Annotated in this window: 48 protein-coding genes; 18 read left to right on the forward strand and 30 right to left on the reverse strand. The window is 70.1% G+C overall.

What is annotated here, in order from left to right; all coding sequences use genetic code 11:
* Positions 1 to 232: 232 nt before the first annotated feature.
* The 9 genes from MCHT01_RS09360 to MCHT01_RS09400 form a co-directional block, all read right to left on the reverse strand.
* Complete coding sequence (locus tag MCHT01_RS09360) at positions 233 to 460, reverse strand: hypothetical protein (protein ID WP_148661462.1); 228 nt, start codon at positions 458 to 460, stop codon at positions 233 to 235.
* 198 nt (positions 461 to 658) lie between these two features.
* Positions 659 to 1435: a DUF4198 domain-containing protein gene (locus tag MCHT01_RS09365; RefSeq protein ID WP_148661463.1), complete on the reverse strand. Its 777-nt coding sequence runs from the start codon at positions 1433 to 1435 to the stop codon at positions 659 to 661.
* A gap of 169 nt (positions 1436 to 1604) precedes the next feature.
* Complete coding sequence (locus MCHT01_RS09370; RefSeq protein ID WP_067064921.1) at positions 1605 to 2669, reverse strand: ABC transporter ATP-binding protein; 1065 nt, start codon at positions 2667 to 2669, stop codon at positions 1605 to 1607.
* Positions 2662 to 4395, reverse strand: coding sequence for an ABC transporter permease (locus MCHT01_RS09375; protein WP_084452277.1), 1734 nt, complete (start codon positions 4393 to 4395; stop codon positions 2662 to 2664). The genes MCHT01_RS09370 and MCHT01_RS09375 overlap by 8 nt, the downstream gene beginning before the upstream one ends.
* A gap of 40 nt (positions 4396 to 4435) precedes the next feature.
* Complete coding sequence (locus MCHT01_RS09380; RefSeq protein WP_067064922.1) at positions 4436 to 5551, reverse strand: ABC transporter substrate-binding protein; 1116 nt, start codon at positions 5549 to 5551, stop codon at positions 4436 to 4438.
* A 113-nt stretch (positions 5552 to 5664) separates the two neighbouring features.
* Positions 5665 to 6753 (reverse strand): porin, encoded by a 1089-nt coding sequence (locus MCHT01_RS09385; protein ID WP_067064924.1) that lies wholly within the window; start codon positions 6751 to 6753, stop codon positions 5665 to 5667.
* Between the two features lie 256 nt (positions 6754 to 7009).
* A complete protein-coding gene (locus tag MCHT01_RS09390) occupies positions 7010 to 8020 on the reverse strand; it encodes a tripartite tricarboxylate transporter substrate binding protein (protein ID WP_084452279.1) in 1011 nt (336 codons plus the stop codon).
* Positions 8021 to 8286: 266 nt separating this feature from the next.
* Entirely contained in the window at positions 8287 to 9738 is a 1452-nt protein-coding gene (locus MCHT01_RS09395; protein WP_245643209.1) for a sensor histidine kinase, read from the reverse strand.
* Positions 9735 to 10400, reverse strand: a complete 666-nt coding sequence (locus MCHT01_RS09400) for a response regulator (protein ID WP_067064925.1) — start codon at positions 10398 to 10400, stop codon at positions 9735 to 9737. Before MCHT01_RS09400 ends, MCHT01_RS09395 begins: the two co-directional genes overlap by 4 nt.
* A gap of 317 nt (positions 10401 to 10717) precedes the next feature.
* On the opposite strand from MCHT01_RS09400, the gene MCHT01_RS09410 reads away from it, so the two are divergent.
* Both MCHT01_RS09410 and MCHT01_RS09415 read left to right on the forward strand, forming a co-directional pair.
* Positions 10718 to 11695: a bestrophin family protein gene (locus MCHT01_RS09410; RefSeq protein ID WP_067064929.1), complete on the forward strand. Its 978-nt coding sequence runs from the start codon at positions 10718 to 10720 to the stop codon at positions 11693 to 11695.
* A 324-nt stretch (positions 11696 to 12019) separates the two neighbouring features.
* The gene (locus MCHT01_RS09415) at positions 12020 to 13195 is read left to right on the forward strand and encodes a hypothetical protein (protein WP_169806111.1); all 1176 of its coding nucleotides are present in this window, start codon (positions 12020 to 12022) and stop codon (positions 13193 to 13195) included.
* Between the two features lie 108 nt (positions 13196 to 13303).
* Here the strand turns inward: MCHT01_RS09415 and MCHT01_RS09420 are convergent, their stop codons facing one another.
* A complete protein-coding gene (locus tag MCHT01_RS09420) occupies positions 13304 to 13633 on the reverse strand; it encodes a hypothetical protein (RefSeq protein ID WP_067064932.1) in 330 nt (109 codons plus the stop codon).
* A gap of 372 nt (positions 13634 to 14005) precedes the next feature.
* Here MCHT01_RS09420 and MCHT01_RS09425 point away from each other — a divergent pair, with 372 nt between their 5' ends.
* The 4 genes from MCHT01_RS09425 to MCHT01_RS09440 all read left to right on the forward strand — a co-directional run bounded on the left by MCHT01_RS09425 (position 14006) and on the right by MCHT01_RS09440 (position 18066).
* The gene (locus MCHT01_RS09425) at positions 14006 to 15289 is read left to right on the forward strand and encodes a cytochrome-c peroxidase (protein WP_245643210.1); all 1284 of its coding nucleotides are present in this window, start codon (positions 14006 to 14008) and stop codon (positions 15287 to 15289) included.
* 118 nt (positions 15290 to 15407) lie between these two features.
* Positions 15408 to 16772, forward strand: coding sequence for a porin (locus MCHT01_RS09430; RefSeq protein WP_067064934.1), 1365 nt, complete (start codon positions 15408 to 15410; stop codon positions 16770 to 16772).
* The gene (locus MCHT01_RS09435; RefSeq protein WP_067064936.1) at positions 16772 to 17323 is read left to right on the forward strand and encodes an FMN-binding protein; all 552 of its coding nucleotides are present in this window, start codon (positions 16772 to 16774) and stop codon (positions 17321 to 17323) included. Before MCHT01_RS09430 ends, MCHT01_RS09435 begins: the two co-directional genes overlap by 1 nt.
* The gene (locus tag MCHT01_RS09440) at positions 17320 to 18066 is read left to right on the forward strand and encodes an FAD:protein FMN transferase (RefSeq protein ID WP_067064937.1); all 747 of its coding nucleotides are present in this window, start codon (positions 17320 to 17322) and stop codon (positions 18064 to 18066) included. The genes MCHT01_RS09435 and MCHT01_RS09440 overlap by 4 nt, the downstream gene beginning before the upstream one ends.
* Here MCHT01_RS09440 and MCHT01_RS09445 read toward each other — a convergent pair.
* The 5 genes from MCHT01_RS09445 to MCHT01_RS09465 all read right to left on the reverse strand — a co-directional run bounded on the left by MCHT01_RS09445 (position 18024) and on the right by MCHT01_RS09465 (position 24552).
* Positions 18024 to 19328: a PepSY-associated TM helix domain-containing protein gene (locus MCHT01_RS09445; RefSeq protein WP_067064939.1), complete on the reverse strand. Its 1305-nt coding sequence runs from the start codon at positions 19326 to 19328 to the stop codon at positions 18024 to 18026. The genes MCHT01_RS09440 and MCHT01_RS09445 overlap by 43 nt on opposite strands.
* 21 nt (positions 19329 to 19349) lie before the next feature.
* A complete protein-coding gene (locus MCHT01_RS09450; RefSeq protein WP_067064941.1) occupies positions 19350 to 20138 on the reverse strand; it encodes a hypothetical protein in 789 nt (262 codons plus the stop codon).
* Position 20139: 1 nt separating this feature from the next.
* Positions 20140 to 22686, reverse strand: a complete 2547-nt coding sequence (locus MCHT01_RS09455; protein WP_174549046.1) for a TonB-dependent siderophore receptor — start codon at positions 22684 to 22686, stop codon at positions 20140 to 20142.
* 248 nt (positions 22687 to 22934) lie between these two features.
* Positions 22935 to 23969: a FecR domain-containing protein gene (locus MCHT01_RS09460; protein ID WP_067064943.1), complete on the reverse strand. Its 1035-nt coding sequence runs from the start codon at positions 23967 to 23969 to the stop codon at positions 22935 to 22937.
* A 79-nt stretch (positions 23970 to 24048) separates the two neighbouring features.
* The gene (locus MCHT01_RS09465; protein WP_067064945.1) at positions 24049 to 24552 is read right to left on the reverse strand and encodes a sigma-70 family RNA polymerase sigma factor; all 504 of its coding nucleotides are present in this window, start codon (positions 24550 to 24552) and stop codon (positions 24049 to 24051) included.
* A 352-nt stretch (positions 24553 to 24904) separates the two neighbouring features.
* Between MCHT01_RS09465 and MCHT01_RS09470 the strand changes: the two genes are divergently transcribed.
* Together MCHT01_RS09470 and MCHT01_RS27710 are read left to right on the forward strand one after the other, a co-directional pair.
* Positions 24905 to 25351, forward strand: a complete 447-nt coding sequence (locus MCHT01_RS09470) for an organic hydroperoxide resistance protein (protein ID WP_067065147.1) — start codon at positions 24905 to 24907, stop codon at positions 25349 to 25351.
* Positions 25348 to 25473 carry a hypothetical protein gene (locus MCHT01_RS27710; protein ID WP_259375142.1) on the forward strand — a complete coding sequence of 42 codons (126 nt, stop codon included), beginning with the start codon at positions 25348 to 25350 and terminating at the stop codon, positions 25471 to 25473. Before MCHT01_RS09470 ends, MCHT01_RS27710 begins: the two co-directional genes overlap by 4 nt.
* 102 nt (positions 25474 to 25575) lie before the next feature.
* Here the strand turns inward: MCHT01_RS27710 and MCHT01_RS09475 are convergent, their stop codons facing one another.
* From MCHT01_RS09475 to MCHT01_RS26720, 4 genes are all read right to left on the reverse strand, one after another.
* Complete coding sequence (locus MCHT01_RS09475; protein ID WP_067064946.1) at positions 25576 to 25986, reverse strand: DUF6691 family protein; 411 nt, start codon at positions 25984 to 25986, stop codon at positions 25576 to 25578.
* A 5-nt stretch (positions 25987 to 25991) separates the two neighbouring features.
* Positions 25992 to 26426 carry a YeeE/YedE family protein gene (locus tag MCHT01_RS09480; protein WP_067065149.1) on the reverse strand — a complete coding sequence of 145 codons (435 nt, stop codon included), beginning with the start codon at positions 26424 to 26426 and terminating at the stop codon, positions 25992 to 25994.
* Positions 26427 to 26519: 93 nt separating this feature from the next.
* Positions 26520 to 28673, reverse strand: coding sequence for a hypothetical protein (locus tag MCHT01_RS09485; protein ID WP_067064948.1), 2154 nt, complete (start codon positions 28671 to 28673; stop codon positions 26520 to 26522).
* Between the two features lie 136 nt (positions 28674 to 28809).
* A complete protein-coding gene (locus MCHT01_RS26720) occupies positions 28810 to 29097 on the reverse strand; it encodes a YMGG-like glycine zipper-containing protein (RefSeq protein ID WP_067064950.1) in 288 nt (95 codons plus the stop codon).
* A gap of 291 nt (positions 29098 to 29388) precedes the next feature.
* On the opposite strand from MCHT01_RS26720, the gene MCHT01_RS09495 reads away from it, so the two are divergent.
* Complete coding sequence (locus tag MCHT01_RS09495; RefSeq protein ID WP_084452283.1) at positions 29389 to 30336, forward strand: MBL fold metallo-hydrolase; 948 nt, start codon at positions 29389 to 29391, stop codon at positions 30334 to 30336.
* Between the two features lie 152 nt (positions 30337 to 30488).
* Here the strand turns inward: MCHT01_RS09495 and MCHT01_RS09500 are convergent, their stop codons facing one another.
* A complete protein-coding gene (locus tag MCHT01_RS09500) occupies positions 30489 to 31922 on the reverse strand; it encodes an MFS transporter (protein WP_067064952.1) in 1434 nt (477 codons plus the stop codon).
* A gap of 306 nt (positions 31923 to 32228) precedes the next feature.
* Here MCHT01_RS09500 and MCHT01_RS09505 point away from each other — a divergent pair, with 306 nt between their 5' ends.
* From MCHT01_RS09505 to tagF, 6 genes are all read left to right on the forward strand, one after another.
* Entirely contained in the window at positions 32229 to 33788 is a 1560-nt protein-coding gene (locus tag MCHT01_RS09505; protein ID WP_067064953.1) for a methyl-accepting chemotaxis protein, read from the forward strand.
* Between the two features lie 149 nt (positions 33789 to 33937).
* A complete protein-coding gene (tssJ, locus tag MCHT01_RS09510) occupies positions 33938 to 34465 on the forward strand; it encodes a type VI secretion system lipoprotein TssJ (RefSeq protein ID WP_067064955.1) in 528 nt (175 codons plus the stop codon).
* Complete coding sequence (gene tssK, locus MCHT01_RS09515; protein WP_067064957.1) at positions 34462 to 35796, forward strand: type VI secretion system baseplate subunit TssK; 1335 nt, start codon at positions 34462 to 34464, stop codon at positions 35794 to 35796. The genes tssJ and tssK overlap by 4 nt, the downstream gene beginning before the upstream one ends.
* 74 nt (positions 35797 to 35870) lie before the next feature.
* A complete protein-coding gene (locus MCHT01_RS09520; protein WP_067064958.1) occupies positions 35871 to 37193 on the forward strand; it encodes a DotU family type VI secretion system protein in 1323 nt (440 codons plus the stop codon).
* A complete protein-coding gene (gene tssM, locus MCHT01_RS09525) occupies positions 37190 to 40768 on the forward strand; it encodes a type VI secretion system membrane subunit TssM (protein WP_067064960.1) in 3579 nt (1192 codons plus the stop codon). The genes MCHT01_RS09520 and tssM overlap by 4 nt, the downstream gene beginning before the upstream one ends.
* Before the next feature lie 22 nt (positions 40769 to 40790).
* Complete coding sequence (gene tagF / locus MCHT01_RS09530) at positions 40791 to 41495, forward strand: type VI secretion system-associated protein TagF (RefSeq protein ID WP_067064962.1); 705 nt, start codon at positions 40791 to 40793, stop codon at positions 41493 to 41495.
* A 221-nt stretch (positions 41496 to 41716) separates the two neighbouring features.
* On the opposite strand, the gene MCHT01_RS09535 is transcribed toward tagF, so the two are convergent.
* A complete protein-coding gene (locus MCHT01_RS09535; RefSeq protein WP_067064963.1) occupies positions 41717 to 42622 on the reverse strand; it encodes a PP2C family protein-serine/threonine phosphatase in 906 nt (301 codons plus the stop codon).
* 29 nt (positions 42623 to 42651) lie between these two features.
* A complete protein-coding gene (tagH, locus tag MCHT01_RS09540; protein WP_067064965.1) occupies positions 42652 to 44691 on the reverse strand; it encodes a type VI secretion system-associated FHA domain protein TagH in 2040 nt (679 codons plus the stop codon).
* A 197-nt stretch (positions 44692 to 44888) separates the two neighbouring features.
* On the opposite strand from tagH, the gene MCHT01_RS26725 reads away from it, so the two are divergent.
* Both MCHT01_RS26725 and MCHT01_RS26730 read left to right on the forward strand, forming a co-directional pair.
* Positions 44889 to 45977, forward strand: coding sequence for a LysM peptidoglycan-binding domain-containing protein (locus MCHT01_RS26725; protein WP_067064967.1), 1089 nt, complete (start codon positions 44889 to 44891; stop codon positions 45975 to 45977).
* A gap of 51 nt (positions 45978 to 46028) precedes the next feature.
* Entirely contained in the window at positions 46029 to 46190 is a 162-nt protein-coding gene (locus MCHT01_RS26730) for a hypothetical protein (protein ID WP_169806113.1), read from the forward strand.
* Here MCHT01_RS26730 and MCHT01_RS09550 read toward each other — a convergent pair.
* The 6 genes from MCHT01_RS09550 to MCHT01_RS09570 form a co-directional block, all read right to left on the reverse strand.
* The gene (locus MCHT01_RS09550) at positions 46162 to 47295 is read right to left on the reverse strand and encodes an acyltransferase family protein (protein ID WP_067064968.1); all 1134 of its coding nucleotides are present in this window, start codon (positions 47293 to 47295) and stop codon (positions 46162 to 46164) included. The two genes, MCHT01_RS26730 and MCHT01_RS09550, sit on opposite strands and share 29 nt — an antisense overlap.
* 224 nt (positions 47296 to 47519) lie before the next feature.
* Positions 47520 to 47861, reverse strand: a complete 342-nt coding sequence (locus MCHT01_RS26160) for a hypothetical protein (protein WP_148661465.1) — start codon at positions 47859 to 47861, stop codon at positions 47520 to 47522.
* Positions 47846 to 48568 carry a hypothetical protein gene (locus MCHT01_RS09555; RefSeq protein WP_067064970.1) on the reverse strand — a complete coding sequence of 241 codons (723 nt, stop codon included), beginning with the start codon at positions 48566 to 48568 and terminating at the stop codon, positions 47846 to 47848. Before MCHT01_RS09555 ends, MCHT01_RS26160 begins: the two co-directional genes overlap by 16 nt.
* 76 nt (positions 48569 to 48644) lie before the next feature.
* A complete protein-coding gene (locus tag MCHT01_RS09560) occupies positions 48645 to 49286 on the reverse strand; it encodes a hypothetical protein (RefSeq protein WP_067064971.1) in 642 nt (213 codons plus the stop codon).
* Positions 49287 to 49717: 431 nt separating this feature from the next.
* The gene (locus MCHT01_RS09565) at positions 49718 to 50113 is read right to left on the reverse strand and encodes a hypothetical protein (RefSeq protein WP_067064973.1); all 396 of its coding nucleotides are present in this window, start codon (positions 50111 to 50113) and stop codon (positions 49718 to 49720) included.
* An 88-nt stretch (positions 50114 to 50201) separates the two neighbouring features.
* Positions 50202 to 50738: a prolyl hydroxylase family protein gene (locus MCHT01_RS09570; RefSeq protein ID WP_084452289.1), complete on the reverse strand. Its 537-nt coding sequence runs from the start codon at positions 50736 to 50738 to the stop codon at positions 50202 to 50204.
* Positions 50739 to 51042: 304 nt separating this feature from the next.
* Between MCHT01_RS09570 and MCHT01_RS09575 the strand changes: the two genes are divergently transcribed.
* A complete protein-coding gene (locus MCHT01_RS09575) occupies positions 51043 to 54684 on the forward strand; it encodes an autotransporter domain-containing protein (protein WP_067064975.1) in 3642 nt (1213 codons plus the stop codon).
* Between the two features lie 83 nt (positions 54685 to 54767).
* Here MCHT01_RS09575 and MCHT01_RS09580 read toward each other — a convergent pair whose 3' ends face one another.
* Both MCHT01_RS09580 and MCHT01_RS09585 read right to left on the reverse strand, forming a co-directional pair.
* On the reverse strand, positions 54768 to 55634 hold the full coding sequence (locus MCHT01_RS09580) for a tetratricopeptide repeat protein (RefSeq protein ID WP_067064977.1): 867 nt from the start codon (positions 55632 to 55634) through the stop codon (positions 54768 to 54770).
* Positions 55631 to 56728 carry a polysaccharide deacetylase family protein gene (locus MCHT01_RS09585; RefSeq protein ID WP_148661466.1) on the reverse strand — a complete coding sequence of 366 codons (1098 nt, stop codon included), beginning with the start codon at positions 56726 to 56728 and terminating at the stop codon, positions 55631 to 55633. Before MCHT01_RS09585 ends, MCHT01_RS09580 begins: the two co-directional genes overlap by 4 nt.
* Positions 56729 to 56813 lie beyond the last annotated feature (85 nt).

Below are 56813 nucleotides of genomic sequence, written 5' to 3' on the forward strand. Positions count from 1 at the left end.
TGGCTGCGTGGCTGCGTGGCTGCGTGGCTGCGTGGCTGCATGGCTGCGTGGCTGCGGTAGGTCAGCAGGCTAGCAAGACATGGCCCCAACGATCACGCTGAGCGCAACGCAGCCCCTCGCCCACGGCGTGGGAGAGGGGTGGGGGTGAGGGTAGTTGCAGCCAGCGAGCGTTCTTCCCCCTCGCCCGCTTGCGGGAGAGGGCCGGGGTGAGGGTCTTCGGGGTGGTGGCCCCTCAGCCCGCCGATCCCATCTGCTCTTTGACTCGGCACGCGGGCGCCTGGGACGCTGCCCACTGCGCCGCCGCGCGGACGGCCAGTTCCTGGTGCGCCGACGTCGCCACCGTCTCGTCCGGCTGGATCGCCCCGTGGTACGGCGCCTCGGTCCCTTGCGCGTAGCGGGCCATGCTCAGCAGCAGCGACGCCCCGTCCGGCACCTGATGCACGGTGTTGGCCGTCGTCATCCCGTAGGTCGGCTGCCCGAAGGTGCGCACGCCCGTCCAAGGACTTTGAGAAGTCCCGGACTCTAGGGCCAGGTCTTGCCCGGCACCACCCGACTCAAGGGGGAATGTTCGTCGCGGCGCCATGCGGGCGCCGTCCAGGTGCCGTGAAGCCGGCGGCGGCCGCGCCCCTCGACGGCGGGCGCGGCCCCTGCCCCCACGTCACCTGTTGGGCGCCGCGGCCGGCCCCGCGGGGATCGGGTCCGCGCCTGCGCGGGTCAGCACGGTCAAGGACGTCACGTAGTGGACGCCGTCGTACTTCTCCACGCCCTTGGCGCCCGAGCGCTCGCCGGGCGTGCGATCGTCGTGCGCGACCTCCGCCACGTACTGGCCCTTCCACGGCAGATCGAAGCTGACCAGGCCCTGCTCGTCGGCGTGCTGCTCCTTGGCCCAGCCCGACTGCGTCACCAGCGACACCTTGGCCTTGGGCAGCGGCTGGCCGCGGAAGAAGACCTTGAACTTGCCGGCCTCGCCGGTGGGCACCAGGTCCAGCAGCAACTTCGGCGCCAGCGCGGCATGGTCGGTCACCAGGCGCGCCGCCGGGCGGTACCAGTGGGTCAGCTGCTTCTCGCCCTGCTTGGCGCTGTAGAGCGGATAGGCCGCGTCCTCGGCCACGATCGAGTCGCCGCCTTCGGCGCGGAACGGCAGCGCGTAGCCGTCCTTGCCCTTGGTCGCCTCGACGACGGTGTCGCCCTTGCCGTTCAGCAGGATGGCCTTGACCTGGCCGAACTTGTCCAGCAGACCCGGCGAGGTCTCGCGCAGGTTGTCGCCGAACTCGCCGAAGCGCACGATCGCGCGCGCCTGGCCGGCGGCCTGCTCGATCCAGATCTGATGCGCCTGCGCCGCGCCGGCCGCCGCCAGCAGCAACGCGCTCAGCGCCAGACGAATCGTGGTGGGATGGGAATGGCCGCGAAGGGTCGCGGAGGTCTTGTCGCTCATGGGCTCTCCAGTGGATGACGTGCGGTCGCGATCACTGGCTGACGAGGGCGCGCTTCGTGGCGCGCCGAGCTGGCTGGTCGACAGATGCGAGGGGATCGCATCATAGAGGCCCCGCGGAGCGCGAGGCCTCAAGCCCTTCCCGTTCCGGGCGAATAGGGCCCGTCCCTGATCAGGCCGCGTAGGCCCAGCAGGACTCCGCCGGCAGTTCGACCCAGTACTCGTGACCCGGGTCCCGCGCCACATGCCCGAAGGCACGCAGCCGCAGTTCACCGGCCTCGAAGAGGTACTCCCAGCGGTCGCCCAGGTACATCGCCGTCACCAGCTTCGCGCGAACGCGGTTGTCGCCCGGACCGTCGGCCACGACCACCCGCTCCAGCCGCACCACCACCTGCGCGGTGTCGCCGACCTTGAGCGGATCGCGGCTCTGCGCCAGCAGCGGCCCCCCGGGCCCCTGCAGGCGCAGCGTGCCCGCCCCGACCTGGTCGACCTTCGCGTCGAAGCGGTTGTTGCTGCCCATGAACTCCGCCGTGTACAGCGTGCGCGGCGCGCCGTAGAGCTCCTGCGGCGTGCCCTCCTGCTCGATGCGGCCGCCCTTGAGCAGCAGGATGCGGTCGCTCATCGCCATCGCCTCGGTCTGGTCGTGCGTCACGCACAGCGCCGACAGGTTGAGCTTCACGATCAGCGCCCGCAGCCAGGCCCGCGCTTCCTCGCGCAGCTTGGCGTCGAGGTTGGACAGCGGCTCGTCCAGCAGGATCACCGGCGGGTTGTAGACCAGCGCCCGCGCGATCGCCACGCGCTGCTGCTGACCGCCCGAGAGCTGGAACGGATAGCGCTCGCCCAGATGCCCCAGGCCGAGGTTCTCCAACGCCTGCTGGACACGCGCCTTCACTTCGGCCTGCGGCACCTTGCGCAGCACCAGGCCGTAGCCGACGTTCTGCGCGACCGTGCGGTGCGGCCACAGCGCATAGGACTGGAACACCAGCCCCAGCGAGCGCTGCTCCGCCGGCAGGTCCACGCCCTTGGCCGCGTCGAACAGCGGCTTCCCGTCCAGCAGGATGGTCCCTTGCGAGGGATGCTCCAGCCCCGCCACCGCGCGCAGCAGCGTCGTCTTGCCGCTGCCCGAGGCGCCCAGCAGCGAGACCACCTCGCCCGCCTTGAGGTTGAAGGAAACGCCCCGCAGCACCGGCGTGCTGCCGTAGCCCAGGTGGATGTCGTTGACGCTCAGCTTAGTCATGGAGCTTCACCCCGAAACGCAGTGCCACGGCCAGACCCAGGCCGACCATGACGATGTTGATGACGGACAGCGCGGCGACCAGATCGGTCGCGCCGGATGCCCACATGGAAACCAGCAGCGCGCCGATCACCTCGGTCCCCGGCGACAGCAGGTAGACGCCGGTCGAGTACTCGCGCTCGAAGATCAGGAAGACCAGCAGCCAGCTCGACAACAGCCCGAAGCGCACCAGCGGCAAGGTCACATGGCGGCTCACCTGCGAGGCCGTCGCGCCCACCGTGCGCGCGGCTTCCTCGAGGTCGGGGCCGACCTGCATCAGCGCGCTCTGCACCACGCGCTGACCGTAGGCCAGCCAGATCACCGTGTAGGCGATCCAGATCGCGAACATGCTGTTGCGCCACTCCTTGAGACCCGGCACGAACAGGAACACCCACAGGAAGGCCAGGCCCGCCAGCAGCCCCGGCACGGCGCGCGGCACCAGCACGAGGTAGTCCATCAGCTTGGTCGCCCAGTCGTTGCGGCGATGGCCGGCGAAGCTGATCGCGGTGTAGCAGGCCACCGCCAGCGCGCCGCCGATCACGCCGATGCCCAGCGTGTTGACGATGGCGCGCACCAGGTTGTCCTGGTCGAAGACGTCGCGGTAATGCTGCAGCGTGAAGGCGTCGATCAGCGAGATGCCCTCGCCCCATTGCGAGACGAAGGACCGCATCACGATGCCCGACACCGGCACCAGCACCGTCAGGAACAGCCACAGCAGCACGACCGCGATCGCGATCCAGCGCCAGCCACCCAGGCGCAGCGGCACCTGGCGGCCGCCCTTGCCCTTGATCGAGATGTACTTGTTGGCGCTGCGCAGCAGGCGCCGCTGCAGCAGCACCAGCGGGAAGGTCACCAGCACGATCAGCACCGCCACCACCGCCATCAGGTGATAGGACGGGATGCCCAGCTTGCTGGCCAGCTTGTACATGTAGGTGGTGAGCACGAGGTAGCCGTTGGGATCGCCCAGCACCAGCGGCAGGCCGAAGACCTCGAAGCCCAGGAAGAAGATCAGCACGCCCGCGAAGAGGATGGACGGCATCACCATCGGCAGGCTGACGTCGCGCGCCACCCGCAGCGGCGAGGCGCCGGCGATGCGGGCCGCCTCCTCCACGTCGCTGCCCAGATTGCGCAGCGCCGCCGAGGCGTACAAATAGACGTGCGGCACATGCGTCAAGCCCGCGATGACGGCGATGCCGCCGATGGAGTAGACGTCCCACCATTCCTGCCCGAAGGCCTGGCGCCACCAGATCGTGTACAGGCCGCTGGGGCCCGCCGCCACGACATAGCCCAGCGCCAGCACCACCGCCGACACGAAGATCGGCGTGAGCAGCAGCGGCTCGATCCAGCGCCGGCCCGGCAGGTCGGTGCGGACCATCAGGAAGGCCAGCAGCGCGCCCAGCGGCACGGCGATCAGCACCATGCCGCTGGCGATCAGCAGCGAGTTCTTGAGCGCGAACCAGAAGTCCGGGTCCTCGAAGACGAAGCGATAGGCGTCGAGCGACACCTGCGGGTTCGGCATGAAGAACGGCGCCGACAGCAGGCTCTGGTAGGCGATCATCGCCAGCGGCAACAGCACCACCAGCACGGTGACGCCGATCACGAGCCAGCGCGTCAGGTGCGGCGCGATCGGCCATCGCCGACCGACCGGCGCCGGCAACGCGGGCTGCGGCAAGGTCTTGGAAAGGGACATCGGGAACTCCTGGTTCAGCTCGAAACTTCAGCTCAGACCATCACTTGCGCGCCACGTGCGAGCGCCAGGTCTTGATGAACTCCAGCCGCTTGGTCTGGTCCAGGTAGGTCAGCAGCTGCTGGTCGATGGCGATGGGCTTGAGCGTCGCGCCCAATTCCTTCTCCAGCGCGGCGGCGGTCATCTCGCCCTCGACGTCGGTGCGGATGGAATACAGCTCCGACGCGGTCGACAGCGTGGTCTGGCCCTTCTTCGAGAGCAGGTAGTCCAGCCAGAGCTTGGCGGCATTGGGGCTCTTGGCGTTCTTCGAGATGAACGCGACGCGGCTCATCACCAGCGTGTGATCGCGCAGCAGCGCGTAGCCGATGTTGTTGTCCTTGCGCGCCCGGGCGTGGGCGTAGGACGTGATCATGTTGTAGCCCAGCAGCTGCTCGCCCGAGGAGATGCGCTCCATCATCGTGCTGCTCGAGGACTGCAGGCGCACGCCCGAGGCGCCCAGCGCCTTGACCATGTCCCAGGTGCCCGGCGCGTTGATCGCCACGTCGCGCGACAGGAAGAGGAAGCCCACGCCCGCCTTCTCGATGTCGTAGGTCGTGGCCTTGCCGTTGTACTTGGGATCGGCCAGCAGCTTGGTGAACTCGGCATGCGTCTTCGGGACCTGGTCCGCGGGCATCAGGCGCTTGTTGTAGACGATGCCCAGCGGCTCGAAGGTCGTGCCGTAGGCCATCTTCTGGTGGATGGCCCAGGCCGGCAGCGCCTTGGACTCGGGCGAGTCGTAGGCCAGCGCATAGCCGTCGGCGACCAGCTTGACCGACTGGTCCATGGCCGAGTTCCAGACCACGTCCGCGCTCGCGGTGCCGGCGGCGGTCTCGCTGATGAAGCGGTTGAACAGCTCGTTGCTGTTCATGTCCATGTACTCGACCTTGACGCCGGGGAACAGGGACTCGAACTCCTTGACCAGCGGCTTGCCCGCGGCGGCGTCGGTCGGCGTGTAGACGGTGACCTTGCCCTCCTTGCGGGCGGCGTCGATGACGGCCTGGTAGCCGGCGGGGTAGCCGGTCGGGACCTGCGCGGCGGCGGGCATGGCGACGGCCAGCGCGGTCAGCGCCGTCAGGGTGGAGGCGGCGGCGAGGCAGGTGCGTCGAGAGATGGATCGCATCGGGGGACTCCTGGTCAATGAAGGTCGCGGCGGTCGCGACGGTCGGAAACAGTGACGGGAAGACGAGGCGCGCGCGGACCCGAGGGCGGACCGGCGCGCGCCGGTCGTCGGGCTCAGAAGCGGTGCTGGATGCCGAGGCCGAAGCTCGACTGCGAATCGGCATAGCCGTTGTCGTCGCGCGAGACGCTGACCACGCCGCCGCTCTTGGACTTGGCGGTGGACGCGACGGCGTAGAGGCTGGTGCGCTTGGACAGCTCGTACTTCGCGCGCAGCGCGAAGAGGCGCGGATCGTTGGTGCCGGTCGCGCCGCTGTCCACGTTCTGGAAGTACACGGCCGGGGTGATGCTCCACTGCGCGGTGGCGGACCAGGTCGCGCCGATCCAGGTCATGGTGCTCTTCAGGTCGGCGCCGCCGGCGGCCAGCTCCTTCTTGTAGCGACGCTGCGCGACGAAGACCTTGACCGGCTTGAGGTCGTAGGACGCGGCGATGTGCAGCGCCTTCTCCTTGTCGTACTTGCCGGCGGTGATCGTCGTGCCGTTGCGCTGGTCGATCACCAGGGCGGCGGCGAAGGGACCCGCGTTGTAGGCGCCGGCGACGGCGATGTAGCGTCCCGCCGAGTCGTTGCCCGCGATCTCGCCCAGCGCGTAGGTCGCGCCCAGCTTCACCGGGCCGAAGGTGCCCTGGTACTTGATCAGGTTGGACATGCCCGTGACCATGCCGTCCTTGCGGGCGTTGGTCGCGATCTGGCCGCCCGAGGTCGCCCAGGAATAGAACGGCGCGTAGCCCATCGGATCGAAGGGCAGGACGAAGTCGTAGGTGGTGGTGTAGGAGCGACCGGCGACGACGCGGCCGAAGTCTCCCTCGAGGCCCACGTTGGCCTGGCGGCCCCAGTACGACGAGCCCGCCGCGCCGGTGTCGAAGCCGACCTCGGCCTCCAGGTTGAACACGGCCTTCAGGCCGCCGCCCAGGTCCTCGGCGCCGCGCAGGCCCCAGCGCGAGGTGTTCATGCCGCCCGAGGTCACCGACAGGCGGCTGTCGCCGGCCGGGTTCATGTGGTTGCGGTACTCCATCAGCACGTCGGCGATGCCGTAGACGGTGACGCTGCTCTGCGCGAAGGCCGACGGCGCGGCGCTCAGCGCGAGCAGGCCGGCGGCCGACAGCAGCGAGGCCTGGACGCGGCGGGGGGAAGGCTTGTTCTGCATCGTGTCTCCTGGGTTTCTTGTGTGGGATGTCGATCAGGGAGGACGGGGACTTGCGAAAACGCGGGCGACAGCGGGCCCCGGGCCCTGTCCGGTGAGACAGGTCCGATGTCGCGGGATCTCGGGATGGAGGACGGCCGGGTCGTCGCCCGGGCCGTCGACCGCTCCTGCGAGCGGCGTCAGCCGGGGCGCGGCGGCCCGGTGATGGCGGCCTGCGCGGCCGCCTCGGTCGTGGGGGCGATGCCCGGGCGCCTCGTGCTCATCGGCGCAGTCCGAAGCGGGCCGCGATCTCGGCGTACTGCCGGTTCTGGTCCGCGATGTAGCCGCGCAGGGCGGCGCCGGTCAGCGCCAGCGGGAACAGGCCGTGGCGGGCGCGGATCTCGTCGAAGGCCGGCGTGGCCATCATCTGGTCGAAGGCCGAGGTCCACGCGGCGTAGGCGGCGTCGGACACCTTGGGGCCGACGTAGAAGCCGCGGATCGCGGGCCAGACGATGTCGACGCCCTGCTCGCGCGCGGTCGGCACGCTGGCCAGCGGACCGGGGAGGCGCTGCTCGGAGAACACCGCCAGCACGCGGAACGGGCCGTTGAGCGGCTGCTTGTCGATGATCTCCGAGACGTCGCCCGAGTAGACCTGCACGTGGCCGCCCTTGAGCGCGGCGATGGCCTCGCCGCCGCCCTCGAAGGCGACGAAGCGCATGGCCTTGTAGTCGACGCCGGCGGCGCTGGTGACCAGGGCGGCCTTGACCCAGTCCTGGCTGCCGATGGTGCCGCCGGCGGCGAAGCTGATGCGCGCCGCGTCCGTCTTGAGCGCGGCCAGCAGCTCGGGCAGCGTCTTCCACGGCGAGTTGCGGTTCACCAGCACGACGCCGTAGTCGATGCCCACGGCGGCGACCCAGCGCACGTCGTCGACGGTGTGCTTGCCGAAGCGGCCGTTGGACAGGTTCAGCAGGGAGCCGCTGGAGAAGGCCACCAGCGTCTGGGCCTCGGCCGGTCGGCGGGTGACGATGGTGTCGTAGGCGATGGCGCCGACGCCGCCGGGCATGTAGCTGATGCGCATGGGCTGCGCGGTGACGCCGGCCTTGAGCAACGCGGCCTGCGCGAGCTTGCAGGACTGGTCGAAGCCGCCGCCGGGCTTGGCCGGGGCGATGCATTCGGCCGCGGCGAGCGCGGACGTGGCCGTCGCGACGGACGCCGCGGCCGGTCGCGGCGGCGCCGCCAGCACCGCCGCCCCGCACAGCTGCATCAGCAGCCCGATCAGGATGGTTCTCATGTTGTCTCCTCGCGGTGATCTGTATCGCCGTCCGGGCGTCCTCGGGGTTGATCCGAGAGCGCCGGCTGGTCGCTCGTCACCTGCTTGATCCGGACTCTAGAAAGCGGCTGCTTTCAGTCGCCTTTCAGATTGACAGCTCCACGGGTTTCCCCTCGCCCGCTTGCGGGAGAGGGGTGGGGGTGAGGGCCGGTGCAAGCAGCGAGCGTTGTTCGAAGAGGGGGGAGGCTCTGGTGTGCCACCGCCCTCACCCCAACCCCTCTCCCACTTCATGGGAGAGGGGCTCCGGTGCGTCGTCGAGCGTCGAGCGGAATTCGCAAGGTCACCGCCGTCCCGCGCTCGCGCCCATCGTGATGAATCTGCGCCGCCGTCACCGCCATCCCCCCGCCATGCCGCTGCGCGATCGCGCGCACGATGGCCAGCCCCAAGCCCGAGCCCGGCAGATCCACATTGCGCCCGCGGAAGAACCGCTCCCCCACGCGCGCCCGCTCGTCCGCCGGAATCCCCGGCCCATCGTCGACCACCCGCAGCATCGCGTGCTGCCCGTCCTCGTCGACCTGCACCGTCACCTGCCCGCCCGACGGCGTGTAGCGCAGCGCGTTGTGCAGCAGATTGAGCAGCGCCTCCCGCAACTGCCCCTCGTTCCCCGACACGATGACCTCGCGCTCCGCCCGCTCCAGACCCAGGTCCACGCCCTGCTCCCTGGCCAGCGGCCACGACTCTCTCGCGCACCGGTCCGCCAGCGCATTCAGATCCAGCGGCGCGGTCGAGAACTCCGCCGTGTCCGCGCGGGCCAGCGCCAACATCTGGTTGGTCCGCCGCACCGTGTCGTCGATCTGTCGCTTGAGCGCGGCCAGCGCCTCGGCCTGGCGTCCCGGATCGCGCTCGCGCCGCGCGTAGCCCACCATCGTGGCCAGCGTCGCGAGCGGCGTGCGCAGCTGATGCGAGGCGTCGTCGACGAAGCGGCGCCGGCCGTCGATCAGATCGCGTTGCCGCTGCAGGTGGTGATTGATCGCGCGCACCAGCGGCGCCGCGTCGGCGGGGACCTGCGTCTCGTCGACCGGCGAGAGATCGTCGTCGGCACGGGCCTCGACGTCCCGCCGCAGCCGGTCCAGCGGCCGCAGCGCCCAGCCGATCACGAGGGCCAGCGTGGCCGTGACGATGGCGACGGTCAGCAGGTCGCGCCACACCGCCTGCATCAGCAGCGCGCGCGAGAACGCGTTGCGCGAGTTGGTGCTCTCGGCCACCTGGATGATCATCCGGCGGCCCGGCTTGTCCGCGTCGAGCTCGCGCGCCCAGGCGCCCACGCGCACGGGGGCGCCGAAGTACTCGGCGTCAATGAAGCGCGGCACGCCGGTCTGCAGCCGCTCCGGCGGCAAGGGCAGCCCCGCGTTGCCGATCTCGACCAGCCCGTCCTCGGTGCTGACGCGGAAGTAGACCTGGCCGCTGGCGGTGAGCTCGAAGAACTCGAGCATCCGGTACGGGAGCTCGACCGACAGGCCGCCGGTCTCGGTGGACACGTTGACGTCGATGGCCTTGATGGCGCCCAGCAGCGAGCGGTCGTAGGCCGAGTTGGCGGCCTGCAGCGCCGTGCCCCAGGTCAGCGCCAGCTCGATGCCCACGGTGGACAGCATCACCGGCAGCACCAGCGTCAGCAGCGTGCGGCGCACGCTCTGGCGATGCCAGTGGGAGGGCCGCAGCCACGGCCAGCGCGGCGTCACGTCGCTTCCAGCACGTAGCCCAGGCCGCGCAGCGTGGTGATGCGGACCTTGCCGGATTCCAGCCGCCGCCGCAGCCGGTGCACCAGCACCTCGACGGCCTCGGGTCGCACGTCCTGCTCGTCGGAGAACAGGCGTTCCAGGATCTCCTGCTTGGACAGGGGCTCGCCGCTGTGCTGGATCAGCGTGCGCAGCACGGCGTGCTCGCGCGGCGACAGCGCCAGCGGCTCGCGGTCCAGCGTGAACTGCTTGGCCGCCGCGTCGTAGACCAGCGGCCCGCAGGCGAAGCGCGGCTGGTCGCGGCCTCGCGAACGGCGGATCAGCGCCACCAGGCGGGCTTCCAGCTCCTGCAGTTCGAAGGGCTTGGCGAGGAAGTCATCGGCACCCTCGTGCAGCGTGCTGACGCGTTCCATCAGCGAGTCGCGCGCGGTGAGGATGAGGACGGGGACCCGCGAATCGGCCTCGCGCAGGCGGGCCAGGACCTCATGGCCGCCCAGCCCGGGCAGGCCGAGGTCCAGGATCATCGCGTCATAGCGCGTCGCGGCCAGTTGACCGAGCACCAGACGGCCGTCGTCGACCCAGTCCACGACGAAATCGTTCTGGGCGAGCGCCTTGACCAGCCAGTCGGCCAGCGGCTTTTCATCTTCGACAAGCAGGATCCGCATGGCGCGCGATGCTAGCGCGCGGTCGTACGCCGTCCTCTAGGTCATTTCCACAATCGTCGAGCGAAAGACCCTCAGCCATGCCGGAGACAGAAGCGCCCGCCCCATCGGCCTCGACATCGGACGCCCCGACGCTGAGCCGCTGCAGCTCGCCCTCCGCCGCGGCCAACTCCTCGGCCTGTGCCCGGCCATCCTGCTGCACCAGCGCGAGCTGCTCGCGCCCCGGGCGCTCCGCGACCCGCACGACGGACACGCGGAATTGACGGCCCGCGGGGGCGCCTCGGCTAAGCTCCCGGGTCCGCGCCCCACCGCCAGCCGCCATGATCGTCCGCGACCGCCCTTCCGGCATCCGTCTCTTCTTCGCGATGCGGGGATCCATCCTGGGCCAGATCAAGTGGACGCTGGCCGCCAACGTCGCGCTCGCGATCGTGGTCACGCTCAGCCATGGGCGGCTGTTCGACTACAAGCTGGTGGTCTCCGCGCTGCCCTTCTCGCTGATCGGCCTGCCGCTGGCGATCTTCCTGGGCTTCCGCAACAACGCCTGCTACGACCGCTACTGGGAAGCCCGCAAGCTCTGGGGCGACATCCTGCTGCGCGGCCGCAGCCTGGCGCGACAGGCGCTCACGCTGATCGACGCGCCCGCGAAGGCCGACAAGGCCGATGGCGACGCGGATCGCGCGACGGCCGTCGACATCCCCGCCGAGGACGAGCGCCGCCGGATGGTCCGCCGCATGGTGGCCATCGCGCATGCGCTCAAGCACCAGCTGCGAGGCACGACGGACGCCGACGGCGAGGTCGCGCGCTGGATCGATCCCGCCGAGGCGGCCGAGGTGGCCGGCACGTCCAACCAGCCCGCCGCGCTGATGCTGCGCATGGGCCGCGACCTGCAGACCTGCCGAGCGCAGGGCCGCATCGACTCGATGCTCACCGCGTCCATCGACGCGACGCTGTCCGGCCTCACCGCCGCGGCCGCGGCTTGCGAGCGCATCAAGAGCTCGCCGCTGCCCTTCCCCTACACGCTGCTGCTGCATCGCACGGCGCATCTGTACTGTTTCCTGCTGCCCTTCGGGCTGGTGGACTCGATGGGCGCGCTGACGCCGGTGGTCGTGGCCATCGTGGCCTACACCTTCTTCGGGCTGGACGCCGTCGGCGACGAGATCGAGGAGCCCTTCGGCCTGCGCCCCAACGACCTGCCGCTGGACGCGATCTGCCGCACGCTGGAGATCGACATGCTGCAGTCGCTGGGCGACCGGGACGTCCCGCCGCCGTTGCAGCCGGTGGATTGCTGCCTGATGTGAAACGACCCGCGTCGTCAAGCGGGCCCCCCCGTCCGCGCAGGCCCCGGCCACACCGACGTCAACGAAGTTTGCGTCTGCGCAAACTCTGACGTCGTCAGCGCATCAGAAGTCGGTCCGACGCGGGCTTTGCGCGCGATTGCTTCTTTTTGAGGCACTCGGCTCGGTCAAGAATTTGCGGTCTGGAGGTCCTCCATGCTGCAAGTCATCCGTCGAATCAGGCGTCGTCTCTTCCGCGCGCCCTTGCCCGATCCTCGTTCGCCGCAGGGGCCCGCAGACCGCGTCTTCCATCGCCCCCATCTGGCGCGCCAGCTGGCCGCCAAGCTCATGTCGAGGTCCTTCGCCTCGGGCATGTTCCTGACCGCCCCGCGCCGAACCGGCAAGAGCACCTTCGTCTGTCATGACCTGGTGCCGATGCTGAAGGCCGAGCACAACGCGCTGGTGCTCTACGCCGACCTCCTGGAGCGCCAGCAGGAGGACCCCGGGGAAGTCATCGTGGGACTGGTCGAGGACGCGCTGAGGCGGCACGACTCGACCTCCACGTCCGCGCTGCGCGGGCTGAGCTTGTCGCGACTGAAGGCGCCCGGTGTCGAACTGGAGCTCGACAGGTCCTCGCGGCCGCGGTCGCGCTCGCTGTTCCAGTCCCTGGAGCGGCTCTCCGACCTGACGCGCAGGACCATCGTGCTGATCGTCGACGAGGCACAGCTCACGCAGACCACGCAGGCCGGCAAGGACGTGATGTTCATGCTGAAGTCGGCACGCGACCAGCTGAACTACCGCGATCGCCTGATGTTCCGCGTCCTGATGACGGGGTCGCATCGGGAGAAGCTCGAGCAGTTGGTCCTCTCCAAGCACGAGGCCTTCTTCTGCGCCCCATTGGAGGAGCTGCCGACGCTGGGCGATGCGGATCACCTCTCCTGGGAACGGGCCATCCACGGGCCCGACTTCAGACCAGGCTTGGCCGACCTCTCCGAGGCCTTCGAGATCTGCCTGCGCCGGCCGGAAGTCTTCCATGCCGTCTGCCAGGCCGCCGCCTCGGCGCTGACGACGGGATCGGGTCCTGAAGAAGCGGCCCACGGCCCCATGCTGCTTGCGGTCGCCCGCGCGCGCATCGCCGAGGAGCACCGCGAGTTCATGTCCAAGGTTCACGTGCTCGATCCACTGGATCAAGCGCTGCTGCGGTTGATGGCTGTCGAGGGGAAGAGCCTCCAGCCGTTCGCCGCGCAGACGGCGAGCCAGCTGATGGCGCTGCTGTCCGAGACACCCCATGCGTCCGAGCTCGTGATCTGCCCCGATGTGATTCGCGCCGCATTCGCTCGCCTGAGGGACGCGAAGATGGTCTGGCGCGGCGACGGTCGCCATGTCCTGGAGGCGCCTCAGTTCGCGCACTGGCTGGCCCGGCTTGAACCGCGGGCGCACGCGGTCCTCATGGTCGAGGCGGCTTCGAGCCGTCCATCGGGAGCGCCACCGACGACGCGCCTCCATGAGAACGCGCACGCCTGAGCAGGTGTTCCGGGCGCGGCGCGCCTGGACTTCCCAATGACAACAGCCCCGCATCGCGGGGCTGTTGCAATTGAAGTCGGACCTGGGCACCAGGGCCCGACATCCGGGTCAGGCGTCGCGGCGCGTGGCCTCGAGCGTCGCGATCGCGGCGACGGTGTCGCCGTGGCGGACCTGCCAGCTCGCCTTGTCGAGCTGACGCACGTCCTGCGCGCTCTCCGTGTCGCGGTTGGCCAGCAGCAGCCGGCGCGCGTCGCGGATCAGGTGGATCGCGTTGTCCTGATGGTCGCAGTAGAGCTCGACCTGCACGGCGCGCAGTTGCTCGTTGACGGCGACTCGGCGCTCCGCCCGGCGCGCCAGTTCATCGGGATCGGTGGACGCCTGGGCCGACGCCGCCGCGAAGGCGGCCACCATGGCGAGGATGGGGGTGGTCTTGCTCATCTGGAATCTCCTTCGACTCGGCGGGTCCCGCGACGACGACGCTTGAACGTCAGGGTGGGCGGCGGGGCCAGTCGGGACGATCACGTCAAACAACGGGGTGCCCTGAGACGTAAAGTGCGCCTCTCGAATTAGCGTTTGCTTAATTCGGCTTGCGCCGGGGCGCGAATCGCGCGATTTCCAGCGCCGCTTTCACGCGGGTAACGCCCCGGTTACGGACGCGAAACCTCAGGCGCCCGCGAATGCCGGCCGGACCTGAAGACCACCTGAAGAATTTGCGCCAAACAACAGCGCCCGCAGATTTCTCCGAAGCTCACGCTCCGCAAAACACAATTGCGAATTGTTCGCATTGATGGCTGAGCCCGAGTTGCTGAAGTGACGTCCGATCAGAAGCTGAACCCCGAATCCCCCTTCCCGCGCTGCCCGGGCTCCCCCGACACCCTCCCCGCCTCCTCCTCCCGCCCGCGGGCGCGCCGAGTCCGCCTCGGCGCGTCGGCCGCGGCCCTCGCCGCCGCGCTGCTCGCGGCCTGCGGTGGCGGCGGGACCGCCCCGTCGGACGCCGCGCTGCCGCAGGCGCAGACGCTCTCGGCCCAGGCCGCCGTCGGCGAGAAGATCTTCAACGACCTCTCGCTGTCCGCCTCCGGTCGGCAGTCCTGCGCGAGCTGCCACAACGCCGACACCGCCCACGCGCCGGCCAACGCACTGGCCGTCCAACTGGGCGGTCCGTCGATGGACCAGCAGGGCAAGCGCCAGGCGCCGACCATCAACTACCTGTCGACCAACACGGCCTTCTTCTTCGCCGCGGATGGCACGCCCACCGGCGGTTTCTTCTGGGACGGCCGGTCCGCCTCGCTGGCCGAGCAGGCGCGCGAGCCCTTCCTGAACCCGGTCGAGATGGCCAACCCGGACGTCGCCGCCGTCGTGGCCAAGCTCGCCAAGGCCTCCTACGTGGCCGAGTTCCAGGCCGTCTTCGGCGCCGACATCCTGAGCCGCCCCGACGACGCGATGGCCCGCATCCAGCTGGCGCTGCAGCAGTACCAGCGCGAGGACACAGCCTTCCGTGCCTTCAGCAGCAAGTACGACGAGTTCCTGCGCGGCAACGTCCAGCTGAGCGACGCCGAGAAGCGCGGGCTCGCGCTGTTCAACAACCCGCTCAAGGGGAACTGCATCGGCTGCCATCCGTCGGCCAAGGGCGCGGACGGCAGCTTCCCGCTGTTCACCGACTTCACCTACGACAACCTGGGCGTGCCGCGCAATCCGGCGATCGCGCGCAACGCCGACGCCGCCTACTTCGACCTGGGTCTGTGCCAGCGCGCCGACCTGGCGACCCGCACCGACCTGTGCGGCGCGTTCAAGGTGCCCTCGCTGCGCAACGTGGCCCAGCGCCAGGCCTTCTTCCACAACGGCCGCTTCGGCACGCTCAAGGACGCGATCACCTTCTACGTCCAGCGCGACACGAATCCGGAGAAGTGGTACTCGCGCAACCCGGATGGCTCGGTCAACAAGTTCGACGACCTGCCCGCGCAATGGCACGGCAACGTCAACGTGACCGAGGTGCCCTACAACCGCCGCCCCGGCGACGCCCCCGCGCTGAGCGACACCGAGATCGACGACGTCATCACCTTCCTCAAGACGCTCGACGACGGCTACCGCCGATGACACCCGCGCCGGAGGCGCCGCGCCCGTCGCGCGTGTCCGGCTGTTCGCCTCCATCGGCGCCCCGTCGCCCGTGGAGCTTCCGCCCCGATTTCAAGACCTTCCAAGAGAGTCCGCCGCCATGATCCGCAACGACCGCGCCTCGCATCCTTCCCGTTCCCTGCTGGCCACCGCGCTGCTCAGCGCCGGCCTGGCCCTGGCCTCCGGCTGCGCCGCCGCGCAGACCGCCACCGAGGTTGAACTGGCCCGCAAGCTGGACCGCCTCGCCGCCGAGCTGGCCGAGGTCAAGGCGCAGCTGAGCGCCCTGCAGCAACAGCGCCAGACGACGGCCGGCGCGCCGGCGCCGGCGGGCGGCACCGCCGCGACGACGTCGACGGCCCAGGCCGCGGCCCCCGTGGTCGCCGCGGCGCCGGTCCCCGCCGAGCGCGGCGGCCTGCTGGGCCCCAACACCATCCTGACCAGCTACGGCGAGATCAACCTCAACCGCCCGACCCACCGCAAGCAGGACGCGCAGGCCGACATCCGCCGCTTCGTGCTCGGCTACGAGCACCGCTTCGACGAGAAGACCAAGGTGGTGACGGAGCTCGAGGTCGAGCATGCCGTCTCCTCCGCCAGCGACCCCGGCGAGGTGGAGGTCGAGCAGGCCTACATCGAGCACCAGTTCAACGAGACCTGGTCCGCGCGCGCCGGTCTGTTCCTGATCCCGGCCGGCCTGCTGAACGAGCACCATGAGCCGACCTCCTTCTACGGCGTCGAGCGCAACTTCGTCGAGACGGCGATCATCCCCAGCACCTGGCGCGAGGGCGGCATCCAGGTCGTGGGCGCCTTCGAGAACGGCGTGACGGTGCAGGCCGGCCTCTCGACCGGCTTCAACCTGGGCAAGTGGGACGCCGCGTCGACCGAGGGCCGCGATTCGCCGCTGGGCTCGATCCATCAGGAAATGGCGCAGGCCAAGGCCGGCGACCTCGCGCTGTTCGGCGCGGTCAACTGGCGCGGCGTGCCGGGCCTGCTGGTCGGCGCGTCCGTCTTCAGCGGCCAGGCCGGCCAAGGCCAGACCGCCGTCAAGGGCCGCGTCACGCTGTGGGACCTGCATGCGCGCTGGACGCCGGGCGCCTGGGATCTGTCGACCGTCTACACGCGCGGCACGATCTCCAACACCGCCGCGCTGAACGCGACGCTGATCGGCAACCCGACCCTGATCCCGCGGGTCTTCGACGGCTTCTACGTCCAGGCGGCCTACAAGCTCTGGACCTCCGGCGACTACGCGCTGGCGCCCTTCGTGCGCTGGGAACAGTTCAACACCGCCAAGGCCTACGCCGACCTCGGTCAAGGCCTGACCCCGGACGCCACGCGCAACGAGCAGGTCTGGACCTTCGGCGCCAACTTCCAGCTCACGCCCAACGTGGTGCTGAAGGCCGACTACCAGCGCTTCCGCGAGGCCACCGACCAGAACCGCGTCAACCTGGGCCTGGGCTGGAACTTCTGATGCGGGTCGTCCTGGTCGCCTCGGCCGCGGCGGCGGCCGTCTCGCTGCCGACGGTGGCCTTCGCGGTCGAGTACCAGACCGCGGACGTCGCCGCGCGGCGGATGTTCCCCGACGCGGACGCCTTCGACGCGCGCGCGGTGACGCCGGACGCGGCGGTGCTCAGGCAACTGGACGCGCAAAACGCGCGCGGCTCGAGCCGCGAATGGACCGTGCGCGTCGCCCGGCATGGCGGCGCGCTGCTCGGCTATGTCGTCGTCGATCGCACCATCGGCAAGGCCGAGGCCATCGACTTCGCCGTGGCGCTGACGCCCGACGGCACGGTCAAGGCGGTCGAGATCCTCGCCTACCGGGAAAGCTACGGGCACGAGATCCGCCTGCCGTCGTGGCGGAAGCAGTTCGTCGGAAAGACGGCCGCGGCGCCGATGCGGATCGGCGACGACATCGCCAACATCAGCGGCGCGACGCTCAGCTGCACCCATGTGACCGAGGCCATCCGGCGCATCGTCGCGATGGTCACCCTGATGCGGCGCGCGGAGGCGCTGCCGACGTGAGCCCGCCCGCCTGGTCGCGCCGCGCGCAGCCGCTGCTGGGCACGCTGGTCGAGGTCGGGGTCCCGTTCGCGCTCGACGCCAAGGCCGACGCGGCCTTCGACCGGATCCGCGAGGTCGAGGCGGCGTTGTCGCGCTTCCGCGCCGACAGCGACATCGGCCGATTCAACGCCTTGCCCGCCGGCGCCTCGCTGGCCATCGGCGAGGACGCGCGATGCGTGCTCGCGGCGGCGGCCTCGCTGCGCGAGGCGACCGACGGACGCTTCGACATCAGCATCGGCACGGGCGTCCACGATTGGGCGCTCGACGGCATCACGCTGCGCAAGCTCGCCGAGGGCGTCCGGCTGGACCTCGGCGGCATCGGCAAGGGCCACGCGGTGGATATGGCGATCGAGGCGATGATCGCGGCCGGCGTCGCGTCCTGCTGGGTGAACGCGGGGGGCGATCTCCGTGTCCATGGGGAGCTCGCGCTGCCCGTCCATCGGCGCGACGAGGCCACCGGCGGCGCCGAGCCCTTCGCGCTGCTGAGCGATGGCGCGATGACCACCAGCCACCTCGGCGATTGGCAAGTGACCGTCGCGGCGCCGCGATGCCTGTGGGCCGATGCGCTCACCAAGGTCGTCGCGTTCAGCGGCGATGTCGAGCACCCGCTGCTCGCCACGCACGGCGCGAGCGCCTGGCGGCGGCCGATGGCCGCGCGGTCTCAGGCGGACGCCGAGGCCGAGGACAGCGACGCCTCGCGCTGACGGCGCTTGAGCGCGGTCTGGCGCGCGAGCTTGCGGCGACCCAGGTAGAGCCACCAGCCGGTGATGGTGAACGCCGGCAGCATCAGCGCCGCGATCATCATCACGACGCGCCCCGGCAGACCGAAATAGGTCCCCATGTGCAGCGGATAGATGGCCGCCAGCGCGCGGCCGCCCAAAGGTTTTTCGGCGAATCGCTCGTCCTGCGTGAGCGCCCCGTCCTGCTTCAGCGTGGTCTTGTTGCGGGCGCGTTCATGCGGCGCGTCGGAGTCCAGCCAGGTGACGACGACCGCGGCCTTGGGGGTCGCGGGCACGCGCACGCTGGCTTCGGTCCAACCGGCGGTCGCGAGCGCCCGGCCCGACCCGTCGATGCGCGCGACGCTCTCGAAGGTCCGCCACGCGGCATCCAGGCGAGGCGAAGGGGACGATTCGGTGGCGGGCGCGCCATCCGCCTCGCCGTTGCCTGACTTGCCGGCACCCTCGCCGGCCGCGGCGCCCGCGTCGGACTTCCTCGCGTGCTTCGGCTTCGCGTCCCTTCCGTCCTTGGCGTCCTTGGCGCCGGCCATCGCCACGCGCGGCGCGCGGGGCTTGCCGAGCCAGGCGCTCACCGGATCGCGCACCGCGTCGAAAGACCAGTAGATGCCGGTGGCGGTCAGCACCAGGTACAGCGGCAGGCAGGCGGTGCCGACGACCAGATGCAGCCGGCGCCACATCGCGCGGCCTTCCAGCTTGGGGTCGACATGCCACCACTGGCGCCAGTCCGTCAGCTGGCGCGGCCAGCGCAGGTAGAGGCCCGTCAGGGCCAGCAGCATCAGGCCGATGGCCAGCGTGCCGGCGACCACGCGACCAGGTTCTCGCGGCAGCAGCAGCCAGCGGTGCAGCGCTTCAGTGGTCTCGAAGAAGTCGGCGCCGCGGAGCTCGGGGAGCGTGGCACCGGTGTAGGGGTCGAGGTAGAGGGTCTCGCCCCGGCGCTCGCCCGCCTTGGCGGCGAGGATCACGCGGGCCGCGCGGCCGGGTTCGGCATAGAGGGCGAGCGTGGTGGGCTTCTCATGGGGATGGGCCGTCGCGAGCGCATCCAGCAGACCGTCCGGGGTCAGCGGGGAATGGGCGCGTGGCGCGACCTGGCGACCGCCGGGGTTCAGCGCGTCGAGCAGTTCCTCGCGGAAGGACAGCACCGCGCCGCTCAGGCCGATCAACAGCAGCAGGCTGCCGGCCGTGATGCCGATCAGCCAATGGGCTTGTGTCCAGAATCGTTTCGCGGTCATCGCGGTGTCCTCGCCTTCATGTCATCTCTGACCCGCCGCCCACTCGATCGCCGCATCGAACAGCGTCCGGCCGGCCGGCGAGAGGTTGGTGAAGGTCTCGTTGTCGAGGAAGACCATCACCCGTCGCGCGGGCGCGAGCGATTCGTAGTCCATGGTCGCGCCCCGCTCGTAGCCGAAGACCGCCGCCTTGGACGGCTCGCCGTAGACCGTCGCGATCACGCTCGCGCCGGGGCCCGGTCGGCCCCAGCCGATGCCCGCCTGCTTCACGTAGACGTTCGCGATCCCCGCCGGCAGGCCGCCCGCCATCGGATGCGGCGCGTTGACGATCCACAGGAAGCGCTCCTTGACCTCGGCGCCGAAGTCCACGTCATGCTTCTTGCCCGTCATCGCGAGGTCGTCCAGGAAGTCGTTCTCCCAGGTCAGCAGCGGCACCGGCAGCTGACGCCACGCCGGGTTCAGATCCTTGCTCGACACCGTCGACGAGATCACCACCAGCGCCGCCGACCGTGCTGTCGCGGGATCGACCCGCTGGTCCTCGACACGCACCGTGAAGCCGCGTTCGCGCAGGTGCGCCGCGACGGCGTCGTCGACCGACTGATTCGGTCCACCGCGCTGGATCACCAGCACCAGCTCCGGACCTGCGCCCGTGGCCGCGGACGAGCTCCCGGCGCCGGCCCTTGCCTCGCGGGCGACTTCCCCAGCCTGGCCATCGCCCCGGATGGGGCTCGCGGCCCCGGCCGGGGCCGCCATCGACAGGCAGCCGGCGCCCAGCACGCCGGCCACGATTCGGAACAGACCTCGCCGCCTCATCTCAGAAGTCCATGGTCGCCATCAGCGACACCTGACGGGCGTCGCCCATCGACACGTTGTAGGTGTTGACGCTGGACGTGTAGTAGTTGCGGTCGAACAGGTTCTTGACGTTGAGCTGCAGCTTCAGCGGCCGGCCGACGGCCCGCGTCTCGTAGGTCGCGAACGCGTCGGCCACGCTGTAGGCGGGCAGCTCGAAGCTGTTGGCCGAGTCCCCCGGCCGCTTGCCGATGTAGCGTCCGCCGCCGCCGATGCGCAGCTTGCCCGGGCCCACCTGGCCGAAGTCATGCACCACCGACAGCGAGGCGGTCTGGCGCGCCACGTTCCACAGCCGCAGGCCGGCGTAGAGCGGGTCCTCGGTGGTCTTGGCGTCGACATAGGCGAAGGCCGCGATGCCCTCCCAGCCGCGCGCGATCTGTCCGGCGAGGTCGAACTCCAGCCCGCGCGAGCGCGCCGCGCCGGCCGTGCGCCAGTCCGTCTGCTTCGTCGCGTCGTTGTACTGCGAGACCAGCACGTTGCGCTTCTTGATGTCGAAGAGCGCGACCGTGCCGGTCACGCGGCCCGGCAGGTCCAGCTTGGCGCCGACCTCGACCGACTTGCCCTGCTCGGGATGGACCGAGGCGTCGATCACCATGCCCGAGGCCAGCGGCGCGATCGTCGATTGCGGCTTCAGCGAGGTCGAGTAGCTCCCGTAGACCGAGAACACGTCGTTCACCGCATAGACCAGGCCCACGCGCGGCAGCCACTTGTCGCCGCGGGTGTCGGTGTTCGCCTTGAACGGCCGGCCGCGGCCCGCCTCCTGCGTCCAGTGCTGGTAGCGCAGGCCGCCGACCAGGGTCCAGTGATCGTCCAGCCGCAGCGCGTCCTGGAAGAACACCGACTGGTTGTGCAGCTTGTCGGTCTGGTCGCTGTCGCTGGCCGAGATCGTCTGCGACGGCAGCTCCGTCCCGTAGACCGGGTTCAGGTAGCTGAAGGTGGTCTTCACCGCCTGGCGCAACAGATCGCGGCGATAGATCAGCCGGTACTCGGCGTCCGCGCCGAACTGCAGCTCATGCGTCAGCGCGCCGGTGCGGACCTTGCCGTCGACATAGGCCGTCGCGTAGTTGTCGGTGCTCAGCGCGCCCCAGGTGCCGTCGTTGCTGCGGGTCAGCGTGCCGGTCCTGGTGTTGACGCCGTTCACGCGCAGCTGGTTGGCGTCATAGGTCTCGCGGTTGACGCTGGCGTTCACGTGCGCCGCCCAACCACCGCCCAGCTGATGGTCCACCGACAGCTGGCCCAGCCAGGACTGGCCGTCCATCTGGTTGAAGGGCTCGTCCAGGCGCTGGGTCTTGGGGACCGGCAGCGGCTGCTTGGTCGCCGGATCGAGCGCGGTGCCGCGGTCGAAGGGCGTCAGGTAGTTGCGGTACTCGACCCAGAGGACCGCCTGGGTGTCGCGGCCGTACCAGGCGACCGAGGGCGCGACCAGGGTCTCGCGATGGGTGCCGAAGTTGCGCCAGTAGTCCTCGTTGATCTGGTCGACGACCAAGCGATAGGCAAGACCTGTCCCCGCGTCGGCGGGATCGGCGGCGCCGATGCGGCCGGTGGTGTCCAGCGTCTCGCCGATGCCGGTCTTGCCGCCGGCGTAGCCGGAGCCCAGGACGGACACCGTGGTGCGGGCGGTCAGGCGCGGCTTCTTGCTGACGATGTTGATGACGCCGCCCGGATCCATGATCCCGTAGAGCAGCGAGGACGGGCCCTTGAGCACTTCCACGCTCTCGGCGGCGGCGTTCATGCCCCGGCCCTGCACCAGCGGCATGCCGTTGTGCATCACCGAGCCGTCGCGATTGCCGCCGAAGCCGCGCTTCATGATGGTGTCCTGCGTGCTCGCGAGCGTATTGCCCTGCGTGATGCCGCTGACGTTGTAGAGCGCGTCGTCGAGGTTGCGCGGGCGCTGGTCGCGGATGACCTGGGCGGAGACCACGTTCACCACCTGCGGGATGTCCAGCATGGAGGCCGTCGTGCGCAGCGTCGACGCGTCGGGCGTGGGCTGGTAGCGGCGATCGGCCTCTTCCGGCGCCGGCGCGGCGCGGGCGACCACGCGCACCGGCGGCAACGTGATGTCGGCCTCGCGCGCGGGCGTCGAGCCGGCGGCCGCGGTCGACGCGGTGCTCCCCTGCCGGCGCAGCGTGTAGACGCCGTCGGCGCTGGCCACGGCGACCAGGCCGGAGCCCGAGAGCAGCGCGGCGAATCCGCTCGCGACCGTGTGGGCGCCTTGCAGGCCGCCGGTGCCGAGGTCGCGCGTGAGCGCGGGATCGAAGGACAGCGCGACGCCCGAGGCGGCGGCGAAGCGCGCCAGCGCGACCGACAGCGGGCCGGCGGCGATGCGGTAGTCGCGCTGGGCGGTGGCCGAGGGCGCGGCGGCGGTCGGCGCGGCCGCGCCTTGGGCACGGACCTCCGGCGCCATCGCGGCGCCGGCGAGCAGCAGCACGGCCAGGCCGACCGGAGTCAGGCGGGCGGCGGAGTCAAACGGGAACGGCAGGGAAGACGGCAGGGAGGACGACGTCGGCGTCATGGAGATTCCTTGGGCGGCCGATCGGACGGGAGGTCCATGAGGGGGTCGGCGCGCGGGGCGTTGATCGGCTTGGCTTTCGGCTGCTGGAAAGAAGGCCGGACGAGCCGCGAAAACATGAAAGGCCCCGTGAGAAAAACAGTGGCGGGATCGGCCACAGGCATCGGCCGATGCCTCGGCTGCAGGAACGGTTCGAGGAACGATGGAGATCGGGGTCGGTCCGGCCGTGGCGGTGGGGATCGGGACTTGGCTCAGCCGGAACGCGCCTTGACGGTGGTCCAGAAGCCGCCCCAGCGATCGACGCGCACCGGCAGCGCGGCGCTCAGCGCCGTGAGCGCCTGGTCGACGTCCCGCACCGGGAAGGCGCCGGACACGCGCAACCCGGCCACGGCCGGGTCGCAGCGCAGCCGGCCACGCCGGTAGCGCGACAGCTCGGCGATCACCTCGTCCAGCCGGGCGTTGTCGACGATCAGGCTGCCCTCGACCCAGGCGTCGGCCGCCGCCGCCAGCGGCCGCACCGGTTCCAGACCGAGCGCGCCGATGGCGACCTGCTCATGGGCGTCGATGCGTTCGAGCATGCCGCCCCGGGTGCGCGCCTCCACCGCGCCGGACAGCACGGCGACGCTCACCCGGTCCTCCTCGGCCCGCACCAGGAAGCTGGTGCCGAGCGCCCTCACCCGCGCCAGCCGCGTCGCCACGACCAGCGGTCGCGGATCGTGGGCGCCCGCGGCCCCACGCGCGTGCGCCGTCTCGACATGGACCTCGCCCTCATGGAGCCGGATCGCTCGCATGGCCGTGTCGAAGCGGACGTCGACGGCGCTCGCGGTATTGAGCGTCAGCACCGAGCCATCGGGCAGCTCGACGCGTCGCTGCTCGCCGACGCCGGTGCGCAGGTCCGCCAGCAGCCCGGCGCTCCAGCCCCCGAGCTCGTCGCGCAGAGGATCCCAGCCCATCGCGCGTCCGCCCGCGTACAAGCCGTAGCCCAGCGACACCGTGCCGCCGAGGCCCGCGAGCGATCGCAGGACGGTGCGTCGTCGGGGCGCGGCGCGGCGCAGGGTCGACGCGGCCAGCGCGCCCGGCACCTCGCCCGGCGGCCCCGCCGACAGATCCCCGATCGCGCGACTGACCCCGTCGATGCGCGACCACGCCTGCTCGTGCGCGGGATCGGCGGCCCGCCAGGCCTGCCAGTCGGCGCGCTCGCGGTCGGTGGCGCTGCCCGAGGACAGCCGCACGAACCAGTCGATGGCCTCGCGCTTCGCGCGCGGATCGAGTTCCGCGGTCGTCATCGACACAGCGTCCTCTTGCCCAAACCGGCCAGGAAGGCCCCGCCCGTCATGCACATCGCGGCCGGCACCTGATCCGTCCTCAAGCGACCAGCGCGAGGCAATGCCCCATCGCCCGCGCCATGTAGTTGGCGACGGTGCGCTCGGTCACCCGCAGGCGTTCGGCGATCTCGCGATAGCTTTGGCCCTCCAGTTGCGACAGCAGGAAGGCCTCGCGCACCGCGGCCGGCAGGCCGTCCAGCATCGCGTCCACGGCCTGCAGCGTCTGCAGCAACTCGGCGCGGCGCTCCGGCGAGGGATGGTGGTGTTCGGGAATGGTGGCCAGCGCGTCCAGGAAGGCGCGCTCGACATCGCGCCGGCGGTAGAGATCGATCACCAGCCCGCGCGCGATCGTCGCCAGATAGGCCTTGGGCTCGGCCCAGGTCGCGGTCTCGCGCCGGGCGAGCAGGCGCTCGAAGGTGTCGTGGGCCAGGTCGGCCGCCTCGTTCGCGCACCCCAGGCGCTGGCGCAGCCACGATTGCAGCCAGCCGTGATGCTCGCGGTACAGGCTGCCGACGTGGCGCTGCAGGGTGAGGTCGGCGGACATGGGCGGTCGGGCTGGGCGGCTGAATGCGCTGTGGCGGTCGCGGGGAGAAAGTCGTCGGCACGCCGCGCCACGGCGGCGTCCCGTGGCGCATTCTAGATGCGAATGCTTCGCAACTAGCCGACCAACCCGACGAGGCGCCGGGGCGCGCGCGAATGGCGGATCGAGTGCCGCATTCCGGTGCACGGCGGACGTCACGGCCCCGGGGCAAGGCCGCTTTGTATGCCTCTGTGTCCGGCGCCCGCGCCGACACGCCGGGCTTCAAAACGGCGGGCGCGGTCAAACATCGGGGATACATCGGCGCTCTGAAATACGGTTCACGCAGCCGATGGCGCTGCATCACTGGAGCCACCCCATGTCCTCGACGTCCACCACCCCTTCCCACCACACCGCGGTCCAGACCCTGTACACCGCCCAGACCCGCACGACTGGCGGCCGTGACGGCCGCGGCCAGTCGGGCGACGGCCAGCTCGACGTCCAGTTGAGCCCGCCGGGATCCAGCCGCCCGGGCACCAACCCGGAACAGCTGTTCGCGGTCGGCTGGTCGGCCTGCTTCATGGGCGCGATGGGCCTGGCCGGCCAGGCGCTCGGGATGAAGCTGCCGGCCGACACGCACGTGGACGCCGAGGTCAGCCTGCGCCGCTCGGAGGCCGACGGGTACTTCCTGGCCGCGACGCTCAAGGTGGCCCTGCCCGGCCTGCCCCGCGACACCGGTCATGCGCTGATCCAGCGCGCCCACGAGACCTGCCCCTACTCGAAGATGACGCGTGGCAACATCGACGTCACGCTGGAGCTGGTGTGACGATCCGGCGGCTGCTGTTCGCGCTGGTCTTCCTGTTCGGCGGCGCGGCCCACGAGCTGCGCCAGCCGCTGCAGTGCGACCTGGCGGTGTCGCGCGTCGACACGACGCGGCGCCGCCGATGACCGCCGCCTGAGGCGGAACACGCGGGATCGGGGCGCGCGCCTCGGTCCCGCTTCCGTCGATGGCTGGACGCCGGCCGTCGAGGCGCTATCGGGGTCAGGCGGCTACTTCTTCTGGAACATCGCGTGCAGCGCCATCCCGGCCAGCATCGCGATCACGAAGACGATGGCCTTCGCGCTGCCCATGCCCAGCGCGACCAGGGCCGGTCCTGGGCAGAAGCCCGCCAGACCCCACCCGATGCCGAACATCAGCCCGCCCAGGACCAGCTTGCGGTCGACCGGGCCGGCGCCTGGAAGTTGCATGGGCAGCCCGAGCAGCGACTGGCGGCGCCGCTTCGCCACCGCGAAGCCGATCACGCCGACAGCGATCGCGCCGGCCATCACGAAGGCCAGCGAGGGATCCCACGCGCCGGCCAGGTCCAGGAAGCCCAGCACCTTGGCCGGATCGGCCATGCCGGAAACGATCAGGCCGATCCCGAAGACCAGGCCCGCGAGCAGCGACATCAGGATTTGCATGGCGATCACGCTCCGACCAGATGGCGCGCAACGAAGACCGTCGCGAAGCCGGCGCCCATGAAGCACAGCGTCGCCACCAGCGAGCGCACCGAGAAGCGCGACAGGCCGCAGACACCGTGGCCGCTGGTGCAACCCGAGCCGAGGCGCGTGCCGACGCCGACCAGCAGGCCGGCGGCGATCAACAGCCCCCAGGACGCCTCGATGCGCGGCGCGGCCGGCGGCGCGACCCGCCCGTAGACCCAGGGCGAGAGCACCAGACCCAGCACGAAGGCCACGCGCCAGGCACGGTCGCCGCCCGCGGCGCGCAGCAGGCCGCCGAGCACGCCGCTGATGCCGGCGATGCGGCCGTTGAAGAGGGCGAAGCTGACGGCCGCCAGGCCGATCAGCGCGCCGCCGACCAGGGCCGGCCAAGGGGTGAAGGCGTTCCAGTCCAGGGACATCGTCAGATCCAGGGAGGCGCGGGGCTCGCGCACGGGGCGAAGGGGCGCATTCTCCGCCATATCACCAGGAAACAACGCGATGCGTCGCCGCGCTCATTTCTTGGATTGTTTGAGGTCCTTGATGATCTGCGCGACTCCGTCCTCGTTGACGTAGTCCTGGGCCCTCTCGATGTACACGTCAATCATCACCTCGCCAGCCTCCGCGTTGTCATCTGCATTCATCAGGGGCTGCTTCAACTTTCGTTTCGCCGCTGAATGAATTCGCGCCGCGATCGTCGGGCCCAGCGCCTCCTTCAATTCCTTCCTCGCCTTTGCAATCCTCGGATCCACCGGCTGCTGCGGAATATTTATAGGCTCGTTCGGATGCGTCATTCGCCACTGCGTGGAAAGATTCGGGAGCGGATTGTCTTTGATTGCTCCTTTCTTCATATCGACGACCTGGGGCGTCTTGGTATTGCTCATTGGGCTCATCGGGATGCTCGGCTTCATTGGCGAAGCACCCACCTGCCCTTCCGAGTTTTGCTCAATGAATGCCATGAAATTCTTCAGCGTATCGCGATGCTCGGCGAGTTGTTCGAGTACGTGATCGTAGGATTCGGAGAGCGGATGCCCATCAACCATCAGAGCTTCCTTGGCATCCTCGCTGGTCTTGTAGACATCCTCCGTGAAGCTCTCCACATTCGCAGTCAGTCGCAGATGCACGCCGATCGCCTCGACGATGGCATTCGCCGGGTTTGATCGGCGGTTGATCTTCTCATCCCGTATTTCATGCATCAACGACTGCTTCGTAGTCATCCACTTGTTCTTGTATTTCCTCTGAAACGTACCGGTGTGCCCAGACACTTGATCCACCAAATCGTGCGCCCAGATGATCATCTCGGTCGAGAGCCTGATCTGCTGCTGGGCATCCATCCAATCGAATTCCTCTCCACGGAAGGTCGCCACTGGCACGGTACCCTCCGGGGCACGATAGGACCGTTCCAGGTAACGCATCGTCTCGGACGTCTTGAACAACTCGTCCAGCCCGGTGCCTGACGCCGCCCCCTCGGCTTTTCGCGCCGCCACACGCACGTATCCGTGGATGAGCTCCTTGACGGTGTCTGATTTGCAGGATGCGGCGATCAATTGATCCAGTTTCAGCTTCGAAGCGGCGTGATCATCGCTCTTTGTGTCGCGCGCGGCCTTGAGAAGACCTCGGGCCTTGGCATAGAAGTCCTTGGTACTGAGTCCTTTCCATTCTTTGATCACCGCGGATTCTTCAAACACCGTCTCTGGCACAGAGGACTCGGGTTTGAATGATCCTTTGAGGCTGATGTCGGGACGTAGTGATTTCTTGGGAGTCGCCGAATGCTCGGACATCGAATCGGGCGTATCCACTTCCTCGCACTTCTGCTCCTGTTTCACCGACCCGGTAGGGATGGAGGGCGTGGCCGAGTCGTTGACGATATTGATCGAAGGAAGCGGCGAGGATTGAGGCACATAGGATGACGACGATGACGTCGACGCAGTCTGCGGCGACTGCGAAACCTCGACCCCGGTCTCATCGTCATCTTCGATGACGTAGGGCTTCCCCATCAGATCGTTCGGATCCAGGCGTTCCGAACGCAGCGTGTCGACGTTTCTCCAGATCCATTCCTTCGTCAGGCCCTTCTTGTTCCACGCCTTTTCAACACCACGGATGACGCCCTCCACGATCTTCAGCCAAGGATTCAAGAGGCCTATCACGCGGTATTGATTTCCCCTGACCTGCAACTGCGCTCGCCTGGCGCCGAATGCCTCGACCGCCGACCCCAATTGCCGAGGCGACGCGGGCTGCAGGCCCGGCACCTGGAGCCGGCCCCCGTCGACCTGGGCGGCACCCGATCGCAGGGCCTCGGCCAGCGGCGGTGGTCCCGATCGCGACACGCGTTGAAGCTGCGCTGCCAGCGGCATCACGGTGGTTGAGGACAGGTCCATCTGCCTCGCCGGCATCCTCACCTCGTCCGCGCGCAGTTTGCCGCCGAGCGTCCGGGAGGCGATGTCGGCGTCAGCGGGGCTCGCGGTCCCCGGTTCAATGGAGGCCGCTCCGACCAGACCGTCGATCTTTCGCCGTTGCGCGGCGACTCGCGCACCGCCCAGGAGACCATCGATCTTTCTGCGCTGGGCGGCCAGTCGAGGACTGCCGTCGTCCCCGACGCCCGTGACGAGCGGGAGGCTCTCCCCTTCAGCCTGCGCGGCGGGGGCATGGTGCGCGGGCCGTTGCGGCAAGGCCGTCCTGTCTGGTCTGGTCACTGCCGAACCTCTCACGAGTCGCGGACGGGACCAAGAATATCGAGCGTCCCTCGGCAGGGATATCAGCAGATTGCTGATCGGACAGGCGGTGACCGGCTCAGACAAAGCATCGTCAGCGAACCGCCCGGCGGTTTCCGTTCTCATCGACCCAATAGCGCCCGCCATTGCCGTCCGAATAGACCTCGCGCTCCTTGCCGTCGACCATCAAGCGTCCGATGACGGCACCCGCGACCGCGCCGACCACCGCGCCCGTCACGGCACTGCCGCCCGCCACGGCACCGACCACCGCACCGCCCACGGCACCCACGCCCGCATGCTTCACGTCGCTGCTCGCGCAACCGACCGACATCGCGGCACAGACACCGACTAGCACCACGTTCCTGATCAAGGTGTTGCCCATGATGATCTCCTGGTTTGTTGATATCGAAGCTTCCGGCTTCCCGCGCCTGGTTCTCGTCCGACGACGTCGATACCCTGGGCCGCGTTGGGACCGGCTGCTGCTCGATGGGCAAGCCCCGTGCCACACACCATCGATCAGGTGGTCAACCCTGGGACATCGAAGCCGTCATCTTCAGAGGAGAACCCGATGAAACGGGGCCTCCCGGGCTTTGCTGAGATGCCGAATCAGCAGTTACATTCTTCGCCCATCGAGACCCTGATCGCCGTCCAGCCCCGCCGGCGGCGCCCCCGCATGAACGCCCCCCTCGTTCCCCACGCCAGCGACAGCGCGATCGGCGCCGCCCAGCCCACGAGCACCGCCGACGGCCGTCTGTCCATCTCGCCCTTCTTCGACCCGCGGACCGGCACCATCACCTACGTCGTCGCCGACATGGTGGAGCGTCAGGCCGCGCTCATCGACCCGGTGCTGGACTTCGACATGAAGTCGGGCCGCACCTCGACCGCGCAGGCCGAGCGCGTGCTTGCGCATCTGGCAGCGCACGAGTTGCAGGTGCAGTGGATCCTGGAGACCCATGCCCACGCGGACCACCTCTCCTCGGCGCATTGGCTGCAGGAGCGGGTCGGCGGCCGCATCGGCATCGGCGAGCACATCACGCAGGTCCAGGCCGTGTTCCGCAAGCTCTACCACCTGGAGCGCGGCTTCCTGCCCGACGGGCGGCAGTTCGATCACCTGTTCAAGGACGACGAGGTCTTCCGGATCGGCGGCCTGGAGATGCGGGCGCTGCTGGTGCCGGGCCACACGCCGGCCGACATCGCCTTCGAGATCGGCGACGCGATCTTCATCGGTGACACCCTGTTCATGCCGGACGTCGGCACCGCGCGTTGCGACTTCCCGGGCGGCGACGCGGCCACGCTGTACCGCTCGATCCGGCGCCTGCTCGATCGGCCGCCCGCCACCCGGCTGTTCATGTGCCACGACTACCCGCCCGATGGCCGCGAACCCGCCTGGGAAACCACGGTCGCCGAGCAGCGCGCCCGCAACCTCCACGTCCATGATGGCGTCGACGAGGCCGCCTTCGTCGAGCTGCGCACCCGGCGCGACGCGACGCTGGACGTGCCGGTGCTCATCCTGCCGGCCATCCAGGTCAACATCCGCGCGGGGCAGCTGCCGCCGCCCGAGGACGACGGCGTCAGCTACCTGAAGATCCCGCTGAACGTCATCGGCCAGCGCAAGGGCTGATCGCCGCGCGAGACGCCGGGACCCTCGCGGAGAACCGGCGCCGGGCGCCGGGCGCCGGGCGTCGGACGGCGCCCGAGCCTGGGGCGGCGCCTGAGCGTGGGGCGGCGCCTGAGCGTGGGGCGGCGCCTGAGCGTGGGGCGACGCGTCGGGCCCTAGTGGCTCGAGGCCGCGGTCCCCGGCGCGTCTCGATCCACCGGGACCGGGAACGGCGCCAGCCAGGCCAGCACGATGGGCGGCACCGAGAACAGCAGCACCAGCCCGAAGAAGCTCGCGTAGTGCTGGCCCACCGCCGCGTAGACCCAGCCGCTGACGCTGCCGGTGGCCCACTTGGTCAAGGCCATCACGCCGGTGGCCATCGCGTAGTGCGTCATCTTGAAGGGCCCCGGCGCGAGCTGCTGCATCATGTACAGCATGTGGCCGATGGAGCCCATGCCGAAGCCGAACTTCTCCACCGCGACGACCGCCCCGATCAGCCACAGGTTGTCGGGCATCGCGTGGCTGAGGTAGTAGTAGGTCAGGTGCGGCAGGTTGAGCGCGATCGCCAGCAGCAGGAAGGAGCGCTTGAGCGTCATCCGCGCCGCGATGAAGCCGCCCAGGAAGGCGCCCGCGATGAAGGCCACCGTGCCCGCGCTCCCGTAGATGTGACCCAGCGCCGCGTTGTCCAAGCCCAGCCCGCCCACGCTGCGCGGATCGAGCAGGAACAGCGGCCCGAACTTCTCGATGAAGCCCTCGCCGAAGCGGTAGAAGAAGATCACCGCCAGCATCATCCAGACCGAGGGCTTCTGGAACAGCGTCACCCAGGACTCGCGCAGCGAGACCAGCGCGCTGCGCAGGTCCTGCCCCTGCACCGCCGCCGGCGCGCCGGGGGGCAGCACCCGCAGGTGCCACAGGCCGAAGGCGCCCATCATCCCGGCCGCGCCCAGCATCACCGCCATCCAGCAGTGCACCCAGTCCCAGTGCAGCGAGACATGCATCCAGCCCGTCAGCGACACCAGCAGGCCCGAGGCCACCACCGCGCCCAGGTTCCAGCACATGCCCTGCAGCCCCGCGTAGCGGGCCTGCTCCGGCGGGGACATGGTGGTCATGTAGACGCCATCGGCCACGATATCCTGCGTCGCCGAGGCGAAGCCCGTGATCCAGAAGAAGGCCAGCGAGGCGCGGAAGAAGCCGTCCAGCGGCAGCACGAAGGCCACCGCGCCCAGCGAGGCCATCATCAGGAACTGCATCGTGATGACCCACCAGCGCTTGGTCTTGTAGGGCTCCAGCAGCGGGGACCACAGCGGCTTGAGCACCCACGGCAGGTACATCTGCGAGGTGTAGAGCGCGATGTCCTCGTTGGACACGCCCAGGTTCTTGTAGAGGATGGCCGCCACCGCCCCGATCAGCACGTTGGGCAGACCCATCGCCAGGTACAGCGACGGCACCCAGGTCAGCGGGTGGCGGCGCGGCGACCCTCCGGCGCCCTCGCCCGCGCTCACGCCGGACGACGCGGCCCCCGGCGTCCGGGGACTCGGATCGTCGGCCCGCGCGGCGGCCGCGGACGGCCCCGCGCCCTTCCCGGCGGGCCGGGACAGATCTGCGCTCATCGGTTTGTCTCCTCTTTGGCGCGGGAGCATAAGCGACGCTGACAACGTTGTCATTCGGGTTATCCGGGGCTGCGGAACGCACGGTTCCCGCCTGTGACGCGGATCGCGTCGCAAGCCGGCGCCTGTCGGCGAGCCGCCCGACGGTGCCCGCCCCAGCTTGCCGCGGTGCAGCAACGTGCGACCGAGTCGCGTGAAGCACTCCTCGTTACCGCTACCACAGCCATGTTGCTTCGCAGACAGGACAGGTTTCTGAAGGTTCAGGCGCGCATCCTGCTCACACCTCCCTCCACAACCCGAAGAAGCGCCATGGTCCTCCTCCGCAACTTCCGCATCGGCAAGCGCCTGGCGCTCGCCTTCGCCGCCGTGCTGGCCCTGCTCTGCTTCATCGCCGGGTTCGGCGCGATGCAGATGGCCCACATCAACGACAACGTCCAGGATCTCAACGGGAACTGGCTGCCCAGCGTGACCAAGCTGGGCGAGATGCAGGACGCCGCCAACAAGGCGCGCCGCTTCTCGTTGCGGGCCGTGATCGAGCTGGACGACGCCAGCCGCGGCACTTCGCTGCAGGCGCGTGAAGCCGCGCTGCGCGACTTCGACAAGGCGGCCAAGGAGTACGAGCCCACCATCACCGGCGACAAGGAACGGGGCCTCTACAGCACCATCCGCGACACCTGGAAGCGCTACCTGGAGGCCGACGCCGAGGTGGTGCGCGCCGCCTCGGCCGGCGAGGCCCAGCACGACGCGGCCCGCAAGGTCGCCACGGGCAACACCTCCAAGCTGTTCACCGAGCTGTCCGACGCGATCGACAAGGACGTCCTGTTCAACCGCGAAGGGGGCGACCAGGCCGCGCGCGACGCCGCCGCGTCCTACGGCCGCGGGCTGCGCATCAGCCTGATCGTCGTGGCGATCGCGCTGGCCATCGGCATCTCGCTGGCCTGGCAGGTGACGCGCTCGATCACCACCCCGATCGCCGAGGCCGTGAAGGCCAGCGAGGAAGTCGCCGGCGGCAACCTGACGCTGCGCATCCAGGCCACCGAGCGCGACGAGCCCGCCGATCTGCTGCGCGCCATGTCGCGCATGGTCGACCAGCTGGGCAGCCTGGTCGGCCAGGTCCGCGACAGCAGCGAGAGCATCGCCACCGGCTCCAAGGAGATCGCCCAGGGCAACGCCGACCTGAGCCAGCGCACCGAGAGCCAGGCCAGCAGCCTGCAGCAGACCGCCGCCTCGATGGAGGAACTGACCAGCTCGGTGGCGCAGAACGCCGCCTCCGCGACCCAGGCCAGCCGCGTCGCGGCCGAGGCCTCCAGCGCCGCCGGCGAAGGCGGCCAGGCGGTGGGCGCGCTGGTCGACACCATGCAGGGCATCAGCGACGCCTCGCGCCGCATCGCCGACATCATCGGCACCATCGACGGCATCGCCTTCCAGACCAACATCCTCGCCCTGAACGCCGCCGTCGAGGCGGCCCGGGCCGGCGAGCAGGGCCGCGGCTTCGCGGTCGTGGCCTCCGAGGTGCGCGCCCTGGCGCAGCGCTCGGCCGGCGCGGCCAAGGAGATCAAGGCGCTGATCGACACCAGCACCCAGCGCGTGGACACCGGCGCCGCCCAGGCGCAGAGCGCCGGCGAGGTGATGCGCCGCGTCGTGGACCAGGTCGGTCACGTGGACGCGCTGATCCGCGAGATCTCGGCCGCCACGCAGGAACAGAACGGCGGCATCCAGCAGGTCGGCACCGCCGTCACCCAGCTGGACCAGGTCACCCAGCAGAACGCCGCGCTGGTCGAGGAAAGCGCCGCCGCGGCCGAGAGCCTGAACGGCCAGGCCCAGAACCTGGCGCGGCTGGTCAGCCAGTTCCGCCTGCGCTCGGCCTGATCCCGCGGCCCGCACAGTCGTCAGTCGAGGGTTGATCCGGCAAGCCCGAAGACCCTCACCCCCACCCTCTCCCGCCCCCGATTACCTAAGTCACCATCCCGCGCCGCCCCCCCTGGCTATCCTTTCCCCCGTCTAGAAGGGATCGTCAGATGAAGCCGCGCCACGCACTCCAGGGAACCACCAAGGCCGCCGTCGCGGTCTGCGCAACGCTCGCCGTGCTGGCGCTGGGCGGCTGCTCGGGCATGTCGTCGGTGACGTCGATGTTCTCCAGCTCGCCCAAGCCGACCGTGGTCAACGGGACCATCTCCGCCGCGGCGCAGCTCAACCCCAGCGTCACCAACCGGCCGTCGCCGCTGCTGGTGCGCGTGTACGAGCTCAAGTCCACCAACGCCTTCAACGCTGCGGACTTCATCAGCCTCTACCAGCGCGACCAGGCCGAGCTGGGCACCGAGCTGGTGGCCCGCGAGGAGATGACGCTGCAACCCGGCGAGTCCCGCGCGATCAGCAAGAAGACGCTGTCCCCGGACACCCGCTTCATCGCCGTCTTCGGCGCCTACCGCGACCTGGAGCACGCGCGCTGGCGCGCCGTGGTCCCCGTGCAGCCGGGCAAGCAGCAGAACGTGGTCATCACCGCCGACGAGCTGGCGGTGAGCGCATCGGCGACGGTCAAGCCGTGAGCTGGCACAGCAAGGTCGTCTGGACGCAGGGCATGTTCCTGCTGCCCCACCATTTCCAGCAGGAAACCCGCTACCTCGAGCACCTGGTCGACGCCCGCGCCCGCGCGCTGGCGCCGCACGGCTGGGGCTTCACCGAACTGGTCCTGGACGAGGCGCTGCTGAGCGTCGGTCGCCTGGGCATCGTGCGCGCCGCCGGCGTCCTGCCCGACGGCACCCCCTTCCAGATCCCGCAGGCCGACGCCGCGATGGCGCCGCTGGACGTGCCGGTCGATCTCAAGGGCGACCTCATCGTGCTGGCCGCCCCGATCGCGCGCCCGGGCACCGACCAGGTCGCCTTCAACGGCCACGACACCACCGAGCTGCACCGCTATCACGTGATCGACCAGGACCTGCGCGACCAGACCAGCGCCGGCGACGAGCCCGAGCCTGTCCAGACCGGCGCGCTGACGCTGCGCCTGCTGCCAGCGCGCGAGCTCAACGACGCCTACGCGGCGCTGGGCGTGGCCCGCGTGGCCGAGCGCCGCGCCGACCAGCAACTGGTGCTGGACCGCAGCTACATCCCGCCGCAGCTGCGCATCGACGCCAGCGGCCACCTGTCGGCCATGGCCTCGCTGCTGCACGGCCTGCTGCGCCAGCGCGCGCAACTGCTGGCCTCGCGCATGGGCCAGCTGGGCAACGGCGTGTCCGAGCTGGCCGACTTCCTGATGCTGCAGGCGCTCAACCGCGCCGATCCGCTGTTCCGCCAGCACGCGGCCTCGCCGCACGCGCACCCGGAGCTGCTGCACCGCGACTGCCTGCAGCTCGCCGGTGACCTGGCGACCTTCGTCAGCGACACCCGCCTGGCGACGGAGTACCCGCTCTACCGCCACGACGACCTGCGCGGCTCCTTCGCGCCGCTGCTCGAGGAGTTGCGCCGCATGTTGTCGGTGGTGCTGGAGCGCAACGCGCTGCAGATCGACCTGACCGAGCGCACCCACGGCGTGCGCACCGCGGTGGTCCCGGATGGCGAGCTGCTGCGCAGCGCCAGCTTCGTCATCGCGGTCAACGCGCAGGTCTCGGCCGAGCAGCTGCGCCAGCGTTTCCCGGCGCAGTCCAAGCTGGGCCCGGTGGATCGCATCCGCGACCTGGTCAACCTGCAGCTGCCCGGCATCGGCATGCGCGCCCTGCCCGTGGCGCCGCGCCAGCTGCCCTTCCACGCCGGCTTCCACTACTTCGAGCTGGACCGTGGCGGCGAGCTGTGGAAACAGCTCGAGCGCAACGGCAGCCTGGCGCTGCACGTGGCCGGCGACTTCCCCGGCCTGGAGCTGGAGCTGTGGGCGATCCGGCAGTAGCCGGCGCCCGCCCCCCTCCGGCCGGCCCGCGCGCCCGCCACCACGATTCACGACAGTAACCTCCGGGAGCCGGCATGGACCCCTCCGCGCTCAACGATCCGTTCGCAGGCTTCGACGATCAGCGCACCTTCATCAAGCCCCGTCCGGGCGGCGCGCAGGCGCCGCGCGGCAGTGCCCCGGCCGAGGCGCCCGCCCCGGCCGACGCCGGCGCGCCCGCGCCCGGCCTGAACCCGCTGCTCTCGCTGGCCAATCCGCTGCTGCTGCTGGTGCCGCAGCTGCGCGCGACCCGCCGCGTCGACGATGTGGCCGCGCTGCGCAACAACCTGGCGCAGGGCATCCGCGACTTCGCCAGTCGCGCCGCCGCCGCCGGCATCCCGCCCGAGCGCGTGATGGCGACCCGCTACGTGCTCTGCACCATGATCGACGAGGCCGCCGCCGACACCCCCTGGGGCGGCTCCGGCGTCTGGGCGCGGCACAGCCTGCTGTCCATGTTCCACAACGAGACCTGGGGCGGCGAGAAGGTCTTCCAGCTGATGGCCCGCCTGGCCGAGAAGCCCGACGCCAACCGCGATCTGCTGGAGCTGATCTACGCCGCGCTGACGCTGGGCTTCGCCGGCCGCTACCGCGTGATCGACAACGGCCATGCGCAGCTGGAGGCCGTGCGCGACCGCCTCGCGCAGATCCTCAAGCAGCAGCGTGGCGACTATCCCGCCGCGCTCGCGCAGCACTGGCAGGTCGAGGCCACGGCCACGCGGCGCCACATCGGCTGGCTGCCGCTGGCGGCCATCGCCGCGCTGACCACGCTGATCCTGGTGGGCGTGTACCTGACGCTGACGCTGTCGCTGGCGGAGCGCTCCGATCCGGTCTTCGGCCAGATCCAGTCGCTGCGCCTGTCGCCGCCGGTCGTGGCGCCCCCGCCACCACCCGCCAAGCCGCGGCTGGCGCAGTTCCTGCAGTCCGACATCAAGGCCGGCCTGGTCGCCGTGCGCGACGAGATCGACCGCAGCGTGGTCACCATCCGTGGCGACGGGCTGTTCGCGCCAGCGAGCGCGACGGTGGTGCCGGAGCGGGATGCGCTGATGACGCGCATCGCCGACGCGCTGGCGCAGGTGCAAGGCACGGTGCTGGTGACCGGCCACAGCGACAACACGCCGATCCGCACGGCGCGCTTCCCGTCCAACTGGCATCTGTCCGAGGAACGCGCGCACACCGTGCGCGAGCTGCTGATCGCGCACCGCGTCGCCGCCGAGCGCATCCGCGCCGAGGGCCGCGCCGACGCCGAGCCGGTCGCCCCGAACGACACGCCCGCCAATCGCGCGCTGAACCGGCGCGTGGAAATCAGTCTGATGATCAACGGCCGGGCCCCCGAGGCGCCGGCGCGCGGAGCCTCGCGATGAAACGCGTCCTGGGATGGATCTTCAACCGCTGGGTGCTGCTGGCGGTGCTGCTGCTGGCCGTGTCGCTGGTGATCTGGATCATCGGCCCGCTGGTGGCCATCGGCGAGGCGCGTCCGCTGGAGTCGACCGGCGCGCGCTGGATCACGATCCTGGTGCTGTGGGCGGTGGTGGCGGCGATGATCGCCTGGAACCGCTGGCGCGCCCGGCGCGGCAACACCGCGGTCGTGAACCAGCTGCTGCAGCAGCCGGGCGAGACGCCCGAACGCGACAGTCCCGACATGCTGGCCGTGCGCGAGCGCTTCCGCCAGGCGTTGCAGACGCTGCAGCGCTCGCGCTTCGGCGCCGAGGGCTCGTCCGGCTTCGGCGCGCGGATGCGATCGCGCTTCGGCGGCCGCTACCTCTATGAACTGCCCTGGTACCTGATCATCGGCGCGCCGGGCTCGGGCAAGACCACGGCGCTGCGCCACAGCGGCCTGAACTTCCCGCTGGCCGAGCAGATGGGCGACCACGCCATCCGCGGCGTCGGCGGCACGCGCCACTGCGACTGGTGGTTCACCGACCGCGCCGTGCTGATCGACACCGCCGGCCGCTTCACCACGCAGGACAGCGATCCCGACAACGACAAGGCGACCTGGAGCGGTTTCCTGCAGATGCTCAAGCGCTCTCGCCCGCGCCAGCCGATCAACGGCGCGCTGGTGACCGTGTCCGTGACCGACCTGCTGGCCCGCAGCCCGGCCGAGCGCGCCCAGCACGCCGCCACCGTGCGCGCCCGCGTGCAGGAGCTGCAGAAGGACCTGGACATCCGCTTCCCGCTCTACCTGCTGGTGACGAAGGCGGACTTGCTGTCGGGCTTCATGGATTACTTCGCGACGCTGGACAAGGACCAGCGCGCCGCGCCCTGGGGCTTCACCTTCCCGCGCAACGGCGCCGCGCCGCTGGCCGGTTTCAGCGCCGAGTTCGACGCGCTGGAGCAGCGCCTGCAGGACGGTCTGATCGACCGTCTGCAGGCCGAGCGCGACCCGCAGCGCCGCGCCCGCATCTATGGCTTCCCCGCCCAGTTCGCGAGCCTGAAGGCTTTGCTGGCCGAGTTCGCCGAGGGCGTGTTCGCGCCCTCCCCCTACGAGGCGCAGCCGCCGCTGCGCGGCGTGTACTTCGTCAGCGGCACGCAGGAAGGCACGCCGATCGACCGGGTGCTGGGCTCGGTGGCGCGCGGCTATCAGCTCGAGCACGCGGTGCTGGCGCCCAACCAGGCCAGCGGCCGCAGCTACTTCCTGAACCGGCTGCTGGGCGAGGTCGTCTTCGCCGAGGCCGGCCTGGGCGGCACCAACCGCGCCTGGGAGCGCCGCCGCAACGCGCTGGCGCTGACGGGCTACGCGCTGGTCGGGTTGGCCGGCATCGGCCTGCTGACCGGCTGGACGGTGAGCTACTTCAAGAACCGCGCGTATCTGGAGGAGGTCTCGGCCCGCGCCGACAAGGTGCGCGAGCTGCTCCAGGCCACGCCCAATCGCGCGACCGCCGACCTGCTGCCCATCCTGCCCGCGCTGGAAGCCACGCGCGCGCTGGCGGCCGTCGATCAGGACGTGCCGTGGACCATGCGCATGGGGCTCTTCCAGGGGAAGAAGCTGGACAGCGCGGCCCGGGCCTCGTACCAGCGCATGCTGGGCGACGCGGTGCTGCCCCGCCTGGTGCTGCGCATCGAGGAGCAGCTGCGCCAGGGCGCGGCCACGCCGGTCACGCTGTACGAGGCGCTGAAGGCCTACGTGATGCTGCACGACCCGCAGCACTTCGACGCCCAGGCCCTGAAGCAGCACATCGAGGGCGACTGGGAGACCACGCGCCGCGAGCTCACGCCCGATCAGCGGGCGCAACTGGGCGCCCATCTGGACGCGCTGCTGTCGCAGGGCGGCATCGCCTCGCCGCTGCCGGAGGACGCCTCGCTGCTGACCTCCGTCCGCACGCAACTCGCGACGCAGCCGCTGCCGCAGCGCATCTACAACCGCCTGCGGGCGCAGGGCCTGGGCACCGAGTACCCGGACTTCACCGTCGCGCGGGCCGGCGGCCACAACGCGCCGCTGCTCTTCACGCGCGTCAACGGGGCGCCGCTGACGCAGGGCGTGCCGGGCTTCTTCACGCGGGACGCCTACCTGCGCGGCTTCCAGCCGCGGGTGGGTCAGGTCACCGACGAGCTCGCCTCCGAGGAGCCCTGGGTGCTGGGCGTGGCCGCCGCGCCCAAGGACCCGGCCGCGATGGTGCGGGCCAACGCGCCGCTGGTGGACGACGTGCGCCGGCTCTACCTGAACGACTACGCCTCGGCCTGGGAATCCTTCCTCAACAGCGTCAAGCTGCTGCCGATGAGCACGGTGCCGCAGTCGGTGGAGCGCTCGCGCATGCTGTCCGCGCCGGACAGCCCGCTGGGCCCCTTCCTGCGCGCCGCCTCGCGCGAGACCACGCTGGCCCAGCCGGGCAATGCGATGGAGAACGCCGAGCGTCGCGCCGCCGACCTGGTGCAGCAGACGCGCGAGCGCGTCGCGGGCATGTTCTCGGGCAAGCCCGGCCAGCCGGGCAGCCAGCCCGACCCCAACGCGCCGCGCATCGAGAGCATCGTCGACGAGCGCTTCGTGGGCCTGCGCAGCATGGTCACCGCGCCGGCGGGCGGCGGCAAGTCGCCGCTGGACGACACGGTGGGCCTGATCGCCGAGGCCAACATCATGCTGACCGCGGCCGATTCCGCGCTCAAGGGCGGCAGCGCGCCGCCGCCGTCGCCGGTGCCCACGCGTCTGAAGGCCGCGGCCGCGATGAGCCCCGAGCCGCTGCGCACCATGCTCGACGACCTGGGCAGCAGCAGTGCCCGCGTGTCGCAGGGCGCGATGCGCCAGAACCTGGGCATGGAGGTGCGCTCGCAGGTGGGCGAGTTCTGCAACCAGGCGGTGGCCGGGCGCTATCCGCTGGACCGCAACTCCTCGCGCGACGCGACGCAGGCGGACTTCGCGATGCTGTTCGGACCGGGCGGCAAGATCGACCAGCTGTTCCAGTCCAAGCTCGCGCCCTACGTCGACACCACGACACGGCCTTGGAAGTTCCGCGCCGTGGAGGGCACGCCGCTGGGTCTGGACAGCGGCTCGCTGCCGCAGTTCCAGCGCGCGCAGGCGATCAAGGAGACCTTCTTCCCGGGCAGCAACACGCCCTCGCTGCGGCTGGATTTCAAGCCGGTGGAGATGGACACGACCATCCAGCAGTTCATCCTGGACGTGGACGGCCAGATCGTGCGCTACAGCCACGGCCCGCAGATCCCGACCTCGGTGCAATGGCCCGGTCCGCGCGGCAGTTCGCAGGTGCGGGTGCAGCTGAGTCCGGCCAGCACCAGCGGCACCTCGGGCATGGTCAACGACGGGCCGTGGGCGCTGTTCCGGCTCTTCGACCGGGTCAAGATCGACAAGACCGCCGCGCCCGAGCGCTTCAAGGTCACCTTCGAGATCGAGGGCCGCAAGGCGGTCTTCGAGGTCACCGCCAGCAGCGTGCGCAACCCCTTCCGGCTGTCGGAGCTCAACGAGTTCCGCTGCCCGAGCGGGCTGTGACGATCGCCAGGAGAGCCCCCCGATGAGCGCCTTGCCCGACGCCCAGAGTCTTCACGCCGAAGCCGTGCCCGGCTGGTACGGCAAGCTGCCCGCGCTGGGCGATTTCGCGCAGCGCCGGATGCCGGCGCACTGGGTGCGGCACTGCGACGCCTGGCTGTCGGGCGTGATGCAGGAGCTCCCGGCGGTGCTGGGGCCGCGCTGGCTGGACGCCTACCTGACCGCGCCGGTGCTGCGCTTCGCGTGGGCGCCGGGGGTGGTGGACATGAAGTGGTGGTTCGGCGTGCTGATGCCGAGCTGCGACAACGTCGGCCGCTACTTCCCGCTGGTCATCGCGCAGGCGCGCGCGCAGCCGCCGATCGACCGCGCGGGGCTGGATCACCTGGACCGCTGGTACACGGTGCTGGCCAACGCGGCGATGCGGACGCTGGAGGATGCGGCGACGGTGGAGGCGCTGGAGCACACGCTGGCCTCGGCGCCGCACTGGCCGGCGAGTCATGCGGGGACACTGCCGGCGCCCGATGGCGGACCGTGGGAACGCTACACCGCGCCGGCGGGGTTGCTGACGGCGGCGATGCCGATGCTCGCCGCCGGGGAGCTGATGGAGCGGATGGCGGGCTGCACGGTGTGGTCACCGAATCCGGAACCAGGGGCGCAGGTGCATCTGCGATGGGGGCCGGGGCTGCCGCCGATCCAGGGGTTCGCGGAGATGCTGGCGCGGAAGGACTGAGCCCGAAGACCCTCACCCCAGCCCTCTCCCGCAAGCGGGCGAGGGGGCCGCGAGGCACCGCGCGCTTCGGGTCACGCACCCCAAGCACGCCGTTCGCAGCCCTCCGCTTCAGATTCGAGTCTCACCCTCACCCTTGAGTTGCTTCGCGGACCGCGGCCTCGACGGCTCCCTCTCCCGCGGGGCGGGAGAGGGTCGGGGTGAGGGTGGGAGCGTGGCAGTCCTCAGAGCGGCATGCGCCGGGTCGTCTCGTCGTCCTCGGCCGCGGCCTCCGTGGTCTCGGCCGCCTCCACCGGCTCCTCATCCAACGGCATCGGGCCCGACTCCACCAAGGGCGCGTCCACGCCCTCCCCCGCGGCGTCCGTCGGCGTCACCGCCGCGACAGTCACGACCGGCTGCCCGATCCACACCGCGATCGCGCTGAAGTTGTCCTGATCCGGCAGTCCGCGCTCCTCGATGGCCGCGCGCATCGCGGCGAGCCAGTCGTCCGGCGATGTCGACGCCATCAAGGTGTCGTGGATCACCGTGTCGCCGGCGCTGCCCCACCAGCCGTCGCTGCACAGCAGGAAGACGTCCCCGTCCCGCAGCGGCTGCGGATCGGTGGTGTGGGGATTCAGCTCGTCCTCGATGCCGAGCGCCGCGACCAGGTGATTCTTGTGCGGATGGTCCTCGGCCTGCTCGGGCGTGAGCAGGCCGGCCTCGATCAGCATCTGCACGACGCTGTCGTCCTGCGTGATCGTGTCGATGCGCCCCTCGCGGATGCGGTACAGCCGCGAGTCGCCGACGTGCGTCCACAACGCGAAGTTGCGCTGCGCGTCCACGCACAAGGCCACCACGGTGGTGTGCATGCGGTCGCGGCCCGAGCCCTGGACGCCGCTGCGCACGTCGTCGTGGGCGGCGAGCACCGCGCCGGTGAGGAGCTCGGGGCGCCAGGGCAAGGTAGCGTCGCCCAGGCTGTTCTGGAGGCGATGGACGGCGCGGCGCGCGGCCTCGGCGCCGTTGCGGTGACCGCCGGCCCCGTCGGCGAGCACGGCATACCAGCCGGGCCCGTTCTCATGGGCGACGACGGCGTCCTCGTTGTTGGCGCGCGCGCCTTGTTCGCTGCAGGCGGCGACCCGGATCTTGAGCATGGTGGTGGACGTGATGGACGGTAGGCGGGTCAAGCCGCGCTCTGATGGGAGGTCTGGGGAGCGGGCTGGCCGGGCGATCCGGCCGCGCCCGCCGAGGCCTGCTCGGCCTGATGCTGCATCAGGCGTTCGAGCTGGTCTTCATAGGCTTCGAGGAAGGCCTTGCCGAACAGCGTGTGGAAGTCCTCCTGCGCCTCGTCCCGGATCGAGTCGAAGTGCTGCAGGTAGAGCTCCCAGAGCTTGGCCTTGCGGTTCATCGCCAGCACGCTGTCCAGCACCGAGCGGCTGGTCAGCTTGGCCTCCAGCGCCGAGGGCTGGAAGCGCGTCAGCACGCCCTCCAGCGCCGCGCGCGTGCCGGCCATGGTGCCGATGGTGTGGCCGACCAGGTCGCGCATGGCGTCCTGCATCGCGGCCGGGCCGGGCAGGAAGCCGCGCACCGGCGGCTGCAACAGCTGCTCGAGCGCGGACTGGGCATCGGGCGAGAACTTCAGCGGGTTGTTGTCCCGCGAGCGGATCACCGTGACCTGCGCGCGCAGCTCGTGCTTGGTGGCGGCGCGCACGGCCATCATCTGCAGCGTGCCGTCCACGGTGGAGCGCAGCAGCTGGCCGATGACGCGCATCAGATCGGGGTTCAGGCCTTGCGGCGGCGCGGCCATGCGCACGCCGGCGCCCTCGCAGAAGGCGCTCCACAGGGCCGCGGTATCGGCGGCCTGGCCGGGCATGGTGGGCGCCGCGGCCGGGCGAGCGACCGGCGGGGCCGCGTGATACGCCGGCTGGGGCGGTGCCACCGGGGCGGCCTGGGTCTGCTGGGCGGCCGGCCAGGACGCTTGCTGAGCCGCCGGCTGCGCGGCGTGTTGCGCCCCCGCGTGCGACACCTGCGGCATCGCTGGCTGCTCGAACGACGGCGGCAGGACCTGCGGCTGAGCCGGCGCGCCGGGCCCGGCCACCGGCGGCAGCGCCTCCGGGATCTGCGCGGGCTGAGGCTGGGCCGGCGGCATCGGACGCGGCGTCGGACGCACCTCGGGCGGCCGGAAGGACGAGTTCAGCGCCGGCGTGTGGTCCGGCAGCGCGGGCGTCATCGGCTCCGAGTGGGCGGGGGTCGGGTGGAACGCCGCGGCCCCGAACAGCGCGAGCGGATCGGCCGACACGCCACCATGCGGCTCGCCACCGGTCTGCGCGGCACCGGCCATGAAGCCGGCCAGCGGATCGGCGCCGCTGGGCTGCAGGCCGAAGAGGTCATCCAGCGAGCGGTTGGCGTCGCCCGGCACCAGGTCGGCGAAGGCACCGCCGAAACCGAGATCGTCCCGCGGCGGCGGGGCCGGCGGCGGGGACCGCGGCGAGTCGAAGCCGCCGAAGGGATCGAAGGGCGAGCCCGCCTGCGACGGCGGCGCGTCCGGAAAGGCCGACTGCGACGGCGGCGCCGCCCGCGGGGCCGGCGGGGCGAACGGGTCGAAGTCGTCGGGCAGCATCGCCGGGCCTGCCGGCGCGGCCACGGCCGGCGGCCTGTGCACCGGCGGCGGCGTCATGGGCGCGTGGAAGGCCGCCAGCGGATCGGCCGACGAGGAGGGGCCGCCCAGCAGGTCCGCGAACGGATTCGAGCCGGACAGGCCGGGGGAGGACGCGGTCGCGCTCGCCGGCATTGGCGGCATCGGCGACAGCGCGCCGGGCGCGGTGATCGGGCCGGTGGCGCGGGCGACGTCACGCGGCAGCTCGGGGGCGCGGCGGATGACGGTGCTGCCGGCGTCGACCTCGTCGGACTCGTTCTGGACCTCGAGCAGGTAGCCGCCGATGCGGACCTCGTCCCGGTGGCGCAGCGGGACGGCCTGCCCTTGCTGGACGGACTGGCCGCCGACGGTGATGGGGTTGGCGCTGCCGACGTTGCAGATCACGAAGGCGCCGGCGTCGACGCGGATCTCGGCTTGCTGGCGGGAGATGTGACGTTCGGGGTCCGGCAGGGCCATCGTGTTGTGGTCCGCGCGGCCGATGGTGCCGCCATTGGCGTCGAAGCGCGCGGTGATGGGCTGCGTCAGGGGCAGGTCGTTGAGCGACACCGCGCGCAGGGTGAGGGTCATGATGCTGCCTTGGGGACCTTGAGAGTGGCATGGGATGTTTGCGTGTCGGCGGCGCGCCATCAATGAACGAAAGTCACCTCCTTCGGGGAAATCCCTGTCTCATACTTCGAGCCGCTCGAATCCCGAGGGCACGTCCCGTGCTCCCGGGACGACCCGTCGCCGACGACCTCGAGTCAGGCCCCTTTGACGTGCCCGCCATGCCGATGCCTTTGCCGATGCACAAGACGATGTCGACCGCGCCGCAGGGCGCCCCTGAAAGCGCCCCGCTGCCGCCCTCCCCGACCGCGGTCGCCACCGCGACCCGCGCCCTGTCGCGCGGCCGCGTCTGGCCGGTCGGGTCGGCGCTGGCCCTGAGCCTGGTGCTGAGCGCCTGCGTCAACCCGCCCAAGCAGCCCGCGCCCGAGGCGCCCGCCCAGGCCGCCTCCGCGCCGGAAGCGCCCCCGGCCCCGCCGCCCGAGCCGCCGCCGCCCACGCCCGCCGAGCAGGCGCTGTCGCAGAAGACGGCGATGCAGTCCATCGACCTGCTGGAAGCCGGCCAGGAAGACCAGGCGCGCGCCGAGTTGCAGCGCGCGCTGCAGCTGGACCGGAACAACAAGCTGGCGCTGAGCCTGATGAAGCAGATCACCGGCGATCCGGTGGCGCTGCTGGGCAAGGAATCCTTCGCCTACACGGTGCAGTCCAACGACACGCTGTCGCGCATCGCGGGGCGGTTCATGGGCGACATCTACTCGTTCTACATCCTGGCCCGCTACAACGACATCAAGGTGCCGAAGCAGGTCTCGGGCGGCCAGGTGCTGCGCATCCCGGGCAAGCAGCCGCCGGGCCCGCTGTACCCGCAGGCCACCAAGGGCCGCAACGAGAAGACCCCGGCCGCCGCGCCCGCCGCCGCGGCCCCCGCGGTCGCCACGCCGGCTCCCGCGCCGGTGGCCGCCGCGCCGGTCGCGCCCCCGCCGCCCCCACCTCCGCCCGAGCTCACGCCCGGCGAGAAGGCCATGCGGGCGGGTGAGGCGCATGAGCGCGCCAACCGCTTCGACAAGGCCATCGAGGAGTACCAGCGCGCCGAGGCCGCCGACCAGCCCGGCGCCGCCGCGAAGATCGAGGGCGTGCGCAAGAAGCAGATCGCCGCGGCCACGCTCAAGGCGCGGACCGCGTTCGCCAAGCAGGACCTGGCCGGCGCCATCAAGGGCTGGGACACGGTGCTGCAACTGGACCCGAACAACGAGCTGGCCAAGCTGGAACGGCAGAAGGCCGTGGCGCTGAAGCAGAAGGCGGACGCGCTGAAGTGATCGCCCGATCGCCGCGACGCGCGGCGATCCGATGACGGATAGCAGATCCCCGTGTTCATGCGCCAGGACAGCGATCGCTGGCGTTACGTCGGTCGCTACACGGTCGCTGACTCGCTGACCGTCCCGAACGAATGCGCGCCCTATATCGCGGGCAGCGGCCTGACGATCAGCCAGGTCTCCCGCGTCATTCGCCTGCGGCGGCTGGGCGACTGAGCGTCGCCCTCGACGGCGAGCGGCCGATCGCGGCCCTCGCCATCCCACGCTCGACCAGCGTCGCCAGCACGACGCACAGCGCGACCGCCGGCACATAGACGACGAAGGTCCAGTCCTGCGGCTTGCCGAGCAGCGCCCGGTGGCCTTCCACCGTCGCGAGCACGATGAACATGTGGGTCAGGTAGAGCTCGTAGCTGAGCCGCCCCATGTGCGCGAGCCACTGGAGGCCGCCCGTGATCCGCGGCGGTCGCGCGCGGAAGGCGATCAGCATCAGACAGGTGCCGAGGCACAGCCCGTACATGCCGGACTTGAGCAGATGGCGGTGCACGAGCTCGCCCCAGCCCAGCACGAGCAGAACGCAGAAGCCCCCGAAGAGCGCGAGCGCCCGGGCGTCGCGCGGGCCCGGTTGCCAGCGCTGCGCCGCGAGCGCGGCCAGGACACCCCACGCGATCGCCGACATGCCCGGCAGATAGGCCTTCTCCCACCAGACCTCGTTGCTGATCGGCACCAGCGCGCGCAGCGGCATGAGACTCAGCGCGAGCACGGCCAGGCCGATCACGAGGAAGCGGCGCGGCAACGCCAGGCACAGCAACGGGAAGCCCAGGTAGAAGACCTCCTCGATCGACAGCGACCACAGCACGTCCCAGGCCGCCGGCGCCCAGCCGGTCTGGCCCTCGTACCAGTTGAAGGTGAAGGTCAGCGCGGAGCCGACGAGACCGAGGATGCTCTGCTTGTCACCGGGGGCAAAGCCTGGCACCCCGCAGAGGGCGAGCAGCGTGAGCGCGCTGAGCACGACCAGCAGCAACGGCAGGATGCGGGTCGCCCGAGCCTTGTAGAAGCCGCGGAGGTCGACCCGGCGCAGGTCGCCGTCACGCTCGAGGATGCGGGTCGTGATGAGGAAGCCGGAGATCACGAAGAACATGAACACGGCTTCGTAGCCGTTGAAGCTCACGAAGTCGATGAGGCGCTTGGGCACCCACGGACCGATGAGGCTGGGCCGCAGCGGGAGTCGGAATGGCAGCGCCAGGTGGTGGATGACCACCAGAAGAATGGCGACGCCGCGCAGGCAGTCGATGCCGAAATTGCGCGGAGAGCTTGGGGTCATGAGCCGGCGAGGGAGTGAATCTGGAAGCCTCGCCCGGGAGGGCGGGCGCGGCCGATGGTAGCTGGAGGGCTGGCGGCGAAGAGATGGCGGGCGGGGTTACTGGCGTTACGAGCAAGAGGCCATTCCTGTCATTGCTCAACACCGCCCATGCGCGCCCATGAGCGATGAACATTCAAGATGCTGCCATGGAATTACTGGAGAGCCTGCCAAGCCGCCTTGCGGCTCTATTTCCCAGACACCCAACTCTTTATCAGATCGACGTATCCCCACAAGATCGCGACGACAGCGAGGCCCATCCCTCCGAGCCCGAACACCACAGCGCCTACTCGCGCAGCACTCCAGACGTCGGGATCCGAGAAAAATGAGAGCACCACACCAACAAAGCCAACGAACAGACCGACAACGAATACCCGAAGTCTGCGCTTCACAATTTCAACTGAATCGTTCATCTGCACTTCGCTTGTGAGTTGACGAATGAAACAACCCCGGGCTTGGATGCTGGGCCGCAGCGGGAGCCGGAATGGAAGCGCCGAATGCTCACGCGAGCCGATCAAGGTGATGTCCATCGGTACTTGTCGATCACCTTCCCATTGGCATCCAGGTCGACCGACCGAGCCTCGACGTCAGGCATCAGATGGTGCTCGTACCAGAGGCGTTCGGCGCACGGCGCCGAGCATGCGACCGACGAATGTCGAGTGAACGGAACCCCGGGCCGCTCGACCTGGGTCGGTGTCCCCATCAGTGCAATCACCTCCGAGCGAGACATGCCTGTCTTGAGCTCGTCGAATCCATGGAAGGCGCGACCGTCGGTGAACGTGCTGAATCCAGCCATCGCGAATAGCGCGACGACGAGCAACGCGATGGCGAGTCCCGCGATGCCGCCGCGGCACGCACGGGACCAAGCCCACCAGGCCGTGGCAAACACACCGTGATAGAAGAAATACGCGGCAATCAGAGACGCCACGGCCATCGGAAGCGGGTCGATCGCCACCATCATGATGGTGGCGAGGATCATCCCCGTCAGGATGGAATGTCCAAACTTCCCATGACTGCGAAACCATTCAGCGGCCTCGTTGAACGTCCGCAGCCCACCGAGGAAGTACGCAGGGATGGCGAACAAGGAATAGACCAGGGTGTACAGCACGGCATCGAGGACGCTCTGCTGGAACAAGCGGCAGGTCACTTGAATCAGCATCAGCACGGGAACCAGAGGCACGGTCCGCAGACTGGCGAAGCAGCGATCAAGCCGTGAGTCAGCTTCTTCCGAGATCATTCGTAGCTCCTCCGCAAAAGTCGTTTGCCGCCACCATCAGTCCTGATCACCAGTCCGGCGCCTCGATCAGCACGCCTCAATTCCGGGGAGCCCTTGAATACATCATCTCCATGTACACATCGTTCTGCCAATCCTCGTAGCCAAGCAGTGCCCCTTCCATTCGTTCGAAGCCTGGATTCCAGCCCTCCTTCGCGGCAACAGTCAGCATCAGAACGTAGGCATCCATCCGCCATTGCTGACCCGCAGTCGCGTAGAGGACATAGCGAATCGCACCGTGCCGGGACCTTTGGACATGCTCGCGCCGAACAAGACCCTGAGATTCGACGTAGGGCGCGAAGTACTCATCCGGGATGAACGAATCTGCGGGGTCCGTGGGAAACACCTCATGAAAGACCGCCAACGGCTTCTCTCCCGCCAGGATCAGCGCGAGTTCGCGATTCGTATGGACCACATAGGGCAGGTCGTCCAGTCGCAGCCAGGCGCGGAGGCTGGCGCGACAAGACGCCGTTCCGGTTCTCATCTGGAAGCTGACATTCGCGCTTGCATGAATCACCGCAAGGTCTTGGACATCGAGGTCGAATTCACATCCCGGCTTCAGCTCGTCGATATCCGCATCCAAGAGATCACGCAAGACCAGCCACGAGTCGGCAGTCAGAACCCCAATCCCACCGACACAGCCCAGGGACTCGTCGAGGAACTCAAGGACGAACTTCGTCATGCGCGCATCGAGCGATCACGTCGACACGTTGCCCCCGACGGCCCAGCGACAGCCGGCCGGCCACAGCGACTTCCCATGATTCCCTCCCGTTCGGCATCCCAAGGCGGGATGCAATCCGTGTTCTGACTTCTTGTTCTGCCCGCAGAGGCCCGTCATCCGCGACGTCCCACCATGCGGCTTCCCGATGCTAGGGCATGCCCCTTCACGCGTCGGCACGGGGATTCCCGCGCCGCATCAGTCCGTGTGCGATGGGTGGCACCCGCCTTGATGCGGTCCCAAGGCCGACGCCCCTCGCCCGCGCATCTCCTTCGACTCTTCTTCGTGGCGCTGCGGTCTCAATGTGTCTGGGCACCTCCGCCGCCCTTCGATCGCCGGGAACGCCTCGACGCCCTCGGATCAATCAAACGAAATCAGATGGCCGAGATCTCCGTCTACTCACGAATTTCAGCAATCAACCTGCGCACTGCCTGCAGGTAGCCCTCGCTGCCAAAGTCATCATCAGAATCCGGGAATGGCGTGGCGCGCGCGATCTCCGCCACCTCTTCACACTTCAGCTCCGCGGCCGTCCTATCTCCCAGCTCCCGAAACAAGAACTTGGCATGCTGCAACTTCGCCGAAAGAGATCCCTCGTCAAGAGCCTCCGATAGCTCATAGAGAGCCATCGCGGTGACCGTGTCGCCCTGCTTCAAGAGAATCGAACCCAGCCTCTGCGAGATGCCTGAACGAACAGCTTCGGCACCAGGGCCCAATGACGTCAGCGCATCGAACAGATGTGTCTTTGCGTCCTCCAAGCGGCCCTCGGCGATCGCAAGAACGTAGTCGCGCATTCCTCTTGTCTCCACGATCACTCCATTCAGTTGAGATGCCCAAGCCTAGGGCGCCGGTATCCGAGGGCTCTCGGCCTGCGCCCTCTCCTCACCCATACATCACATCCGACCTCAACACGTACTTCGTCCCCGCCGTGACCTCCCGGCCCTCGTGCCAGGTGTCGTGGATGAAGACGAGCGCGCTGCCCGGTTCGGGTCGCACGACGAAGTCGCGGAAGTCGGTGTCCCCGCCCTCGAAGTCATCGTTGAGATAGACCAGCAGCGTCAGCCGGCTGGTGCGGCCCTCCTCACGCCAAGGGCCATCCTTGTGCATCTTGAAGCGCTGCCCCGGCGAGTACTTGTAGAAGCGAAGCTCCTTCGGCAAGGCCACCGCCCGCTCGCCATCGAGTTCCGGCAGCGGCAACGTCCGCAATCGCTCCCACAGCAGCGACACCCAGCTCGCGTCCTCGACCATCGTCCGCTCGTTGTTGCGGATCATCGTGAGCCGCCGCGCGCCGGCATCCGTTCGCACCGACGCGGCATCGAAGCCGCCCCGTTCGGCCAGCGCGATGGCCCGGGCGCATTCCTCGCCCGACAGGAAGCCCGCCACCGAGAACGCCCGGTCGCTGTGGAGCTCGATCTGCATTCACCCTCCCTCGTACGCGAAACACCGCCGCGTGCGGCGATTGTGCCCAGCCGCCAGCGCCCTGCGCACGCCATTCACGCCGCGTCCCGCCGCCGCGGGCCACCCACGGATGGATACGAAGTGCGCTCCACAACCCCACCGCGCGAGGCTCGCGCCGATCGTTGCGTCTTCGTCATGGCCAAAACGTACCCGTACGTTAATGGCGTGATTTATTCCCTTGTTTCGACCCCAACTCACTGAGCGGCATAGGACGTACACCGCATGGCAACGACGATGGTTGCGTTACCAACCACCCCGCCTTCCTGTGACAACGATCAAACAAGAGACACATCGCCAGGCCGCCGGTAGCTCGCGTGCCCTCGCGCCCCTCTCCACCATCGCCAGCGCCATCGCGCTGCTGGCGGCCACGGGCGGCAGCGCCATGGCCGCCAACGAATGCGGCCCGTCCGCCGCGCAGTTGCTGTGCACGGGCAACGCCTACTCGGGCATCAGCTACATCGTGCCGACGGCCAGCGGCACGACGCTGACGCTGGACAACCCGAACATGGTCGTGACGGGCTCGGGCGTGTCGCTCAAGCAGAACTCCAGCGCCGTCGTCGCGGACACGCTCATCCACGTCGCCAATGTCGGCAGCATCACCGCCCCCACCCTGGCGGTCGACGCCAGCGGGCTGCGTCCGGGCACCCTCGTCGGCGTGACCATCGACAGCGGCAACCTCACCTCGACCGCCGACTCGTCCAACGTGGTCCGGGCCTTTGCCTCGAACGGCCCCAGTGCGCTCGTCACCGTCAATGGCGGCGTCATCACGAATGCGGGCACGACCTTCGGCTCCGCCGTGGCGTCGCAGGTGGCCTTGCCCAGCGGCACCCTGGGCGATGCGTCCGTCGTGATCAATGGCGGTGTCGTCCAAGCCCTGGGCACGGGCTCGGCCGGCGTGATCAACCAGGTGTCGGGCGCGAATGCCACCGGCACCGCACTGGTGACCGTGAACGGCGGCAGCGTCTCGGGCCAGTTGCAGGGCATCCGCTCGACCAACACCGGTCGTGGCTTGGCCGCGGTACAGATGAGCGGCGGGAGCGTCTCGGCGGCCGGCCCCAACGGCGATGGCCTCTTCGTCCTGGCGACGACGAACGGCAGCTTCCGCGCCGACCTGAATGGCGGCACGGTGACGGGCGGCAGCGGCTTCGGCGCCGCGCTCCACACCAGCGCCCGCAACGGCGGCGTCATCAACGTCGGCGCCGGCGCCGTCCTCAACGCAGGCCCGTCCGGTGTCGCCATCCGCAACGGCGACCAGAACACCGACGGGGTCGACGAGATCGCCGGCAACGTCGCGATGACCCTGGGCGGCACGATCAACGGCTCGGTCCTGATGGGCGCGGGCACCGACACCCTGACCATCACCGGCGGCAGCATCAACGGCAACCTCGTCGCGGACGCGAACGACGCCCTCACCTTCGACACCGGCGCCAACCGCTTCGTCTACGGTTCGGCCTACTCGATCACCGACTTCGGCTCGATCACGATGAAGTCGGGCGACGTGCGCGTCGACGGCGTGCTGACTGGTGGCACGCTGACGGTCAATGGCGGATCGCTCGAACTGACCAGCACCGCCAACGCCTACACCGGCGGCACCTTCCTGAACGGCGGCGTGCTGTCGATCTCGAGCGACGCCAACCTGGGTCGGGCCGGCACCACCGTCACCTTCGACGGTGGCACCTTGCGCGGCACGGCGGCCCTGAGCGCCGGGCGCGACGTGGTCCTGAACGCGGGCGGCGGCACCTTCCAGGCCGATGCGCCGATGGCCGTCACGGGCACGGTCTCCGGCATCGGCGGCCTCACCAAGACCGGCGGCTCGACCCTGACCCTGTCCGCCGTCAACGGCTACACCGGCACGACGACCATCAGCAGCGGCACGCTGGCGCTGACCGGCGCCGGCGCGATCGCGAGCTCCACCCGCGTCGTCGCCGACGGCGGCTTCGACATCTCCGGCATCAGCGCGACCGGCACCCCCATCCAGTCGCTGGCTGGCGGCGGCACGGTCGCCCTGGGCGATCGCGCGCTCACGCTGAGCCATGCCGGCGACACCTTCGGCGGCGTCATCTCCGGCACCGGCGCGCTCGTCATCGGCGGCGGCACGGAAGTCCTGACGGGCACCAATACCTACACGGGTGGCACGAGCATCCAGTCGGGCGGCACGCTGCAGCTGGGCACCGGCGGCACGACGGGCGTCATCGTCGGTGACGTCGCCAACCGCGGCGCGCTGATCATCCATCGTTCCGACAACGTGACGATGGCCGGCGTGTTCACGGGCGACGGCACGATCCGGCAGATTGGTGCCGGCCTGACCCGCTTCACCGCCGACAGCGCGGGCTTCACCGGCACCACGCGCGTCGAAGCGGGCACGCTGGCCGTCGACGGCACGCTGGGCGGCTCGATGCAGGTTCTGGCCGGTGCTCGCCTGCAAGGCAACGGCACGGTCGGTCCGCTCAGCGTCGCCGGCACGGTCGCGCCGGGCAACGCCATCGGCACGCTGCATGTCGCGGGCGATTTCTCGCAAGCGGCCGGCTCGGTCTACCAGGTCGAGGTCGACCCCACCACGACGAAGTCCGACCAGCTGCTGGTCTCGGGCAAGGCCACGCTGGCCCAGGGTGCGCAACTCCAGGTGACGCGCACCGAGGCCACGAGCTATCGCCTCAACACGCGCTACACGGTGCTGACCGCCACCGGTGGACTCACCGGCACGTACCAGTTGACCGGCGACACGCAGAGCGCCTTCGTCAAGCTCGTCGACGTCTACGACGCCAACAACGTCTACCTGATGGCCGAGAAGGTCCGCAACTTCACCGACGTGGCCCAGACCCCGAACCAGCATGCCGTCGGCGGCGCGCTGGATCAGGCCACCGGCAGCGACGACATGCTCACCGCCATCGGCTGGCTGCCGGACGAGGCCTCGGCGCGCGACGCCTTCGATCAGCTCTCCGGCGAGATCCACGCCTCGCTCAAGACGGCGCTGATCGAGGACACGCGCTTCGTGCGCGACGCGGCGCTCTCCCGCCTGCGCGTCGACGACTGCGGCGCGAGCCTCTCCCGCACGACCGTGACCACCAGTCCGGACGGCGCCTGCGTCGATGGGAAGCGGGGCTTCGACACCTGGGGTCAGGTCTACGGCGCGACCGGCAGCCTCGACACCGACGGCAACGCGCATCGCCTGAAGCGCCATCTGAGCGGTTTCCTGCTCGGTGCCGATCGCTCACTGGGCAAGGGCTGGCGCGTGGGCGGCCTGGCCGGCTACCACCGCGCCGACGTCGACGTCCGCGCCGACGACGCGCGCGTCGGCCAGTTCCACCTCGGCGGCTACGCCGGCTGGCAGTCGGGCCCGAACGCGCTGCGCTTCGGCGCGAGCCACACCTGGGCTTCCGCCGACGTGAAGCGCGCGGTGCGCTTCTCCGGCTTCGACGACGCGCTGTTCTCCCGCCAGGACAGTCGCCTGCTGCAGGTCTTCGGCGAGGCCGCGCGCCGCGTCGACGCCGGCAAGCTGGCGATGGAGCACTTCGCCCAGCTGGCCTACGTGCTGCTGCACAGCGACGCGCTGGCCGAACAAGGCGGCCTGGCCGCCCTGCGCGCGAGCAGCGGCAACGATTCGGTGGGCTTCGCGACGGCCGGTCTGCGCCTGAGTCGGGAGGTCAACGCGCGGACGCGTCTGCAGGCGCAATTCGGCTGGCGCCGGGCTTTCGGCGACACCACGCCGACGCGCGCGATGCGCTTCGCGGACCAGACGGGCTTCGATGTGCGCGGCCTGCCCATCGCCCGCGACGCCGCCACGCTGGAGCTCGGTGCGGAGACCCAGTGGCGCCCGGGCGCGACGCTGTCGCTGGTCTACAGCGGCCAGTACGCCGGCGCGCTCGAGGATCACAGCTTCCGCTTGCGCGCGAGCTGGATGTTCTGAGGCGCGAGGCCCCGCGGGGCCTGCAGCAACGCGGCCCGCGGCCTGTGAAGGCGCGCGGGCCGCTCGTCTCTCCGGATCGGGATTCAGCGCTTCTCGACCTTGCCCTTCGCCGGCGCGGCCTGCCCGGCGCCCGGCGGCACCACCGGGAGCGGCCCCTTGGCCGAGGTGTCGTCGATCCACTGCCGCATCAGCGCCGTGGCACGCGCGTGCTTGGGATCGATGCGCAGGCACTTCTGCAGCCAGCCGATGGCCGCCGGGCGGTCGGTGGCCGAGAGCTTCTCGGCCTTGCGCACGTAGAGGTCGGCCAGCAGACGCTTGGCCGACGGATCGTTGCGATCCTGCGGCGCGCGCTTCTCCAGCAGGCGGATCGGCTCGTCGATCTCGCCCTGCGCGGAGAGCATCGCGATGTGCTCCAGTTCGTTGCGGTCCGGCGCCGGCTGCGCGGCCGTGCCCTTGGCCGGCGCCTTCGGCGCGGGCGGCGTGCCCTTGCGCAAGGTCACCCGCGACGGCGTGCCCAGGTAGCTCTTGCGGTTGCGCTCCTTCTCGATGGCGCGCAGCGCCTCGGACGCGGCCTCGTTGTCGGGCTGCAGCGCCAGCACCGACAGGTAGCCCGCGGTCGCGCCGTCCAGATCGCCACGCTTCTGCGCCGCCCTGGCCTTCTCGGCGCGCTCGGCCACGCCGCTGTCGATCAGCTGCCGCGTCGCGGCCAGGCTGTCGCGGTAGGTGGCGTTCTCCGGCCGCAGCACGGTCAGCACCTCCCAGGACCAGGCCGCCTCGGCGAGCTGGCCGTCCTTGACCTGCTCCTGCGCGCGCTGCGCCTGGGCCACCTCGAAGGGGGAAGCCGGACCGGCCACGCCGCCCGGGCCGTCCGCCCGGCGCAGGCCGCCGGATCCCCCCGCGCAGGCCGCCAGCAGCGCGGACGCCGCGATCACCGTCAGCGCCGCCCTCATGGCGTCTTTCCGATCGGGCGGCTGGTCTGCAGCCGGGCCTTGAAGGCCTCAAGGTCGTGGTCGCCGAAGATCATCGTCCGGCGCAGCATCAGCGGCTGCGAGAAGAAGGCGTTGCCGCCGGGGTTGACGGTCACGGCCAGCGTGTACTTCTGACGCGTCAGCGCCTCCAGCACCTGGTCGTTGGCGTCGCCGTAGGGATAGGCGTACTGCCGCACCTGCTGGCCGCTGAGCTTCTGCTCGATCAGGTCGCGCGGACCGGCGGTCTCCTGGTCCAGGTTGCGGACGTAGCGAGCGTCGTTCTCGCCGGCCGTGCGCTCGATCAGATTGCGGTGCGACTTGGAGTGGGACTGCACGTCCATCAGCCCCGAGGCCTGCATCTCCACCAGTTGCGGCCAGCTCACCGCGTCGCCCGCGCCGACGAAGTCGGTGTAGACGAACATGGTCGCGGGCAGGCCCAGCTTGCGCAGCACGGGGAAGGCGTAGCGGTAGACCGATTCGTAGCCGTCGTCGAAGGTGACCACCACCGACTTGGGCGGCAGCGGCTCCTTGCCCTCGAGGAAGCCCGTCAGCTGACCCAGGCGCAGCACGCGGTAGTCGTTGCGGACCAGCCATTCCATCTGCGCCGCGAAGTTGGCCGGGGAGACGGCCATCTTTCCGCCGGTCGTGCCGAGCCGGTGGTAGCAGAGGATGGGGATGGTCTGGTAGCTGCCGGCGTGCACGCCGATCGGGTTGATCGCCTTGAGCGGCACGATCAGCGGCTGACCCGGCTCGGCCTTGGAGACGCCGCCGTTGGCCTCGGCGATCTGCCAGTCGCGGTCCTCGCTGCCGAGCAGGCGGGCGGCGATGCCGCGCAGGGTCTCGCCGGCCGCGGGCACGTAGATCAGCAGCCGGTCGCTCCTGGCGACGACCTCGCCGGTGGCGGTCGAGGCGGGGGTAGTGGTCGTCGGTGTCGCGGCGGGAGGCGCCGGGGGCGTCGTGGGGGTGACGCAGCCGGTCAGGGCGAGCGCGGCGACGAGGGCGGTGGCGAGGGCGGCGCGCGGAAGACCCTCACCCCAGCCCTCTCCCGCCCGGCGGGAGAGGGAGCCTGCATGCACCGAGTGCATCGGAAGACTCCCCGCATCATTCGTCAGACAGCGATCCTCCAGACTCCCCGCATCATTCGTCAGACAGCGATCCTCC

Source organism: Mitsuaria chitosanitabida ATCC BAA-476 = NBRC 102408 (assembly GCF_001598255.1).
Lineage (GTDB): Bacteria > Pseudomonadota > Gammaproteobacteria > Burkholderiales > Burkholderiaceae_C > Roseateles > Roseateles chitosanitabidus.

What these genes read in the sequence shown, in the direction of transcription:
- MCHT01_RS09520 (WP_067064958.1), top strand. Translation starts at nt 35,871, where the DNA reads ATGGACCCCTCCGCGCTCAACGATCCGTTCGCAGGCTTCGACGATCAG.
- MCHT01_RS09445 (WP_067064939.1), bottom strand. Translation starts at nt 19,328, where the DNA reads ATGACCGCGAAACGATTCTGGACACAAGCCCATTGGCTGATCGGCATC.
- MCHT01_RS09400 (WP_067064925.1), bottom strand. Translation starts at nt 10,400, where the DNA reads ATGCGGATCCTGCTTGTCGAAGATGAAAAGCCGCTGGCCGACTGGCTG.
- MCHT01_RS09480 (WP_067065149.1), bottom strand. Translation starts at nt 26,426, where the DNA reads ATGTCCCTGGACTGGAACGCCTTCACCCCTTGGCCGGCCCTGGTCGGC.
- MCHT01_RS09435 (WP_067064936.1), top strand. Translation starts at nt 16,772, where the DNA reads ATGCGGGTCGTCCTGGTCGCCTCGGCCGCGGCGGCGGCCGTCTCGCTG.
- MCHT01_RS09385 (WP_067064924.1), bottom strand. Translation starts at nt 6,753, where the DNA reads ATGCAGAACAAGCCTTCCCCCCGCCGCGTCCAGGCCTCGCTGCTGTCG.
- MCHT01_RS26160 (WP_148661465.1), bottom strand. Translation starts at nt 47,861, where the DNA reads ATGGACATCACCTTGATCGGCTCGCGTGAGCATTCGGCGCTTCCATTC.
- MCHT01_RS09415 (WP_169806111.1), top strand. Translation starts at nt 12,020, where the DNA reads ATGTCGAGGTCCTTCGCCTCGGGCATGTTCCTGACCGCCCCGCGCCGA.
- MCHT01_RS26725 (WP_067064967.1), top strand. Translation starts at nt 44,889, where the DNA reads ATGCCGATGCCTTTGCCGATGCACAAGACGATGTCGACCGCGCCGCAG.
- MCHT01_RS09465 (WP_067064945.1), bottom strand. Translation starts at nt 24,552, where the DNA reads ATGTCCGCCGACCTCACCCTGCAGCGCCACGTCGGCAGCCTGTACCGC.
- MCHT01_RS09535 (WP_067064963.1), bottom strand. Translation starts at nt 42,622, where the DNA reads ATGCTCAAGATCCGGGTCGCCGCCTGCAGCGAACAAGGCGCGCGCGCC.
- MCHT01_RS09420 (WP_067064932.1), bottom strand. Translation starts at nt 13,633, where the DNA reads ATGAGCAAGACCACCCCCATCCTCGCCATGGTGGCCGCCTTCGCGGCG.
- MCHT01_RS09365 (WP_148661463.1), bottom strand. Translation starts at nt 1,435, where the DNA reads ATGAGCGACAAGACCTCCGCGACCCTTCGCGGCCATTCCCATCCCACC.
- MCHT01_RS09380 (WP_067064922.1), bottom strand. Translation starts at nt 5,551, where the DNA reads ATGCGATCCATCTCTCGACGCACCTGCCTCGCCGCCGCCTCCACCCTG.
- MCHT01_RS09570 (WP_084452289.1), bottom strand. Translation starts at nt 50,738, where the DNA reads ATGCAGATCGAGCTCCACAGCGACCGGGCGTTCTCGGTGGCGGGCTTC.
- tssM (WP_067064960.1), top strand. Translation starts at nt 37,190, where the DNA reads ATGAAACGCGTCCTGGGATGGATCTTCAACCGCTGGGTGCTGCTGGCG.
- MCHT01_RS09495 (WP_084452283.1), top strand. Translation starts at nt 29,389, where the DNA reads ATGAACGCCCCCCTCGTTCCCCACGCCAGCGACAGCGCGATCGGCGCC.
- tssJ (WP_067064955.1), top strand. Translation starts at nt 33,938, where the DNA reads ATGAAGCCGCGCCACGCACTCCAGGGAACCACCAAGGCCGCCGTCGCG.
- MCHT01_RS09560 (WP_067064971.1), bottom strand. Translation starts at nt 49,286, where the DNA reads ATGACGAAGTTCGTCCTTGAGTTCCTCGACGAGTCCCTGGGCTGTGTC.
- MCHT01_RS09565 (WP_067064973.1), bottom strand. Translation starts at nt 50,113, where the DNA reads ATGCGCGACTACGTTCTTGCGATCGCCGAGGGCCGCTTGGAGGACGCA.
- MCHT01_RS09555 (WP_067064970.1), bottom strand. Translation starts at nt 48,568, where the DNA reads ATGATCTCGGAAGAAGCTGACTCACGGCTTGATCGCTGCTTCGCCAGT.
- MCHT01_RS09370 (WP_067064921.1), bottom strand. Translation starts at nt 2,669, where the DNA reads ATGACTAAGCTGAGCGTCAACGACATCCACCTGGGCTACGGCAGCACG.
- MCHT01_RS09475 (WP_067064946.1), bottom strand. Translation starts at nt 25,986, where the DNA reads ATGCAAATCCTGATGTCGCTGCTCGCGGGCCTGGTCTTCGGGATCGGC.
- MCHT01_RS09500 (WP_067064952.1), bottom strand. Translation starts at nt 31,922, where the DNA reads ATGAGCGCAGATCTGTCCCGGCCCGCCGGGAAGGGCGCGGGGCCGTCC.
- MCHT01_RS09460 (WP_067064943.1), bottom strand. Translation starts at nt 23,969, where the DNA reads ATGACGACCGCGGAACTCGATCCGCGCGCGAAGCGCGAGGCCATCGAC.
- MCHT01_RS09550 (WP_067064968.1), bottom strand. Translation starts at nt 47,295, where the DNA reads ATGACCCCAAGCTCTCCGCGCAATTTCGGCATCGACTGCCTGCGCGGC.
- MCHT01_RS09430 (WP_067064934.1), top strand. Translation starts at nt 15,408, where the DNA reads ATGATCCGCAACGACCGCGCCTCGCATCCTTCCCGTTCCCTGCTGGCC.
- MCHT01_RS09455 (WP_174549046.1), bottom strand. Translation starts at nt 22,686, where the DNA reads ATGACGCCGACGTCGTCCTCCCTGCCGTCTTCCCTGCCGTTCCCGTTT.
- MCHT01_RS09580 (WP_067064977.1), bottom strand. Translation starts at nt 55,634, where the DNA reads ATGAGGGCGGCGCTGACGGTGATCGCGGCGTCCGCGCTGCTGGCGGCC.
- MCHT01_RS09390 (WP_084452279.1), bottom strand. Translation starts at nt 8,020, where the DNA reads ATGAGAACCATCCTGATCGGGCTGCTGATGCAGCTGTGCGGGGCGGCG.
- MCHT01_RS09450 (WP_067064941.1), bottom strand. Translation starts at nt 20,138, where the DNA reads ATGAGGCGGCGAGGTCTGTTCCGAATCGTGGCCGGCGTGCTGGGCGCC.
- MCHT01_RS09375 (WP_084452277.1), bottom strand. Translation starts at nt 4,395, where the DNA reads ATGTCCCTTTCCAAGACCTTGCCGCAGCCCGCGTTGCCGGCGCCGGTC.
- MCHT01_RS09470 (WP_067065147.1), top strand. Translation starts at nt 24,905, where the DNA reads ATGTCCTCGACGTCCACCACCCCTTCCCACCACACCGCGGTCCAGACC.
- MCHT01_RS26720 (WP_067064950.1), bottom strand. Translation starts at nt 29,097, where the DNA reads ATGGGCAACACCTTGATCAGGAACGTGGTGCTAGTCGGTGTCTGTGCC.
- MCHT01_RS09360 (WP_148661462.1), bottom strand. Translation starts at nt 460, where the DNA reads ATGACGACGGCCAACACCGTGCATCAGGTGCCGGACGGGGCGTCGCTG.
- tagF (WP_067064962.1), top strand. Translation starts at nt 40,791, where the DNA reads ATGAGCGCCTTGCCCGACGCCCAGAGTCTTCACGCCGAAGCCGTGCCC.
- MCHT01_RS09410 (WP_067064929.1), top strand. Translation starts at nt 10,718, where the DNA reads ATGATCGTCCGCGACCGCCCTTCCGGCATCCGTCTCTTCTTCGCGATG.
- tagH (WP_067064965.1), bottom strand. Translation starts at nt 44,691, where the DNA reads ATGACCCTCACCCTGCGCGCGGTGTCGCTCAACGACCTGCCCCTGACG.
- MCHT01_RS09505 (WP_067064953.1), top strand. Translation starts at nt 32,229, where the DNA reads ATGGTCCTCCTCCGCAACTTCCGCATCGGCAAGCGCCTGGCGCTCGCC.